The sequence below is a fragment of the Lentibacter sp. XHP0401 genome (genome assembly GCF_025751535.1).
Classification (GTDB): Bacteria; Pseudomonadota; Alphaproteobacteria; order Rhodobacterales; family Rhodobacteraceae; genus Lentibacter.
The window spans coordinates 1-54637 of the sequence record NZ_JAOWLC010000005.1 but is presented as its reverse complement, the minus strand read 5'-3'; the positions used below and the strand labels follow the sequence as shown (position 1 = coordinate 54637).

The 54637-nt window shown below is 59.1% G+C and carries 58 protein-coding genes and 1 pseudogene (1 of these 59 cut by a window edge); 26 read left to right on the top strand and 33 right to left on the bottom strand.

Features of this window, described 5'->3' with window-relative positions; all coding sequences use genetic code 11:
• The 17 genes from OE750_RS08025 to coxB all read right to left on the bottom strand — a co-directional run.
• A protein-coding gene (locus tag OE750_RS08025) for an FAD-binding oxidoreductase (RefSeq protein ID WP_263763332.1) crosses the window boundary here: on the bottom strand, positions 1–957 show its 5' portion. Its footprint begins 351 nt before the window's first position; 957 of the gene's 1308 nt are visible here — the first part of the coding sequence; its start codon is at positions 955–957; its stop codon lies off the left edge, out of view.
• On the bottom strand, positions 957–1955 hold the full coding sequence (locus OE750_RS08020) for a lysylphosphatidylglycerol synthase transmembrane domain-containing protein (protein ID WP_263763330.1): 999 nt from the start codon (positions 1953–1955) through the stop codon (positions 957–959). The genes OE750_RS08025 and OE750_RS08020 overlap by 1 nt, the downstream gene beginning before the upstream one ends.
• A gap of 112 nt (positions 1956–2067) precedes the next feature.
• Positions 2068–2691, bottom strand: a complete 624-nt coding sequence (locus OE750_RS08015) for a 3-oxoacid CoA-transferase subunit B (RefSeq protein ID WP_263763328.1) — start codon at positions 2689–2691, stop codon at positions 2068–2070.
• Position 2692: 1 nt separating this feature from the next.
• Complete coding sequence (locus OE750_RS08010) at positions 2693–3406, bottom strand: CoA transferase subunit A (protein ID WP_263763326.1); 714 nt, start codon at positions 3404–3406, stop codon at positions 2693–2695.
• A 101-nt stretch (positions 3407–3507) separates the two neighbouring features.
• Positions 3508–4086 (bottom strand): L,D-transpeptidase, encoded by a 579-nt coding sequence (locus tag OE750_RS08005; protein WP_263763324.1) that lies wholly within the window; start codon positions 4084–4086, stop codon positions 3508–3510.
• 102 nt (positions 4087–4188) lie between these two features.
• Positions 4189–6765 (bottom strand): type I DNA topoisomerase, encoded by a 2577-nt coding sequence (topA, locus tag OE750_RS08000; RefSeq protein WP_263763322.1) that lies wholly within the window; start codon positions 6763–6765, stop codon positions 4189–4191.
• A 110-nt stretch (positions 6766–6875) separates the two neighbouring features.
• Entirely contained in the window at positions 6876–8042 is a 1167-nt protein-coding gene (gene dprA, locus OE750_RS07995; protein WP_263763320.1) for a DNA-processing protein DprA, read from the bottom strand.
• Positions 8043–8105: 63 nt separating this feature from the next.
• Positions 8106–9521 (bottom strand): FAD-binding oxidoreductase, encoded by a 1416-nt coding sequence (locus tag OE750_RS07990; protein ID WP_263763319.1) that lies wholly within the window; start codon positions 9519–9521, stop codon positions 8106–8108.
• A gap of 4 nt (positions 9522–9525) precedes the next feature.
• Complete coding sequence (locus OE750_RS07985; RefSeq protein WP_412176209.1) at positions 9526–10113, bottom strand: GNAT family N-acetyltransferase; 588 nt, start codon at positions 10111–10113, stop codon at positions 9526–9528.
• Positions 10113–11375 carry a M16 family metallopeptidase gene (locus tag OE750_RS07980; RefSeq protein ID WP_263763317.1) on the bottom strand — a complete coding sequence of 421 codons (1263 nt, stop codon included), beginning with the start codon at positions 11373–11375 and terminating at the stop codon, positions 10113–10115. The genes OE750_RS07985 and OE750_RS07980 overlap by 1 nt, the downstream gene beginning before the upstream one ends.
• Positions 11372–12760 (bottom strand): threonine synthase, encoded by a 1389-nt coding sequence (thrC, locus tag OE750_RS07975; protein ID WP_263763316.1) that lies wholly within the window; start codon positions 12758–12760, stop codon positions 11372–11374. The genes OE750_RS07980 and thrC overlap by 4 nt, the downstream gene beginning before the upstream one ends.
• Positions 12757–13431 carry an SURF1 family protein gene (locus OE750_RS07970; protein ID WP_263763313.1) on the bottom strand — a complete coding sequence of 225 codons (675 nt, stop codon included), beginning with the start codon at positions 13429–13431 and terminating at the stop codon, positions 12757–12759. Before OE750_RS07970 ends, thrC begins: the two co-directional genes overlap by 4 nt.
• A 107-nt stretch (positions 13432–13538) precedes the next feature.
• Positions 13539–14339, bottom strand: a complete 801-nt coding sequence (locus tag OE750_RS07965; RefSeq protein ID WP_263763311.1) for a cytochrome c oxidase subunit 3 — start codon at positions 14337–14339, stop codon at positions 13539–13541.
• 28 nt (positions 14340–14367) lie between these two features.
• Positions 14368–14955 carry a cytochrome c oxidase assembly protein gene (locus OE750_RS07960; protein ID WP_263763309.1) on the bottom strand — a complete coding sequence of 196 codons (588 nt, stop codon included), beginning with the start codon at positions 14953–14955 and terminating at the stop codon, positions 14368–14370.
• Positions 14955–15185: a cytochrome C oxidase assembly protein gene (locus OE750_RS07955; RefSeq protein ID WP_263763307.1), complete on the bottom strand. Its 231-nt coding sequence runs from the start codon at positions 15183–15185 to the stop codon at positions 14955–14957. Before OE750_RS07955 ends, OE750_RS07960 begins: the two co-directional genes overlap by 1 nt.
• The gene (cyoE, locus tag OE750_RS07950) at positions 15182–16123 is read right to left on the bottom strand and encodes a heme o synthase (protein WP_263763305.1); all 942 of its coding nucleotides are present in this window, start codon (positions 16121–16123) and stop codon (positions 15182–15184) included. Before cyoE ends, OE750_RS07955 begins: the two co-directional genes overlap by 4 nt.
• A gap of 57 nt (positions 16124–16180) precedes the next feature.
• Positions 16181–17107, bottom strand: a complete 927-nt coding sequence (gene coxB / locus OE750_RS07945; protein ID WP_263763303.1) for a cytochrome c oxidase subunit II — start codon at positions 17105–17107, stop codon at positions 16181–16183.
• A gap of 194 nt (positions 17108–17301) precedes the next feature.
• Between coxB and tldD the strand changes: the two genes are divergently transcribed.
• Positions 17302–18729 carry a metalloprotease TldD gene (gene tldD / locus OE750_RS07940; RefSeq protein ID WP_263763301.1) on the top strand — a complete coding sequence of 476 codons (1428 nt, stop codon included), beginning with the start codon at positions 17302–17304 and terminating at the stop codon, positions 18727–18729.
• Between the two features lie 35 nt (positions 18730–18764).
• Here the strand turns inward: tldD and OE750_RS07935 are convergent, their stop codons facing one another.
• The 4 genes from OE750_RS07935 to OE750_RS07920 form a co-directional block, all read right to left on the bottom strand.
• Positions 18765–19295 carry an adenine phosphoribosyltransferase gene (locus OE750_RS07935; protein WP_263763299.1) on the bottom strand — a complete coding sequence of 177 codons (531 nt, stop codon included), beginning with the start codon at positions 19293–19295 and terminating at the stop codon, positions 18765–18767.
• A gap of 8 nt (positions 19296–19303) precedes the next feature.
• Entirely contained in the window at positions 19304–19936 is a 633-nt protein-coding gene (locus tag OE750_RS07930; protein ID WP_263763297.1) for a LysE family translocator, read from the bottom strand.
• Positions 19937–20006: 70 nt separating this feature from the next.
• Complete coding sequence (locus tag OE750_RS07925) at positions 20007–20252, bottom strand: hypothetical protein (RefSeq protein WP_263763295.1); 246 nt, start codon at positions 20250–20252, stop codon at positions 20007–20009.
• Positions 20249–21121, bottom strand: coding sequence for an S-methyl-5'-thioadenosine phosphorylase (locus tag OE750_RS07920; RefSeq protein ID WP_263763293.1), 873 nt, complete (start codon positions 21119–21121; stop codon positions 20249–20251). Before OE750_RS07920 ends, OE750_RS07925 begins: the two co-directional genes overlap by 4 nt.
• A gap of 334 nt (positions 21122–21455) precedes the next feature.
• On the opposite strand from OE750_RS07920, the gene OE750_RS07915 reads away from it, so the two are divergent.
• Together OE750_RS07915 and OE750_RS07910 are read left to right on the top strand one after the other, a co-directional pair.
• Positions 21456–23126, top strand: a complete 1671-nt coding sequence (locus OE750_RS07915; RefSeq protein WP_263763291.1) for a SulP family inorganic anion transporter — start codon at positions 21456–21458, stop codon at positions 23124–23126.
• Between the two features lie 50 nt (positions 23127–23176).
• A complete protein-coding gene (locus OE750_RS07910; protein ID WP_263763289.1) occupies positions 23177–24220 on the top strand; it encodes an aldo/keto reductase in 1044 nt (347 codons plus the stop codon).
• Here OE750_RS07910 and OE750_RS07905 read toward each other — a convergent pair.
• Positions 24217–25182, bottom strand: a complete 966-nt coding sequence (locus OE750_RS07905; protein ID WP_263763287.1) for a GlxA family transcriptional regulator — start codon at positions 25180–25182, stop codon at positions 24217–24219. The genes OE750_RS07910 and OE750_RS07905 overlap by 4 nt on opposite strands.
• A gap of 82 nt (positions 25183–25264) precedes the next feature.
• On the opposite strand from OE750_RS07905, the gene OE750_RS07900 reads away from it, so the two are divergent.
• The 5 genes from OE750_RS07900 to OE750_RS07880 are packed head-to-tail and all read left to right on the top strand — an operon-like array spanning position 25265 to position 29314.
• Complete coding sequence (locus OE750_RS07900) at positions 25265–26176, top strand: 3-keto-5-aminohexanoate cleavage protein (protein ID WP_263763285.1); 912 nt, start codon at positions 25265–25267, stop codon at positions 26174–26176.
• The gene (locus OE750_RS07895; RefSeq protein WP_263763283.1) at positions 26173–26670 is read left to right on the top strand and encodes a lipocalin family protein; all 498 of its coding nucleotides are present in this window, start codon (positions 26173–26175) and stop codon (positions 26668–26670) included. The genes OE750_RS07900 and OE750_RS07895 overlap by 4 nt, the downstream gene beginning before the upstream one ends.
• A gap of 39 nt (positions 26671–26709) precedes the next feature.
• Positions 26710–27060: a hypothetical protein gene (locus OE750_RS07890; RefSeq protein ID WP_263763281.1), complete on the top strand. Its 351-nt coding sequence runs from the start codon at positions 26710–26712 to the stop codon at positions 27058–27060.
• Between the two features lie 20 nt (positions 27061–27080).
• Entirely contained in the window at positions 27081–28556 is a 1476-nt protein-coding gene (locus OE750_RS07885) for a carnitine 3-dehydrogenase (RefSeq protein WP_263763279.1), read from the top strand.
• Between the two features lie 47 nt (positions 28557–28603).
• Positions 28604–29314 carry an SDR family oxidoreductase gene (locus OE750_RS07880; protein WP_412176213.1) on the top strand — a complete coding sequence of 237 codons (711 nt, stop codon included), beginning with the start codon at positions 28604–28606 and terminating at the stop codon, positions 29312–29314.
• A gap of 85 nt (positions 29315–29399) precedes the next feature.
• Here OE750_RS07880 and OE750_RS07875 read toward each other — a convergent pair whose 3' ends face one another.
• Positions 29400–30260: a helix-turn-helix domain-containing protein gene (locus OE750_RS07875; protein WP_263763275.1), complete on the bottom strand. Its 861-nt coding sequence runs from the start codon at positions 30258–30260 to the stop codon at positions 29400–29402.
• A gap of 106 nt (positions 30261–30366) precedes the next feature.
• Between OE750_RS07875 and OE750_RS07870 the strand changes: the two genes are divergently transcribed.
• From OE750_RS07870 to OE750_RS07860, 3 genes are read left to right on the top strand one after another with little or no spacing between them, the layout of a single operon-like run.
• Positions 30367–30567 (top strand): DUF2061 domain-containing protein, encoded by a 201-nt coding sequence (locus OE750_RS07870; RefSeq protein ID WP_263763273.1) that lies wholly within the window; start codon positions 30367–30369, stop codon positions 30565–30567.
• On the top strand, positions 30564–31457 hold the full coding sequence (locus tag OE750_RS07865) for a fatty acid desaturase (protein ID WP_263763271.1): 894 nt from the start codon (positions 30564–30566) through the stop codon (positions 31455–31457). Before OE750_RS07870 ends, OE750_RS07865 begins: the two co-directional genes overlap by 4 nt.
• Positions 31458–31477: 20 nt before the next feature.
• Entirely contained in the window at positions 31478–32377 is a 900-nt protein-coding gene (locus OE750_RS07860) for a DMT family transporter (RefSeq protein ID WP_263763268.1), read from the top strand.
• A 112-nt stretch (positions 32378–32489) separates the two neighbouring features.
• Here OE750_RS07860 and OE750_RS07855 read toward each other — a convergent pair whose 3' ends face one another.
• Positions 32490–33212, bottom strand: coding sequence for an NUDIX hydrolase (locus OE750_RS07855; RefSeq protein WP_263763266.1), 723 nt, complete (start codon positions 33210–33212; stop codon positions 32490–32492).
• A gap of 27 nt (positions 33213–33239) precedes the next feature.
• The gene (locus OE750_RS07850) at positions 33240–33653 is read right to left on the bottom strand and encodes a DUF983 domain-containing protein (protein ID WP_263763264.1); all 414 of its coding nucleotides are present in this window, start codon (positions 33651–33653) and stop codon (positions 33240–33242) included.
• A 185-nt stretch (positions 33654–33838) separates the two neighbouring features.
• Here OE750_RS07850 and OE750_RS07845 point away from each other — a divergent pair, with 185 nt between their 5' ends.
• The 4 genes from OE750_RS07845 to OE750_RS07830 all read left to right on the top strand — a co-directional run bounded on the left by OE750_RS07845 (position 33839) and on the right by OE750_RS07830 (position 35825).
• The gene (locus tag OE750_RS07845) at positions 33839–34312 is read left to right on the top strand and encodes an EF-hand domain-containing protein (protein ID WP_263763262.1); all 474 of its coding nucleotides are present in this window, start codon (positions 33839–33841) and stop codon (positions 34310–34312) included.
• 73 nt (positions 34313–34385) lie between these two features.
• A complete protein-coding gene (locus tag OE750_RS07840) occupies positions 34386–34970 on the top strand; it encodes an RNA polymerase sigma factor (RefSeq protein ID WP_263763724.1) in 585 nt (194 codons plus the stop codon).
• Positions 34957–35337: a hypothetical protein gene (locus tag OE750_RS07835; RefSeq protein ID WP_263763260.1), complete on the top strand. Its 381-nt coding sequence runs from the start codon at positions 34957–34959 to the stop codon at positions 35335–35337. Before OE750_RS07840 ends, OE750_RS07835 begins: the two co-directional genes overlap by 14 nt.
• Entirely contained in the window at positions 35337–35825 is a 489-nt protein-coding gene (locus tag OE750_RS07830) for a periplasmic heavy metal sensor (protein ID WP_263763257.1), read from the top strand. Before OE750_RS07835 ends, OE750_RS07830 begins: the two co-directional genes overlap by 1 nt.
• Before the next feature lie 6 nt (positions 35826–35831).
• Here the strand turns inward: OE750_RS07830 and OE750_RS07825 are convergent, their stop codons facing one another.
• Positions 35832–37238, bottom strand: a complete 1407-nt coding sequence (locus tag OE750_RS07825) for a diguanylate cyclase (protein ID WP_263763255.1) — start codon at positions 37236–37238, stop codon at positions 35832–35834.
• A gap of 84 nt (positions 37239–37322) precedes the next feature.
• Here OE750_RS07825 and OE750_RS07820 point away from each other — a divergent pair, with 84 nt between their 5' ends.
• Both OE750_RS07820 and OE750_RS07815 read left to right on the top strand, forming a co-directional pair.
• Positions 37323–37607 carry a DUF3572 domain-containing protein gene (locus OE750_RS07820; RefSeq protein ID WP_263763253.1) on the top strand — a complete coding sequence of 95 codons (285 nt, stop codon included), beginning with the start codon at positions 37323–37325 and terminating at the stop codon, positions 37605–37607.
• A complete protein-coding gene (locus OE750_RS07815; protein WP_263763251.1) occupies positions 37604–38296 on the top strand; it encodes an HAD family hydrolase in 693 nt (230 codons plus the stop codon). Before OE750_RS07820 ends, OE750_RS07815 begins: the two co-directional genes overlap by 4 nt.
• A 99-nt stretch (positions 38297–38395) precedes the next feature.
• Here the strand turns inward: OE750_RS07815 and OE750_RS07810 are convergent, their stop codons facing one another.
• Positions 38396–39307: a pirin family protein gene (locus OE750_RS07810; RefSeq protein WP_263763249.1), complete on the bottom strand. Its 912-nt coding sequence runs from the start codon at positions 39305–39307 to the stop codon at positions 38396–38398.
• A 160-nt stretch (positions 39308–39467) separates the two neighbouring features.
• Between OE750_RS07810 and OE750_RS07805 the strand changes: the two genes are divergently transcribed.
• Positions 39468–40469: an NAD(P)-dependent oxidoreductase gene (locus tag OE750_RS07805; protein ID WP_412176212.1), complete on the top strand. Its 1002-nt coding sequence runs from the start codon at positions 39468–39470 to the stop codon at positions 40467–40469.
• 217 nt (positions 40470–40686) lie between these two features.
• Here OE750_RS07805 and OE750_RS07800 read toward each other — a convergent pair whose 3' ends face one another.
• The 3 genes from OE750_RS07800 to OE750_RS07790 are packed head-to-tail and all read right to left on the bottom strand — an operon-like array spanning position 40687 to position 43417.
• Positions 40687–41244: a TadE/TadG family type IV pilus assembly protein gene (locus tag OE750_RS07800; RefSeq protein WP_263763246.1), complete on the bottom strand. Its 558-nt coding sequence runs from the start codon at positions 41242–41244 to the stop codon at positions 40687–40689.
• Positions 41244–41777, bottom strand: a complete 534-nt coding sequence (locus OE750_RS07795; RefSeq protein ID WP_263763244.1) for a TadE/TadG family type IV pilus assembly protein — start codon at positions 41775–41777, stop codon at positions 41244–41246. The genes OE750_RS07800 and OE750_RS07795 overlap by 1 nt, the downstream gene beginning before the upstream one ends.
• A complete protein-coding gene (locus OE750_RS07790) occupies positions 41774–43417 on the bottom strand; it encodes a VWA domain-containing protein (protein ID WP_263763242.1) in 1644 nt (547 codons plus the stop codon). The genes OE750_RS07795 and OE750_RS07790 overlap by 4 nt, the downstream gene beginning before the upstream one ends.
• Positions 43418–43817: 400 nt before the next feature.
• Between OE750_RS07790 and OE750_RS07785 the strand changes: the two genes are divergently transcribed.
• Positions 43818–45251, top strand: a complete 1434-nt coding sequence (locus tag OE750_RS07785; protein WP_263763240.1) for a Glu/Leu/Phe/Val family dehydrogenase — start codon at positions 43818–43820, stop codon at positions 45249–45251.
• Between the two features lie 404 nt (positions 45252–45655).
• On the opposite strand, the gene OE750_RS07780 is transcribed toward OE750_RS07785, so the two are convergent.
• Together OE750_RS07780 and OE750_RS07775 are read right to left on the bottom strand one after the other, a co-directional pair.
• The gene (locus tag OE750_RS07780) at positions 45656–46105 is read right to left on the bottom strand and encodes a hypothetical protein (RefSeq protein WP_263763238.1); all 450 of its coding nucleotides are present in this window, start codon (positions 46103–46105) and stop codon (positions 45656–45658) included.
• 402 nt (positions 46106–46507) lie between these two features.
• Positions 46508–46681: a hypothetical protein gene (locus OE750_RS07775; RefSeq protein ID WP_263763236.1), complete on the bottom strand. Its 174-nt coding sequence runs from the start codon at positions 46679–46681 to the stop codon at positions 46508–46510.
• Positions 46682–46989: 308 nt separating this feature from the next.
• Between OE750_RS07775 and OE750_RS07770 the strand changes: the two genes are divergently transcribed.
• Genes OE750_RS07770 through OE750_RS07750 form a run of 5 tightly spaced genes read left to right on the top strand, consistent with a single transcriptional unit; the run spans position 46990 to position 52431 of the window.
• A complete protein-coding gene (locus OE750_RS07770; protein WP_263763234.1) occupies positions 46990–48243 on the top strand; it encodes a sarcosine oxidase subunit beta family protein in 1254 nt (417 codons plus the stop codon).
• Positions 48244–48254: 11 nt separating this feature from the next.
• Positions 48255–48677 (top strand): hypothetical protein, encoded by a 423-nt coding sequence (locus tag OE750_RS07765; protein WP_263763232.1) that lies wholly within the window; start codon positions 48255–48257, stop codon positions 48675–48677.
• Positions 48678–48690: 13 nt separating this feature from the next.
• Positions 48691–48963, top strand: a complete 273-nt coding sequence (locus tag OE750_RS07760) for a sarcosine oxidase subunit delta (protein WP_263763230.1) — start codon at positions 48691–48693, stop codon at positions 48961–48963.
• Positions 48960–51890 (top strand): sarcosine oxidase subunit alpha family protein, encoded by a 2931-nt coding sequence (locus OE750_RS07755; RefSeq protein ID WP_263763228.1) that lies wholly within the window; start codon positions 48960–48962, stop codon positions 51888–51890. Before OE750_RS07760 ends, OE750_RS07755 begins: the two co-directional genes overlap by 4 nt.
• The gene (locus OE750_RS07750) at positions 51883–52431 is read left to right on the top strand and encodes a sarcosine oxidase subunit gamma (protein ID WP_263763226.1); all 549 of its coding nucleotides are present in this window, start codon (positions 51883–51885) and stop codon (positions 52429–52431) included. The genes OE750_RS07755 and OE750_RS07750 overlap by 8 nt, the downstream gene beginning before the upstream one ends.
• Here OE750_RS07750 and OE750_RS07745 read toward each other — a convergent pair.
• Positions 52428–53801, bottom strand: a complete 1374-nt coding sequence (locus OE750_RS07745) for a cytochrome P450 (protein ID WP_263763224.1) — start codon at positions 53799–53801, stop codon at positions 52428–52430. The two genes, OE750_RS07750 and OE750_RS07745, sit on opposite strands and share 4 nt — an antisense overlap.
• A gap of 84 nt (positions 53802–53885) precedes the next feature.
• Between OE750_RS07745 and OE750_RS07740 the strand changes: the two genes are divergently transcribed.
• Both OE750_RS07740 and OE750_RS07735 read left to right on the top strand, forming a co-directional pair.
• Complete coding sequence (locus tag OE750_RS07740; RefSeq protein WP_263763222.1) at positions 53886–54461, top strand: hypothetical protein; 576 nt, start codon at positions 53886–53888, stop codon at positions 54459–54461.
• A gap of 99 nt (positions 54462–54560) precedes the next feature.
• A pseudogene (locus OE750_RS07735) lies at positions 54561–54637 on the top strand (elongation factor Tu); the annotation flags it as partial.

Here is a 54637-nt window from a genome sequence, read left to right as displayed (position 1 = left end):
CAGCTCGGGGAGCTTGTCATCGGGCAAGACGCATTGGAACTGGTGAAAGCCGCTCTTGCCGTAGAGGCGGTTCCAGTTGTGGATTTTATCGAGCGGGAAGAAGAACTCCTCCAGCGGCTTGATACGGGTCTGGCCGCCGTCTCGGATGCGCAGGTAATAGGCTTTGTTAAAGCCCGAGACCATGGCTTTGGACAGGGTGAAGCGGGGGAAGTTGAAGGGAACGGATTTGCTGCCGCCCTTGTGCGAGGATTGCGGGCGCACGGCGGTGCTGCGTGCTTCTTCGACAATTCCACGGCCGAGGTTTTTGCCTTTGGCGGTGCAATCGAGCCAGCCCACAGTGTAGCGGGCTTGGGAGCTTGAGAGCAGGGCGATGTGCTCCTCCCAGTTTTCGGCGCGCTGCTCGGTCACTTCCATGCCTGTGCCTTCACAGCGGCTCATCTGGAGTGTGGCAGAGGCGATGATACCGGTTTGGCCGAGGCCCCCGATGGTGGCTTTGAAAAGGGCGGCATTGCGCTTGGGGGTGATGGTTCTGGGTTTGCCGTTCACCATGAGCTTGATTGCGGTGACATGGCTTCCGAAGCTGCCATCAACATGGTGGTTCTTGCCGTGAACGTCCATTGCGATACAGCCGCCGACCGTGGCAAAGCCTGTGCCGGGCATAACTGTGGGCATCCAGCCCATGGGCGCAAAGAGGCGGGCAAGCTCACCGATGGGCGCGCCTGCTTCGGCTTCGACAAGGCCTGTGGAAACGTCAAAGCTGAGGACGCGATCGAGCCGTGACATGTCAACGGCTGAGCCTTTGCTGTTGAGGCAAGCATCACCATAGGAGCGGCGTGCGCCGATGGCGGGGTGTGTGACAAGGCCTGCCAGAGCGGCGGCGCGTTCGGGGCGGGCGAGTTCGCCTTCGGCGGAAAGCGCACGGCCCCAACCTGTGTATGTTTGGGTGTTCCAGAGCATTAATGCGCTCCTTTTTCGTTGGATTTTGCTTCGGCGTAAGGAAAGACGCCAAGACCGATGAGAATGGCAAACCAAAGCGTGGTGAGCCGGATGACAGCTGTTGCGGGCAAGGCCACTTCGAGTGGGATGCCTTCAAGGAGCAGGAGGCCAACCATGGCCGCCTCTGCCCCGCCGATGCCACCGGGTGCGCCTGTGAGGCCGCCTGCAAGTGTTGAGAACACAAAGATCAGCACGGCGAGCCAGAAGGAGATTTCGGCGTCCATCCATGTGAGCAGAAGCCAGAAGGCGTAGCCCTCGGCCAGCCAACCGATGAGGCCAAGGGCTGTCGCCAGTATAAGGATGCCCGCGCTGGAGAAGGCTTTGAGCGAGCGCGCGGCGCGGCGGATGCGGGCCATGAGGCGGGGGAAGAGACCTGTTGTGCGGTAAAACAGCCCCGCGCTGGCCGAGAGAAGCGTGGGGCGGGTGACGAGGACTGCGCCCGCAAAAGCCAGAAGCGTGACGGGAATTGCGAAGCGGATCATCGCGCCTGAAAAGAGGAGCGCGACCGCGAGTATGAGGGCCATGGCAGCCAGATCGGAGGCACGGTCAACCAGAACGAGGGGGGCTGTGCGCTCAAAGCTCCAGCCTGTTTCGCGCTTGATCCAGCGCATGCGGATCAGCTCGCCCACACGGCCCGGTGTGACGGACATAGCGAAGCCGCCGAGGAAATGGCGGATGTTTTGGGCGAGGTGCGTGCCGATGCCGAGGCAGCGGGTGAAGTAATGCCAGCGCAGGGCGCGGAAGAGGTAATTGACAAGGCTGAGGGCGAGAAGGATGACAACTTCGAACGCGGAGAGCTTGCGCAGCTGGTCCATTGTCTCTTGCCAGCCCGTTGCAGCGGCGAGGGAAGCGAGGCCGACAAGCACAAGCACAAAGAGCCCGCCCAAAAGCGCATAATCGCGCCAGCGGTTTGGTCCCGTTCTGATGGGCTTTGCTGGAAAGTCACTGCTCATTGTCATTGCCCGGCATTTTAGAAACAGATTAGGGCAATTTTATGGATTTGTCCCAACAGGAGGACAATAAAAAGCGGGCCACGCTCGCAGCCCGCTTTTTGCAACATCTTGACGGTGTTCAGACCAGTGTCGCCTGCGTTGCAGCGCGCATTTCTTCTTCTGTTACGCCATCGGCAAGCTCGACAATCTTGAGGCCGCCTTCGACGACATCCAGCACACCGAGGTTCGAGATGATACGATCGACAACAGCCTTGCCTGTGAGCGGCAGGGTGCATTCCTTGAGCACCTTACTTTCGCCATGTTTGTTGGTGTGATCCATAACCACAACCACACGGCCTACACCTGCGACAAGGTCCATCGCGCCGCCCATACCTTTGACGAGCTTGCCGGGGATCATCCAGTTGGCGAGATCGCCGTTTTCGGCAACTTCCATCGCACCGAGGATCGCCATGGCGATTTTGCCGCCGCGGATCATCCCGAAGCTTTGGGCACTGTCGAAATAGGCGGTTTGGGGCAGCTCGGTGATGGTTTGCTTGCCCGCGTTGATGAGATCGGCGTCTTCTGTGCCTTCGATGGGGAAAGGCCCCATGCCGAGCATACCGTTTTCCGATTGCAGTGTTACTTCAACGCCCTCGGGGATGTAGTTACTTACCAGCGTCGGGATACCGATGCCGAGATTTACATACCAGCCGTCTTGCAGTTCTTGTGCGGCGCGTGCCGCCATTTGATTGCGATCCCACATATTATGCGCTCCGTACTGTGCGTTGCTCGATACGTTTCTCGTGATCACCCTGAATGATGCGGTGCACGTAGATGCCGGGCAGGTGGATGCTGTCAGGATCAAGCGAGCCTGTCGGCACGATTTCTTCAACTTCGACAACACAGACCTTGCCACACATGGCGGCGGGCGGGTTGAAGTTGCGGGCCGTTTTGCGGAACACGAGGTTGCCTGTTGCGTCGGCTTTCCACGCTTTCACGATGGCCAGATCGGCGAAGATGCCGTTTTCCATAATGTAAGTCTCGGACTCGCCATTGGGGCCAGTCGGGAAGTCTTTGTGCTCTTTGCCTTCGGCGATGACCGTGCCGACACCTGTTTTGGTGTAAAAGCCGGGGATGCCGCAGCCGCCGGAGCGCATACGCTCGGCCAAGGTGCCTTGGGGGTTGAACTCGAGCTCAAGCTCGCCCGAGAGATACTGGCGCATGAACTCTGCATTTTCGCCCACATAGGAGCTGATCATTTTCTTGACCTGCTTTGTTTGCAGCAAGATGCCGATGCCGAAATCATCAACGCCCGCGTTGTTGGAGGCGAAGGTGAGATCTTTTGTGCCGGCTTCCTTGATGGCTTGCAAAAGCAGCTCTGGAATACCGCAAAGGCCGAAACCGCCCGAAGCGATGAACATGCCGTCATGCAGAAGGCCGTCCAGCGCTTCGGTGGCTGATCCGTAGACTTTTTTCATGGAATAACTCCTGAAGTGAAAGGGTTGCCCGACTTGTGGCGCGCGGCGCGCGCAGAGTCAATCGTAGCAGGGTTTCTACTTAAGGATCATTCCCGTGAAAATCAGATGAGGCGCACCTGTGTTCCGATATCGGCAACAGCGAAGAGCTCTTCGATCTTTTCGTTGTAGAGCCCGATGCAGCCATCGGACGAGGGGCGACCGATCTTGCGGGTGTCGTGGGTGCCGTGAATGAGGTAGGCGGGCCAGTCGAGATAGAGCGCATGTGTGCCCAGCGGATTGTCGGGCGCGCCGCCTGCAACGGGTTTCCAATCGGGGAAACGCTCCATCATGGAGGCGGTTGGCGTCCAGCTTGGGCCGACTTTCTTGCGCACAATTTTGGTGTAGCCGCGCTTTGTCAGCTCGTCCGATCTGGGAACCGAGGTGGGATAGACGCGGTAATCACTGCCATCTGCGGACCAATAGTGAAGTGCGCGCGAGGTTGTATCACAGACAATAGCGCCGGCGCCGAGAGTCTCGAAGTGATCGCGCCAGTCTTGCGTCGTGAAACTCGAGATGTGGCGGCGTGCAAGTTCCTCGACTTGTGCGGTAGGCGCTGTTTGGGCGCGGGCAATGGCAGGCATTGCAAAAGCGGCGCTTGCGCCCAGCAAAAGGGCGCGGCGTGAAAGGGTGGAATCAGACATGGGTTTGCCTTTCGGTAAGTTTCGGGTTGAGGCTGTAAAAACAGCTTTTCCGCTCACCCGAAACTCACATTTGCGTGCGCCGCCGCCAGTGTGGCCGGAAGACTACTTCGACGCCGCTTTTTTGGCCGCAGGCTTTTTGGCGGCTGGCTTTTTGGCAGGTGCCTTTTTCTTGGGTGCGGCTTTCTTTTTGCCGCCTTTCGCAGCCTTCTCGGCGATCCATTCAACGGCCTGTTCCATGGTAACGTTTGCCGCTTCCACATCTTTCGGAATGGTCGCGTTGACTTTGTCCCATTTCACATAGGGGCCATAGCGCCCTTCCATGACATTCACCGGCCCGCCGCTTTCGGGGTGTTCTCCCAACTCTTTGAGCGGCTTGGCGGCAGCAGAGCGGCCGCGGCCCGGATTGGCGCGCTTTTCAGCCAGAAGCTCGACTGCGCGGTTCATGCCGAGTTCAAACACATCGTTGGGGTCTTTGAGGTTGGCATAGGTGGGTTTGGCATCATCGGGCAGCTGGTGCATCACATAGGGGCCGAAGCGGCCAAAGTTGGTTGTGATGGCGCCACCTTCAGGGTGCTCGCCTATTTCGCGAGGCAAGCTGAGAAGCGTGAGGGCTTTTTCAAGGTCCATCGCGTCTTTGTCCCAGCCTTTGGGCAGGGAAGCGCGGGGTGGTTTCTTGTTTTCGGGCGTTGGCTCGCCGCGCTGCACGTAGGGGCCGAAGCGGCCTGACTTGAGCCAGATTTCGTCGCCTGCATCCTCACCGAGCACCCGCTCGTCGCCCTCTGCACCCTCGCCCGCGATGGGGCGCGTATAGGTGCATTCGGGGTAATTGCCGCAGCCGACAAAGCCGCCGGTGCGGGATGATTTGAGGTGAAGCTGGCCTGTGCCGCACTTGGGACAGACGCGCGGGTCTGAACCGTCTTCTCGCGGCGGATAAAGCTGCGGCGCGAGGGCGGCATCGAGCACATCAAGCACCTCGGAGATGCGCAAATCGCTTGTTTCGGCGATCGCTGCGGAGAAATCCTTCCAAAAGCGGGCAAGCACCGATTTGTAGTCGCGGTTGCCTGCGGAGACATCGTCAAGCTCGTCCTCAAGGGAGGATGTGAACTCGTAACCGACATACTTGCGGAAGAAGTTGAGCAGGAAGATCGTGACAATGCGGCCTTTGTCTTCGGGGAAAAGGCGGTTTTGTTCTTTGCGGACATATTCACGGTCTTGAATCGTGGTGATTACACTCGCGTAGGTTGAGGGGCGGCCGATGCCGAGCTCTTCCATGCGTTTTACCAGGGTTGCCTCGGTGTAGCGGGGCGGCGGCTGGGTGTGGTGTTGATCGGGGATGACAGATTTTTTGGGCGCAGGGTCACCCTGGCTGATCTGGGGCAGGCGCTTGTCATCATCATCAACAACGGTATCATCCCGGCCTTCTTCGTAAACGGCCATGAAGCCGTCAAACAAAACAACTTGTCCGGTGGCGCGCAGGCCGACCTGACCGTCTTGCGAGCCGATCTCGACGGTGGTGCGCTCCATGCGTGCACTTTCCATCTGGCAGGCCAGCGTGCGCTTCCAGATCAAGTCGTAAAGCTTGGCTTGGTCGGCATCGCGCAGCTTGAGTTCGGCGGCGTCAGCCCCAAGGTTGGTGGGGCGGATACATTCGTGCGCCTCTTGGGCGTTTTTGGCTTTGTTCTTGTAGATGCGCGGTTCTTTCGGCACGTATTTCTCGCCGAAACGCGCGGCGATTGCGGCGCGCGCTTCTGTCACGGCTTCCGGGGCCATGTCGATGCCATCGGTTCGCATATATGTGATGTGACCCGCTTCATAGAGGCGCTGCGCTGTGCTCATACAGGCGCGGGCACCCATGCCGAACTTGCGGCTGGCTTCCTGTTGAAGCGTTGATGTCATGAAGGGGGCTGAGGGGTTGCGTGCGGCGGGCTTGGCCTCGACCGAGGTGATGGAGAGGTCACGGCTGTTGACTGCCTGCACGGCAAGCTCGGCTTGAGTTTCGTTTGAGATATCAAACTTCTCAAGTTTCTTGCCTGCGAGCACTGTGAGGCGGGCCTCATATTCCTGGCCACGAGAGGTGCCGAGCACGGCTTTCACTGTCCAGTATTCTTGCGGATTGAACGCCTCGATCTCCATTTCGCGCTCGACAATGAGGCGCAGGCAGACTGATTGCACACGGCCAGCGCTGCGTGCCCCGGGGAGCTTACGCCAAAGAACAGGCGAGAGATTGAAACCGACGAGATAATCCAGCGCACGGCGGGCGAGGTAGGCCTCGACCAGTGGCGCGTCGATCTCGCGTGGGTTTTTCATCGCTTCGGTGACGGCGGCCTTGGTGATTGCGTTGAAGACAACGCGGCTGACGGGCGTGTCTTTCTTGATTGCCTTGCGCTTGCGCAGGGCCTCTTCCAAGTGCCAGCTGATTGCCTCTCCCTCGCGGTCAGGGTCGGTTGCGAGAATGAGGTTTGGGTCATTTTTGAGCGCATCTGCGATGGCTTTGACATGCTTGCGGCTGTCAACGCCGATCTCCCATTTCATGTCAAAGTCATGCTCGGTATCGACCGATCCGTCCTTGGGTGGCAGGTCGCGCACGTGACCGTAGGAGGCAAGCACGGTGTAATCGGACCCCAGATATTTATTGATCGTTTTGGCCTTGGCCGGGGATTCGACAACAACTACGGGCATAAACTTCCTCTCAAATTCGCGGGCTCTATGGCCGCGCAAAATGTGTCCAGAGGGCAGGGAATGTCAATGCGGTGATTTTCACTTGGCTTGAAAATGCCCGTTATGCCACGCTAATGGGGCTGGTTTTCAAGCTCTTTTGTGAGCATTCCGCCAGCGGCGCGGCTGATTTTTCCGTCAAGTTCCAACTCGACAAGCACAGGGCCGATTGCGGCTGCGGGCTGTGCAAGATCGCGGATGAGCTGATCTTCGGGCAGAGGCGATGGGCCGAGACGCGAGAGAATTTGTTGGTGCAATGCAGCCGTTTCGGCCAAGCCACGCGTCTGCGGCGGGGGCGGCGGAATGTCGAGTGAAAGCTCTGATTGAAGCTCCGGCGCGGCGGGGACAAGGGGCGCAAGGGTTTCGAGCACATCAGCTGCGGAGCGCACGAGCGTTGCACCATCACGGATGAGCATATTGCAGCCAGAGGCGCGGGCATCAAACGGGTGGCCCGGCACTGCGAGCACCTCGCGGCCCTGATCCAGCGCGTTACGCGCCGTGATCAGGCTGCCCGATTTGGCGGCGGCCTCTACAACGATAAGGCCCATGGAGAGGCCCGAGATAAGCCTGTTGCGGCGCGGAAAATGCCGGGCCTGCGGGCTTAACCCCATGGGTTGTTCACTGAGCAGGAGACCTTTTTGCGAGATATCCTTGGCCAGATGGGCATTTTCAGAGGGATAGATCACATCAACACCGCCTGCGAGCACTGCGATTGTGCCGTTGTCCAAACTGGCCAGATGGGCGGACGTATCGATGCCACGGGCGAGTCCCGAGATGATGACATGGCCCTGCTCAGACAGCTCGGACGCCAGCATGCGGGCAGTGCGCCCACCGAGAGAAGACGCATTGCGCGCGCCGACCATGCCGATACCGGTACGATGCAGGAGGGACACATCGCCGCGTACCCAGAGAAGCGGGGGCGGATCGGAGAGATCATAAAGCGCTTGGGGGTATTCTGGCGCACCGTAGCAAAGCAGTGTCGCACCTGTCTCAGCCCCACGGGCAAGCTCGGCGCGGGCGGCTTCTTCGGAGAAGGTATGATAAGGCTCGACACCGGCTTCGCGGGCAATATCGGGCAGGGCCGCAAGGGCTGCGGCCGCGCTGCCACGTTCGGACAGAAGGCGAAAGAATGTCGCAATCCCGACACGGCGGGAACGCAAGAGACGAAGCCACAACACCTGATCATCTTCCGTGGTGGGTGGGAGTGGGGGGTGAGTGGAAGGATGTAAAGCTTCAGGCATTGTGACTCCGATCTCTTACAGAATCATCATTACCTTTAGATGGTTAACAGCTTCTGAATCAGTTTAACTTTTTGCAGACAGGACAGTGCCGGGATTCATGATCCCTTGCGGATCAAGCGCGGCCTTTATGCCCTGCATGGCGGTAAGCTTGGTCGGGTCACCGTAGTGCTCAAGATCGTTTACCTTGAGGCGGCCAAGGCCGTGCTCGGCAGAGAACGAGCCGTTCATGGAAACAACAATGTCATGCACGATGCCTTGCACCTCACTTGCCATAGCCTTGTAAGTATCGCGCTGCGCCCCTTTGGGCGGGAAGACATTGTAGTGCAGGTTGCCATCGCCCAAGTGGCCGAAACAGTTGACGCGGTAAACGCCGTGCGCTGCGAGAGCCTCGCCGGCGCGGGGAATGAAGGCTGGCATGGCGCTCAGCGGGAGGGAGACATCGTGACTAGAAATGGAACCGATGTTTTTGTTGGCAATCGGTATTGCCTCGCGCAGGGCCCAGAGCGCTTCGGACTGGGCCTCGCTTTGGGCGATGATGCCGTCATGTGCCAGACCCTGTTCAAGCGCGGCTTCGAACAGCTCTTCAAAGAGCGCCTGAGGCGAGGGCCCGCGCGCAAGGCCAAGCTCGGTGAGCACCATCCATTCGGGCGGATCGGGCCATGGCAGGCGCACATCGGGCATGGTTTCGGAGATAAACTCAAGCCCCTGGCGATGTATCAGTTCAAATGCGCTAACGGTTTCGCCCGCGATCTCACGCAGGAGCGAGAGGAGTGCGAGAGCGGATGCTGGGCTTTTCACGGCGAAGAGCGCTGTGCCGGTTTGCGCGGGGCGCGGGAAAAGCTTGAGTGCTGCTGCGGTGATTATGCCGAGCGTTCCTTCGGAGCCGATGAGCAGGTTGCGCAGATCATAGCCTGTGTTGTCTTTGCGTAAACGCGTGAGGCCATTCCATACGCTGCCGTCTGGAAAAACGGCTTCAAGGCCAAGTGCCAGGTCACGGGCGTTGCCGTAACGCAGTACATTGATGCCGCCTGCATTGGTCGCGAGGTTGCCGCCGATCTGGGCCGTGCCCTTAGAGCCGATGGAGAGCGGGAAAAGGCGGTTGGCCTCAAGGGCCGCGTCCTGCACGGCTTGCAGCGTGCAGCCCGCCTCGACGACGATGACATTTTCAGACGCGTGCACATCGCGCACGTGGTTCATGCGCTCAAGCGAGACGACCAGCGGGGCGCCTGTGGACGTGACTTGTCCTCCGACAAGCCCAGTGCCGCCGCCATAAGGGACGAGTGCAATGTGGTGCTTGGCGGCAAAGCTGACAATGATGCTGACCTCGGCGGCAGTTTTGGGCGCAGCCACGGCGGCGGCGACCCCCTGCCACTTGCCGCGTGGCTCCTCAAGATAGCGCGGGGCCGCCTCGCGCAGGGTGCCTTGCGGCAGCAGCGCGTCTAGCTTGGTGAGCAGATCGGGAGAAAGCGGCGTGAGCATGGCCCTAGCCTATATCGGTTTTGCCGCGGCGGTCCATCCGCAAGGCGGCATAAAGCACGTGGTTGCGCCAGCGCCCGTTGATTTGCAGATAGCTTTGCGCGACGCCTTCATATTTGAAGCCCGCCCGCTCAAGCAGGCCGCGCGAGGCGGCGTTTTCGGGCAGGCAGGCGGCCTCGATGCGGGAAAGGTCCATCACATGGAAGCTGTGGTGCACGACAGCCATGAGAGCTTCGCGCATGTAGCCCTGACGGGTGAAGCTTTCACCTGTCCAATAGCCGACAGTTGCGGCTTGGGCAGGGCCGCGGCGGATGTTGTCTATCGTGATTGCGCCGAGCAGTTGTTGATCGGCACGCCGGAAGATGAAGAGCGGCAGGGCTGTGTCGCCCGACATGGAGCGCTGCGCCCAATAGACACGGTTGGTAAAGGCGCGGCGGGAGAGGTGATCAATGTTCCAGCTTGGCTCCCAAGGGGTGAGGAACGGCTCGGAGGCGCGGCGCAGGGCGGACCAGCTGTGGAAATCGGAATGAACGGGCGCGCGCAGGGTGAGACGCTCGGTCTCGATCCTGAGTTTTTTGCGCACCCGCATCAGCATTATGCGGCCCGTTTTTGCAAGAGCGCGCCAAGTTCGGGCGCATCGGCGACCGGGCCGTAAAGCGCGAGGGCGGTTTTGGCCGAGGTTGCTATGCCCGCCCCAAAGCTGCGTACGTCTTGCAGGGCTACGGCGTCGATTTTTGCGACCACCTCGTCGAGATTTGGCACGCGGCCCCAGATCTGGGTCATGCGGGCCAACCTCTCGGCACGGCTTGAGGGGCTTTCAAGGCCCATGAGCATACCCGCCTTCATCTGGATACGGGCGCGGTCTACCTCGGCTTGGGACATATCATCTGCTGCGCGGGTCATTTCGGCCAGCGTGATTTCGGCCAGTTCGCCGATTTGCTCGCCTGATGTTCCCGCGTAGATTGTCATCATGCCGGTGTCGGAATGTGCGCCTGCGGAGGCAAAGATAGTGTAACAGAGGCCGCGTTTTTCGCGGATCTCCTGAAACAGGCGCGAGGACATGCTGCCGCCGAGGGCGGAGGCGTATATTTGCGCTGTAAAGATGGCATCGTCACGGTAGGCTGGCCCTTCGAAACCCATGGCAAGATGGGCTTGCTCAAGGTCTTTCACCACCCGCCGCTCGCCACCTGCGAAATAGGCAGGGGTTTCGGAAGGTGCGTTGCCGCGCGGCAACGCGGAGAAGAGCGCTTCGGCCTGTTTGACAAGCGCATCATGATCCACTCCGCCAGCGGCGGAGAGGATCATATTCTCGGGGCCGTAATACTGCGCCACGAAGTCTTTGAGGTTGTCGCGTGTGAAGGCTTTGATGCGCTCGGTCGGGCCAAGAATGGTCCGGCCCAAGGCTTGCTCGGGGTAGGCCTCTTCCTGAAGCCAGTCAAAGATCACATCATCGGGTGTATCGAGCGCCTGTCCGATCTCTTGCAGGATCACGCCGCGCTCCACCTCGATTTCGCGGGGGTCAAACACTGGATTCACAAGGATATCGCCGATCACGTCGACCGCAAGAGGCACATCACCCGCCAGAACGCGCGCGTAATAGGCTGTGGTTTCGCGGCTGGTGTAGGCATTGATATAGCCGCCGACATTTTCGATGGATTCGGCAATATCAAGAGCTGAGCGTGTCTTGGTGCCCTTGAACGCCATATGTTCGAGGAAGTGCGCGATGCCGTTTTGCTGCAGGGTTTCGTTGCGCGCGCCTGCGGTGATCCAGATGCCGACGGACGCCGACTGGAGGCCCGGCATGTGCTCGGTTACGATGCGAAAGCCGTTGGAAAGCGTGTGGGTCTGGATGCTCAATGCGCGATCCGTTCTTTGATGAGGGTTTGCAGGGCGGCGAGATCATTTTCGACACGGGTGACGCGCTCGTCACGTTCGAAAAGATCATGCATACGGGGCGGAAGTGGCGGGCGGATGCCTGTGGCCGCTTCGACCGCGTCAGGGAATTTGGCAGGATGGGCCGTGGCCAGAGTGATCATCGGGGTATCCGCCTTAAGGTGCTCTTCGGCGACTTTGACGCCAATAGCGGAGTGTGGGCAGAGAAGCTCGCCTGTTTCGGCCAGAGTGCGTTTGATGGTTTCGCTGGTTTCAGCTTCGGAACAGTTGCCGCTGTCATAGTTCTCGCGCAGGGCTTGTAGGGCGCCCTGACTGACGGAGAAGCCTTGCTGCTTCAGTTCGTCCATGAGTTGCGCCACGGGGGCGGCATCGCGCGCGTAAGCCTCAAACAGAGCACGTTCGAAATTGGAGCTGACCTGAATGTCCATCGACGGGCTTATGGAAGGCGTGACGCCATCGGGGCGATACTCGGATGTTTCGAGACAGCGGTGGAGGATATCGTTCTGGTTTGTTGCCACAACGAGGCGGTCGATGGGCAGGCCCATGCGTTTGGCGATGTAGCCTGCGAAAATGTCACCGAAGTTGCCTGTAGGCACTGTGAAGCTGACGCGACGCGCGGGTGCGCCAAGGGAGACGGCTGAGGAGAAATAGTAAACCACCTGCGCGAGGACGCGGCCCCAGTTGATGGAGTTGACACCGGCGAGGGACACGCCATCGCGGAACTCAAAATCGTTGAACATGTCTTTGACACGGGCCTGACAGTCGTCAAAGTCACCCGTGACGGCGAGGGCGTGAACATTGGACTCAGATGGTGTTGTCATCTGGCGGCGCTGCACTTCGGAGACCCGACCGTGCGGGTAGAGGATAAAGACATCGACATTGGAAAGGCCGCGGAAGGCCTCGATGGCGGCGGAACCTGTATCTCCCGAGGTGGCACCGACGATTGTGATGCGTTTACCAGAGCGTTCAAGAGCGGCCTGGAACATCTGGCCGATGATCTGCATGGCGAAATCTTTGAAGGCGAGTGTCGGGCCGTGAAACAGCTCGAGCAGGAAGTGGCCGCTGCCGAGTTGCACCAGAGGTGCGCGGGCGGCGTGGCCGAAGCCTGCGTAGGCTTTGCCGAGCAGCCCTTTGAACTCGGTGTCTGTGAAAGTGTCGCCGATGTAGGGCCGCATGATGCGAAAGGCGGTTTCTTCATAGGAAAGGCCAGCGAGGTCGGCTATCTCGGCTTCGCTAAGCGTTGGGATCTCTTTTGGCAGATAGAGGCCCCCGTCACGGGCGAGGCCAGTGAGCATGGCGTCTTCAAAGGTGAGTTCAGGCGCTTGGCCGCGGGTGGAGATATATTTCATGTGTTCGCTTTCGCGCTTCGGCGTTTGAGAAAGTAGGCGGTCATTAGCACCCAAACGGCGGCCAATCCATACCATGTGATGATGTATTCGAGGTGGCGGTTGGGGATTGCGCTTGTATCGAGCGGGAGCGGGAGAATTTTTGCGCTTTCGGGGGTCTCATGGCGGGCGACGATGAGCACTTCTTCGGTTTGTAAGGTGTCGGCCAAAGCGCTTACGTCGCGGGCATACCATGTGTTGTTGGTGAGGTCGTTCTCAGGTGTGTAACTATCGCGCTCGTCAGGCCAGTGCAGATTGCCTGTGACTGTGGCCGCGCCAGCAGGGCGGGGGGTGTCTTTTTCAGCGACACGGATGTAGCCGCGATCAACTAGGATGCGGCGGCCCCCGCTCTCGAAGGCTTGAATGATACGATAGCCGGCACCGTAATCACGAGTTGAGACAAGCACGCGGATATCGGGGCCGGTGAACGCGCCTGTGGCGGTGACAGAGAGAAACTGATCGGCTTCTGGGGCAAGGCGAGCAGGCACCGGCACGGGCGCTGCATCAAGGCGGGCCTCGACGTCGGCGATATACTCAGCTTTCTCGGCCATGCGCCGCACCTGCCAGTTGCCAAGGCTGATGAGCGCCGCAAGCACGAACGCGGAAAGCAGGAGGAAAGACCAGTTCTGTTTCATGGCCAAGAAGTAGGGCGAGAGAGGGGGCACGTGCAAGGGCTCAAACGCGAAACGCCCCATCAAATGACGGGGCGTTTGCTGTGATTTTGTTGAAAAGGCGCTTGGCCTTATTGGCCCCAGACGTAGATACTGGCGAAGAGTAACAACCAGACCACATCAACAAAGTGCCAATACCAAGCCGCGGCTTCGAAGCCGACGTGGCTTTCTTGCGTGAACTGGCCCGCTTGCAGGCGGAAGAGGCAAACGGCAAGGAAGATTGTGCCGATCACAACGTGGAAGCCGTGAAAGCCTGTGGCCATGAAGAAGTTGGCGCCATAGATGTTGCCTGCAAAACCAAATGCGGCGTGGCTGTATTCGTAGGCCTGAAAGCCCGTGAAGAGAATGCCGAGCGCGACTGCGATGATCAGGCCCCACTTCATGTCTTCGCGGTTGTTTTCATGGGCAATCGCGTGGTGTGCCCATGTTGCAGCCGCGCCGGAGCACAGAAGGATGAGTGTGTTGATCAGCGGCAGATGCCAAGGGTCAAAGGTTTCAATACCTGCGGGCGGGAATTGCCCGTCAATCATCGGACTGTCCGGGCCCATCGGGTAGAAGGCATGTTTGAAAAAGCTCCAGAACCACGCTGCGAAGAACATGACCTCGGACATGATGAAGAGCACAACCCCATAGCGCAGACCAATCTGGACGACTGGAGTGTGATCGCCTGTGTTGCCCTCATGGGCCACCTCGGCCCACCAGCCATACATGACGTAGAAGGTGAACAGGAAACCCGCAATCATGACGAAGGAGGTTATATCGTGAAAATAAAGCACCGCACCAAAGAGCAGCGTAAAACAGGCCAGCGCGCCCAGAAGCGGCCATGCTGATGGTGGTAGGATGTGATAGTCGTGGTTTTTTTCGTGCGCCATGATGTCCCTCGTTGGAGGCTAGATGTGATTAGTTAAGGTTTGTTGTTGCCTCGGTAGTCGGTTCGGAGACCAGAGCCGCTTGCGCCTCTGGCAGATCGGTTTCGTAGAACGTGTAGCCCAGTGTGATCGTGTGGACATACTGGCCTTCACGATCGGTGACGATTTCGGGGTCAACAAAGAAGGTGACGGGCATGATTGCCGTCTCGCCGGGTTGCAAGATTTGCTCTTCAAAGCAGAAGCAATCAATCTTGGTGAAGAAACCGCCTGCCTCGTAAGGCGTCACATTATAAGCTGCTGTGCCTGCAACGGGGCGGTTTGTCGGGTTGTGGGCTTCATAAAAGGCAAGGCCCGTCTCACCTATGCGCACTTCCATTTGGCGCTGCATGGGTTTGAATGTCCAAGGGAAATCACGCTCTGTCGACGCATCGAAGCGGACCTTGATGGTTTGATCAAGGATCACATCGGAGCCAGACAATGCGGTATTTGTCACGCCGCCAAAGCCTGTGACGCGGCAGAACCAGTCATAAAACGGGACCGAGGCCCAAGCGAGGGCGCCCATGACGAAGACCACACTGAGGGTCTGGGCGAGCGTCTTGTTTTTGCCTTCCAGTGCCATCAGTCAGATTCCCCCGCGGTTGAGGAGGATTGCGTGGATGAGTCCGATGCGGCCGCAGCGGCTTGCTCTTTGGCGCGTTCTTCGGCCATCATGGCGTTTTGCGCCGTGAGTTTTACATAGGTCATACCCATAACGAGCAGCACAAACGCGCCAAGCGTAATGCCGAGGCCGACATTACGGCTGCGGCGGCGTTGGTGAAGCTCGTGCTCAACGCGGGGTGCGGTGCTCATGACCAGCCTCCAAGACCATAGGCTGCGAGGCCTTTTTCAACCAGAATGAACACAAAATGTGCGAAGAGATAGACGAGAGAGAAGGCGAAAAACTTTTTCTCTGTCTTATAGCTGTCGGCTTCGGCCTGCGCTTCGTCGCGGCGCCAGATATCCCATGCGCCTTTGAGGAATACAGCATTCAGCACCAGTGCCGCTGTAAGGTAGACAGGGCCGCCGATGCTTGTGAAGCCTGTGCCGATCGCGATGGGCGCGAGCAGGATGGTGTAGATGATGATATGCGCGCGGGTCGCTTTGCGGCCATGTGTGACGGTGAGCATGGGGACGCCAGCATCGCGGTAATCTGATTTCATGAACAGAGCCAGCGCCCAGAAGTGGGGCGGCGTCCACATGAAAGTGATGGTGAACATGAGCACGCTTTCAACGCTGATGCCGCCCGTGGCCACGGCCCAGCCGATCATCGGAGGGAAAGCCCCCGCAGCGCCACCTATGACGATGTTTTGCGGTGTCCAGCGTTTGAGCCACATGGTGTAAACCACCACGTAAAAGAAGATCGTAAAGGCCAGAAGGCCTGCGGCAACAAGGTTGCTTGCCAGCGCCAGCATGACCACGGCAAACACCGAGAGGAACATACCGAATGCAAATGTCTCTTTTTCGGTGATCTTGCCAGCAGGGATCGGACGGCTCTGAGTGCGGCGCATGATGCGGTCGATATCGGCATCATACCACATATTCAAAGCGCCCGATGCGCCACCGCCAATGGCGATAAACAGAACGGCGGCGAAGGCGAGGAGCGGATGCACAGGCACGGGTGCGGCGAGCAGGCCCACCAGTGCTGTGAACACAACAAGCGACATGACACGCGGCTTGAGCAGGGCAAAATAATCGCCGAAGCTTGCCTCGCTGGTGTCTACCTGTGTGTTTGTTGAAATATCGCTCATCACATTACTCTGGATCAGGTGAAGAGAAAGGGGCAGCGTGCCGCCCCTCTCCGTTATTTAGTCAGCCGAAGCGACAGTGACGGGGGCTGTAACGCCTGCGTATTCTTCTTTCGCACCGACCAGCCACTCGTCGTAGGCTGCCTGGCTCACAACCTCTACAACGATTGGCATATAGGCGTGGTCTTTGCCGCAGAGCTCGGAGCACTGGCCAAAGTAGAGGCCTTCTTTTTCGGCGGTGAACCAGAGTTGCGCAAGGCGGCCCGGAACGGCATCTTGCTTTACTCCGAATGCGGGGATTGTCCAGGAGTGGATCACATCAGCGCCGGTCACTGTCATGACGACCGTTTTATTGACGGGCACAACGATACGTGTGTCTGTCGCGAGCAGAAACTCGTCAGGCGTGTAACCGAAGTAGGCGAGCTTCTGAGCGGCGATGTCGTTCATCACTTGAGCTTGGCCCATGGGCTGATCATCGCCCCAGCCGGCGGCTTCATCATCGATTTTGTAGCTGGCATCGACAAGGTAGCTCGAGAATTCGAACTCTTCATCGGTGTATTCATAGCCCCAGTACCACTGATAGCCCGTGACTTTGATGTTCACATCGCCCTCGGGGATGATTTGTTGTTTGAACAGAATGGGCAGAGAGAACGCGCCGATAAACACGAGGATCAATACCGGCCCAAGTGTCCACATTACTTCAATCGGGGTGTTGTGTGTAAAGGTTGCTGGCGTCGGGTTGGCCTTGCGGTTGTGGCGCAGGATAATCCAGAGAACCAATCCGATGACCAAAAAGCAGATTGCGAAGATGATCCAGTTGATGGCTGTGTCGAGCCAGTGGATGTCACGGGACAGCTCGGTCGCGGCATATTGGAAGTTCAATGCGCCATCGATTGGCTTGCCGACGCGCTCGACGCTGTCCTGCGCAAGGGCCGGAAGGGCAAAAATGGCTGTCATAAGAGCCAGAAGAGAAGAAAGAATTCGCATGGTTCACCCTGATCGGTTGGTATGTCTGTTTTGTCGTAAAGCAAATTGAACCAGAGACTCACGTCTCGGCCCATTGCGTCTTGAGGCTCCAGAAACCATATTCTGAGCTCAGAGACAATATTGCCGCTTGCGTCAAAGAGACGCTTTTTTGATTTAGATCAAGAAAATACGCCCGCAGACAGACAGGAAAAATCATGAGCAACCCGCCCTTCCGCCCCTTCGAGACAGAGATCGACGAGGGAAAAACCCTTAAATTACTGGAGAAAGCTTGTGCCGGTGCGGAAGATGGAGAGCTTTTTCTGGAGCGCGCCAAATCGGAATCTCTGGTGCTTGATGACGGAAGGGTAAAGACGGCCAGTTTTGATACATCTCAAGGTTTTGGCCTGCGCGCCGTGCTCGGGGAGGTGGCGGGATACGCACATTCGACCGAAATCAGCGAGGCGGCGGTGACTCGCGCGGTTGAAACGGCGCGGTTGGCCGTGGCTGAAGGCGGCGGAACCATGGCGGCGGGACCGAAAGGAACCAACGCGCGTCTCTATGAGGCGATTGACCCGATCGAGAGCGCGGGATTTGCCGCCAAGCTGGATATTTTGAAAGAAATTGACGCTTATGCGCGCGGCCTTGATGCGCGGGTGGTGCAGGTGACCGCGTCGGTTTCGGCGACCTATCAGGAAGTTGAAATCCTGCGGGTTGGCGGGCAGCGGCTAACCGATGTGCGCCCTATGGCGCGGCTGAATGTGGGTGTAATTGTCGAGCAGGACGGCCGCCGCGAAAGCGGTTCGGCGGGCGGCGGAGGGCGTGTCGGGCTTATGGGGCTGCTCGACCCTGAAAACTGGCAAGCCAAAGCGCGCGAGGCTTTGCGTGTTGCTGTTGTGAACCTTGAGGCTGTGCCCGCGCCCGCTGGGCAGCTTGATATTGTACTTGGGCCGGGCTGGCCGGGAATTTTGTTGCATGAAGCTATCGGACATGGGCTTGAAGGCGATTTCAACCGTAAGGGAAGCTCTGCGTTTGCGGGGCTGATGGGCCAGCAGATCGCCGCGAAGGGCGTGACTGTGCTGGACGATGGAACCATCCCTGACAGGCGCGGCTCTATCACCATTGACGATGAAGGCACGCCGAGTGCGAAGAATGTGCTGATCGAAGACGGTGTGCTTGTGGGCTATATGCAAGACCGCCAGAACGCGCGGCTGGTGGGGGTAGAGCCCACTGGCAACGGGCGGCGTGAGAGCTTTCAGCACGCTCCGATGCCGCGGATGACCAACACCTATATGATGGGCGGGGATGTGGAGCCGAGCGATATTGTGGCCGACCTCAAGGATGGTATCTGGGCCGTGGGCTTCGGCGGCGGGCAGGTTGATATTACCAACGGCAAGTTTGTTTTCTCCTGCACCGAGGCTTACCGCGTTAGAAACGGCCAGGTCATGGAGCCTGTGAAGGGTGCAACGCTGATTGGCGACGGGGCGACAGCGCTGAAGAACATCCGTGCGCTGGGCAACGATATGGCGCTTGACCCGGGTATGGGCAACTGCGGCAAGGCGGGCCAGTGGGTGCCTGTGGGAGTTGGGCAACCCACTGTTATGATTGGCGGTTTGACCGTAGGCGGCTCTGCCGCCGAAGGCTGACAGGCGCACTTGCTGCGCCGAAGGCTGACAGGCGGTTAAAGCCCGTCAAACTCGCAGAGCGCCATCACGTCCATGCCCATGGCTTCGAGGCGTTTGCGGCCGCCGAGATCGGGCAGATCAATGATGAAGGCGCAGCCGATGATCTCGCCACCCAAACGCTCGATCAGTTTTATGCCGGCCTCGGCTGTGCCACCTGTGGCGAGGAGATCATCGACCACGAGAATTTTCTCGCCAGCTTGAATGGCATCGTCATGTATCTCGACAATCGCTTCGCCATATTCGAGCGTATATTCTTCCGAAATGACCGTGCCGGGGAGCTTGCCTTTCTTGCGAATGGGCACGAAGCCGACAGAAAGCTGGTGCGCAATTGCACCGCCGAGAATGAAACCGCGCGCCTCGAGGCCGACGACCTTGTCGATCTGCATCCCGGCGTAGGGGTGCAGCATCTGGTCGATCGCCATGCGAAAGCCGCGCGGGTCGGCGAAGAGCGTGGTGACATCGCGGAACATGATACCCTCGTGGGGGAAATCAACGATGGTGCGGATGTAGTCTTTGACGGTTTTCATATGGTTCCTTAAGGAGTTGCGCGCTTGAGCGTGGCGGTGAAGAGACCCATGGCAACGAGCGTTGCGCCGCCTGCGCGGGTCATCCAGACGAGGGCTTTTGGCTGCGAAATGAGGCTGCGCAGGCGGTCAGCGAGGAGCGCGTAGGCCAATGCGTTGAAGGTGGCGAGAGTGACAAACGTGACAATGAGCACGCCGACTTGCGGGAGGAAAGCTGCCTCGGGGCGGATGAATTGAGGCACGAAAGCTATGAAAAACGCGATACTCTTCGGGTTGAGTGCGGTGACGGCTGCGGCGTGTTTGAAGACGCTGCGGGGCGTGACGCTTCGGGACGCACTTGGCAGGCTCAGGCCCTCTTCCTTGGCCGAAAGCAGAAGCTTCACGCCCAGATAGACCAGATAGGCCGCGCCGACCCATTTGAGCACGGTAAAGGCTGTGGCCGAGGCCAGAACCAGCGCGCCGAGCCCCGCCAGAGAGGCGGACATGGCGACAAGATCGCCCAGAGCGACACCTGCGGCGGAAGCCACGGCAACAGAGCGGCCCTTGCTGATGGCGTAGCTCATGACCAGAAGGATCGTTGGGCCGGGGATCATCAGAAGCACGGTTGAGGCGACAACGAAGGTAATCCATATCTCGAACGTCATACTGGCAGCTCTTTCTTAACAAGTGGTAACGATGCAGCGCGAGACTAGCAGCGAGGCCAGTTTGCGCAACTTATTTTGGGGGGTAATGTTGCCGCAGGGAGGCCTTGTCTTGTGCACCCAGATTTGTGATGCGGTTGCCATCTTGGGAGGGCACAGAGACGCCCACGTAAGCGGGGCTTTTCACATCGGGCATGAAGCCGAGCGTCTGGGTGAGTTCTGTCGCCGCTCGACCTGCCAGCGCACAAAGGGTTTTGGGCTGGGTTGCTCCGGGCGGGGCGGCACCGGCCATGGTTGTGAAGGCCAGAGAAAGCCTCACAGGATTCGGCCGGCGACGGCATCAAGCCTGGCCAGAAGTGCCGGATCACGGGCCTCGGGGGCGGTGAGGATGGCGTATTCCAAGGCGCGGTCGCAACCGTGCGGGCAGGCCTCTCGGGAGGCTCCGAGAAGGGCGGGTAGGCGAGATACCAACGCGCGGGCTTTATCGGCGTTGCCCATTAAAGTTTTAATGATTTCAGTGACATCAACCTCGCCATGGTCGGGATGCCAGCTGTCGTAATCGGTGATCATGGCGACGGAAGCGTAGCAAAGTTCGGCCTCTCGGGCGAGTTTGGCTTCGGGCATGTTTGTCATACCGATGACATCTGCCCCCCAGCTTTCACGATACATTTTGCTCTCGGCCAATGTGGAGAATTGCGGGCCTTCCATGGCGAGATATGTGCCGCCATTGTGCACGGTGATACCGGCGTCTTTGGCGGCCGTGAAACAGGCTTCTCCAAGGCGTGGGCAGGTCGGATGCGCCACGCTCACATGGGCCACACAGCCTGTGCCGAAGAAAGACTTTTCGCGCGCGAAGGTGCGGTCAATGAATTGATCTAAAACAACAAAATCTCCAGGGGCCATTTCTTCGCGAAATGAGCCGCAGGCTGACACAGAGATCACATCGGTGACTCCTATGCGCTTGAGAGCGTCAATATTGGCGCGGTAGGGAACGCTGCTCGGCGAGTGGATATGACCGCGGCCGTGACGGGGGAGAAAGGCCATTTTGACGCCGTTCAAGCTGCCTGTGAGAACGGAGTCAGAGGGCGCGCCCCAAGGGGTTTCAACCGCTTGCCAGCTTGCGTTTTCCAGCCCGTCTATCTCGTAGATGCCTGACCCGCCGATGACTCCAATCATTGTCTCGCTCATGGTATTCTCCTGCTGTTTATGACTGTCTTTGTGGCCCTCTAAATGGCCGAGCGCAAGGGAGCGTGCGCTTTCTTAACACAGGCGTGAAGCGCTGATTCCAGGGGGGTGATATGCGTGCACCCTGCGTGCACAACCCGTGCACCGGGGGAATCGGCTTCAGATGTTGGCTGCATGGTTAACCTTTTGGCGCTAGACTGGCCTAAAGACTGTGCAGACGGGCAACGCGGAGGACGGGCGGACGCTGCGGCCTGTCTTGGGGCTGGCTATTTTTCTTCGGGCGCGTTAGGGCGCAGGGCTGAATACTATCCCGAATGCTGCGAATAGGACTGACGATATGAAACGCGCCCTGATGGCTGCTTTTGCCAACCGCCTTGCCATGCCCGACCTGAGGCTGATGCCTGACGAACCATGGAGCGTGTCGCGGATGCGGATCGAGCTGTTGGCGGGCCTTACTGTGGCACTGGCGCTTGTGCCCGAGGCTGTGGCCTTTGCATTTGTTGCAAACGTTCATCCGCTTGTCGGGCTTTACGCGGCCTTTCTTGTGGGGCTTATCACCGCTGTTTTCGGCGGGCGGCCCGGGATGATCTCGGGGGCGACGGGGGCTTTGGCTGTTGTCATGGTTGCTTTGGTGGCCGAACACGGCGTGGAATATCTCTTTGCCACGGTTGTTCTTATGGGGATTTTACAGCTTATCGCGGGGGCGATGCATTGGGGCAAGTTTATCCGCCTTGTGCCGCATCCTGTGATGCTGGGCTTTGTGAACGGCCTTGCGATTGTTATTTTTCTTGCGCAGATGACGCAGTTCAAGGTGCCCGGCACGATGGTGAACACGGGCCACGGCATGAGCGGCGGCGAGTGGCTGTCGGGCACACCTCTGATGATGATGTTGAGCCTTGTGGCGCTGACCATGGCGATTATCTGGGTGATGCCCAAGGTGACACGGTTTGTGCCTGCGCCTCTGGCGGGCATCGGGATTGTTGCGATACTGGTGATTGCGCTGGGGCTCGAGGTGCCGCGTGTAGGTGATCTGGCGTCAATTCAGGGCGGATTTCCGAGCTTTCACAACCCGTTTGGCACGGGAGAGGGGCTTTACGGAACCGCGCTTGCGCCGCTTACTCTGGAGACGTTTTATATCATCCTGCCTTACGCGGTTATTCTGGCGGCGATTGGCCTGATCGAAAGCCTGCTGACGCTGAACCTTGTCGGTGAGATCACCGGCAAGCGCGGCGGAGCCTCGCAGGAATGTATGGCGCAGGGCGCGGCCAATGTTGTGACCGGGTTTTTCGGCGGCATGGGCGGCTGCGCAATGATCGGGCAGAGCATGATCAACGTGAAATCAGGCGGGCGCACACGGATTGCAGGGATTGCGGCGGCGCTGTTTTTGCTGATCTTCATCATGTTTGCCTCGCCTCTGATCGAGCAGATCCCGCTGGCGGCGTTGGTCGGCGTGATGTTTATGGTGGTGATCGGGACATTTGCCTGGAACTCGCTCACCATCCTGCGGCGCGTGCCTTTGACCGATGCTTTTGTGACCGTCTTGGTGACGATTGTGACCGTGGCGTATGACTTGGCGATTGCCGTTGTTGTCGGCGTGATTGTTTCGGCGCTGGCTTATGCGTGGAACAACGCGAGCCGTATTCATGCTGTTACACGGGAGTCGACGACAGACGAGGGCGCGAAGGTTTATGAAATCAAGGGGCCACTTTTCTTCGGGTCAAGCGACGGGTTTGCCGAGATTTTTGAAGTGGAAAGCGACCCTGATCTGGTGATTGTAGACTTCAAGGAAAGTCGCGTTGTGGACCAATCGGCCTTGCAGGCGATTGAAGCATTGGCGGCGAAATACGAGGCTGTGGGCAAGCAGATCAAGCTGCGCCATCTGAGCCGCGATTGCCACAAGTTGCTCAACAAGGCGGGGCATTTGATTGTCGATAGCGACGATGACCCCGATTATGCGCTGGCTGTGGATTATGATGTCCAGACAGGCATTCTGGGGAGCGGTCACTAAGGCAGGTTTGCCTGCCTTTGAGACGGGTTACAAATAGAAGAGGGCACGACATGAAACAGCGCGAACTTGGCCGCACGGGTATCTCTGTGAGCGAGATGTGCCTTGGCACGATGACTTTCGGCACACAGACGGACGAGGCCGATGCCCATGCACAGATGGACATGGCGCTGGCGCATGGCGTGCAGTTTTGGGACTGTGCCGAGATGTACCCTGTGAACCCTTTGAGCAAGGAAAAACAGGGTGATTCCGAGCGTATCCTTGGCAACTGGTTTGAAAAGACCGGACGGCGCGGCGAGGTTGTGCTGGCGACAAAACATTCTGGCGAAGGCTATATGAATGTGCGCGAGGGGGCTGCGATCAGCTCCAAGACGATCCCGGTGGCGATTGAGGGCGCTTTGAAGCGGCTCAAGACCGATGTGATTGATCTTTACCAGTTTCACTGGCCCAACCGCGGCTCTTATATGTTTCGCAAAAACTGGAGTTTTGACCCCTCAGGGCAGAACCGTGAAGAAACGATTGCGCATATGGAAGACGCCCTTGGGGCGCTGCAAAAAGAAGTCGAGCGTGGGACGATCCGTGCTTTTGGCCTTTCGAACGAGAGCGCTTGGGGGACATGTCAGTGGCTCAATGTAGCCGAGCGTATGGGCGGGCCGAGGGTTGCTTCGGTGCAGAACGAGTACTCGCTGCTGTGCCGCATGTATGACACCGACATGGCCGAGATGAGCGTGAATGAAGACGTGGGCTTGCTGGCGTTTTCACCGCTTGGCGCGGGGCTGTTGAGCGGGAAATATCAGGGCGGTGCTGTGCCAGACGGCTCGCGCAAGAGCCTTGTGCCAGAGCTGGGCGGGCGGATGACGCCGCGTGTTCTGGAGGCGGTTGCGGCTTATCTTGCGATTGCGCAGAAGCATGGGCTGGACCCTGTGCATATGGCGCTGGCCTGGACGTTGACACGGCCGTTTATGGGCAGCTCGATTTTTGGCGCGACGACTGTGGGCCAGCTTGAACACGCCCTGGGCGCGGCAGATGTGGCGCTTTCAAGCGAGGTGCTTGAAGAGATCGACGCGGCGCACAAGCAGCATCCGATGCCTTACTAGGCTTTCTGACGCAGGGTGCGCACGGAGCGACCGTGGGCTTTTCGGAAAGCGCGGGCAAAGCTGGCTTGGGAGGCAAAGCCCGTGGCCAGTGCGATGTCTTGGACCGGCAGCGATGTGTCGAGCGCGAGGCGGTGGGCTTCGGAGAGGCGCAGAGCGAGATAGGTAGCTTTCGGGCTTTGGCCAAGGGCGGCTTTGAAGCGCATCTCGAGCAAGCGGGGCGAAAGCGAGAGCTGCGTGGCGAGCGCGGCTATGCCGAGCGGTGTTTCGACATTGGCTTGCATCAGCGAAAGGGCGCGGGCCACGGCGGGGTGATGGCGTGCAAGGCTCTGGCGGCTGGCGGGGTTTTGCGGCAGATCGGCGGGGAGGGACGGATCGTGCAGGAAAGCGCCTGCAACCTCTTGTGCAAGCCGCGCGCCAAAGCGCTCCTCTATCAACCGTAGCATCATATCAAGGCCGGGCATGGCCGCGCCTGCTGTGGCGAACTTGCCTGACTGAACGAAGCGGTGCGGGAGGGTCTCAACTGCGTCAAAGCGGGTGGCGAATGTTTCCAGGTCTTCCCAGTGGGTTGTGGCGCTCTGGCCATCGAGAAGGCCTGCGCGCGCGAGAAGCCAGCTTGCGCCATCAATCGCCGCGATCTGGCCTGCGCGGGGCGCAACGCGACGCAGTGCTGTAAGAAGCTGGGGCGTTGCGTGGGCTTCAAGGTTGAAGCCCGCGACGATGATGAGCAAATCGCAATTTTCGAGCGTTGCGATTGCTGCGCCATGAACCTCGATGCCAGAGGTGAGCTTTGCTGCCGCCTCTGTGGGGGTGATGAAGCGCCATGAAAACAGCGGACGGCCTGCGCGGCGATTGGCGGCGCGCAAAGGGTCAACCGCGGCGGCAAAGCTGAGCGTGTTGCTGTCACTGAGGACAAGGACAGCAGTGTCGAGCGGTTTTGCAGAGATTTTCTCGGATAATGTCATATTATTTTCGTAAAAGATCAAAAGGAGCGGTGCAAGAGCGGTGATACTTTGGGTAACGCGCCATGAAGAAGAGGATTCGCCAATGCCACTGACAATGAACAAAGAGGTTTTCATAACCTGCGCCGTGACAGGCTCGGGCGGAACACAGGACCGAAGCCCGCATGTTCCGCGCTCGCCAAAGGAGATTGCCGAGAGCGCGATCAAGGCGGCCAAGGCCGGTGCGGCTGTGGTGCATTGCCATGTGCGCGACCCCGAGACAGGCAAGCCGAGCCGCGACCTCAAGCTTTACCGCGAGCTGACAGACCGTGTGCGGGACGCAGACACAGATGTGGTTCTGAACCTCACGGCCGGCATGGGCGGTGACATTATTTTTGGTGGTGTCGAGAGCCCGTTTCCGACGGTTGAGGGCACAGACATGGTGGGAGCGACAGAGCGTGTGGCGCATATTGCCGAGTGTCTGCCCGAAATCTGCACGCTTGATTGCGGGACGATGAACTTTGCCGAGGCTGATTATGTGATGACCAATACGCCTGGCATGTTGACGGCGATGGGCAGTATGATGACCAAGCTTGGCGTGAAGCCCGAGATTGAGGCGTTTGACACCGGACATCTTTGGTATGCCAAGCAGTTGGTTGCCGATGGTGTGCTGGAGCCTGACGCGCTGGTGCAGCTTTGCATGGGCGTGCCTTGGGGCGCGCCTGATGACTTGAACACCTTTATGGCGATGGTGAACAATGTGCCTGACAACTGGACGTTCAGCGCCTTTGCGCTGGGGCGCAACCAGATGGCTTATGTTGCGGCGGCAGTGCTGGCGGGCGGCAACGTGCGTGTAGGGCTTGAGGACAATCTGTGGCTTGATAAGGGCGTTTTGGCGGAAAACTACCAGCTGGTCGAGCGTGCTGTGAGCATCATTGAGAACATGGGGGCGAAGGTAATCGGGCCGCAAGCTGTGCGCGAAAAGCTGAAATTGACCAAGCAAGCTCCGAAAGGATGAAGACACGTTTCGCCGCGCTTTCTGCTATTCTGGCTTTGCTGGTTGGCTGCGCGGCGGCTCCGCCGACGCAAGGCGGGCGGATGACTTACCGTGATGACGGCGCGATGATCTCTTCGACCTTGCGGTTTGATTTGGCGCAGTTTGCAGGTGACTGGATTGTGAGGGCGTATTTTCCGCAAGGCGGGACTTTGCAGGACTTTAACCTGAAGCCCGAGGCGGGCGCGCGCTTTGTCTTGGCCGAAACCGGCGCGCCGGCGACACTGGTGGGGCAGGTCACGGGGCCGGGGCGGTTTAAGCTTGATGGACGGAGCCGCGAATATTGGGTGCTTTGGGTGGATGAGGGCTTTCGCACGGCTGCCATCGGGACGCCTGACGGAACGTTTGGCTACATTCTCGACCGCAAGCCGAGCGGCGGGCAGGACAGATACGTCGCGGCGCGGGAGATCCTGGACTTTAACGGCTATGATGTGAGCAAACTTGTGGTGCGAAAGTGAGACCGGAAGATTTGACGATAACAAAGAGGGGCTGAAGCCATGATCCGTTTACTTACCATCTTGACTGCGGTTTTGACGCTGGCGGCGTGCCAGCTTGAGGAAACCACATCCTCTGAAGGGGGCGTGAGTGCGCCCAAGGTTAAGTCAGGCGGGCGCTCGCATTTGCTTGTGGAGCAGGATTGTCTGGCGGCCGGTGGGCAGATGGTTGTGGGTCTTGCGGGGCCGCAATGTGCGCGCCCTCAGCCAGACGCGGGCAAAGCCTGTAGCGACAGTGCCGACTGCGCGGGTATTTGTTTGGCGAATACAAGAAGTTGCTCACCTGTGACGCCGTATTTCGGCTGCCATCAGGTGCTTGAAGGCGGCAAGCTGGCCGCGATCTGTATTGATTAACCTTTGAAGGACGAGACAAAATGACAAAACGGGCTGCTATCATTGGTGGTGGTGTAATTGGCGGCGGCTGGGCTGCACGCTTTTTGCTCAACGGTTGGGATGTGCGGGTATTTGACCCTGACCCCGAGGCAGAACGCAAGATTGGTGAAGTGCTCGCCAACGCGCGCCGCAGCTTGCCTGGCCTTGGCAATATGGCGCTGCCTGCGGAGGGTAAGCTGAGCCTGCATGCCGACCTGGCCGAGGCCTGCGAAGGTGCGACATGGGTGCAGGAGAGTGTGCCCGAACGGCTGGAACTGAAGCATAAGGTTTATGCCCAGCTTGCCGAGTGTGTTGCGAGCGATGCTGTCATTGGCTCTTCAACCTCGGGCTACAAGCCGAGCGAGTTGCAGGCGGGCATGAAAAACGCCGCGCAGATTGTGGTGACGCATCCGTTTAACCCTGTTTATCTGCTGCCGCTGATCGAGCTTGTCACGACAGATGCGAACAGTGCTGATGTGATCGCCACGGCGAAAGAGGTAATCTCGGGGATCGGGATGTATCCTTTGCATTTGAAGAAAGAGATTGATGCGCATATTGCCGACCGCTTTCTTGAGGCCGTGTGGCGCGAGGCGCTCTGGCTGGTCAAGGACGGGATTGCCACCACAGAAGAGATCGACAATGCGATCCGCTATGGCTTTGGCATCCGTTGGGCGCAGATGGGGCTTTTCGAGACTTACCGTGTGGCCGGTGGCGAGGCGGGGATGCGCCACTTTATTGCGCAGTTTGGCCCTTGCCTGAGTTGGCCATGGACCAAGCTGATGGATGTGCCCGAGCTGACCGAAGAGCTTGTTGACGCGATTGCCGACCAGTCGGATGCACAATCCGGTATGCACACCATTCGCGAGCTGGAGCGCATTCGGGACGACAACCTTGTCGGCATGATGCGCGCTTTGGGTGCGAATGACTGGGGGGCCGGGGCGCTTCAGAATGCCCATGACAAGACACTGCGTGCAGGCGCGGGGATTGTGGCGCATGTGGATGATGTGGCCGATTTGAGCCAGCCTGTGCTGACGCTCAACCGCGTGGTTCCGCTCGATTGGCTGGATTACAACGGCCATATGACCGAGAGCCGCTATTTGCAGGCTTTTGCCGACAGCACTGACCGCTTTATGGAGATGATCGGCTGTGACGCGGAGTATATCGCCAGCGGCGGTAGCTACTTTACCGCCGAGACGCATATTCGCCACATTGATGAGGTGCATGCGGGGGCGAAGATAACGGTGCATACGCAGGTGATATTGGGCGAGGGCAAGAAGATGCATCTTTTCCACGAAATGCGTGAAGGCGAGCGGGTGCTTGCGACCGGAGAGCATATGCTTTTGCATGTGGACCTTGCGACGCGGCGCTCGGCCCCACCTGCGGGGCAGGTTGAGGCGGCTTTGGGGAAAGTGGCCCGCGCGCACGCAAGCCTGCCCGCGCCTGAAGGGCTTGGCCGTGCGATTGGCGCAGCGCGGTGACAGGGCGTGTTCTGATCACGGCGGGCGCGTCCGGTATCGGGCGCGCCATGGCCGAGGCTTTTGTGGAGGCGGGTGCGCAAGTCTGGGTGACAGACGTGGACAAGAAAGCGCTTTCGCGCTTGCCTGCGAGCTGGGGTGCGGCCGATGTGGACGCTTCAGACGAGGCCGCTATGGCCGAGTTTTTTGGTGAAGTGGAGGCGCGCTGGGGCGGGCTTGATGTGCTCTGCGCAAATGCCGGCGTTGCGGGGCCAACGGCGGCTGTTGAAGACATTGCGCTTGAAGACTGGCAGCGCTGCGTGAGCGTGAACCTTGAGGGCGCGTTTCTGGCCGCAAAATATGCCGCCCCGATGATGAAGCGCGAGCGCCACGGCGCGATTATTCTCACCTCTTCGACGGCGGGGCAGTATGGCTATCCGTTTCGCGCGCCCTATGCGGCGGCGAAATGGGCGGTGATTGGCCTTATGAAAACGCTGGCGATGGAGCTGGGGCCTTATGGTATCAGGGCCAATGCGATCTGCCCCGGGGCTGTGGAGGGGGACCGCATGGAAGGCGTGCTGGCGCGTGAAGCCCTGGCCAAGGGGATGACGCGCGACGAGGTTTATGACGGCTACGCGAGCGGGACATCCATGCGCAGCTTTGTGAGCGCGGAAGATATTGCCAATATGGCGGTTTTTCTGGGCTCGGATAAGGCACGGCTTGTGAGCGGGCAGGTTATTGCTGTGGACGGGCACACGGAAAACCCTGATCCGAGAATTTGATTTCGAATTTCGCTTCGCGAAATCCGACCGTTGCGAGGGGCGCTGCCCCTCGCGCTCTCCGAGGTATTTTTGAACAGAAGAAGGGCTAGGGGAGTTCGGCTGCGAGGGAGTCGAGATGATCGGGGAAGTCACGGGCGGTGATGCGGGCCTCAACCACGAGGGCGTCGAAGTGTTGGGTGAGGGCGGTGACGCGCTCGCGGTCGCGGAAGGTGAGATAGTCGCGGCCTACGTAGAGGGCGGCGAGGAGGGGGCCGAAGATTGTGACAGGGGATGAAAACAGGCGGCGGGCATCGAAGAGATAGATGCGCAGGCGCGGGTAGAGCTGGTGATGCAGCTCTTTGAAGCGTTCGATTTGGGCGCGGCGTGCGGCGAGGGGGAGGCCGCGGTAGTACCCTTCGCCGTGCACGAAGCTGGCAAGCTCAAAGAGCGGCAGGGCGATTTCGTAATCAGACGGGCTTTGGCGAAGGAGGGTGAGGCGGTCTTCCATGGCACCGATAGCCTGCTCGGTGGTGCGGCCCAGATGTGGGGAATATTCCCAGCTGAGCACCTCGCGGGTTTTGAGCATGTCGGGCAGGGCGGCGGGGACATGGCGGATTTTGTAGCCTGCGGCCTCTTTGTGCCATTGAAAGATTTGCTCATCAATCATGGCGCGGGGGGCTTCTGTGAGGGTGAGTGAATTGGCCAGAAGGGCGGCGGCGGTTTCGGGGCGATCAGACAGCGACAGGAGCCAGTCGGCCGAAACGCCAAGGGCGGCGGCGCATTCGCCCACCACCTGCGCATTGGGCAGGCGCGCGCCTGTGCCTGAGAGAAGCTGCGAGATTGTCGAGCGATCCACACCGATCTGACGGGCGAGGGCGGCCTGACTTTGGCTTGCCCCGGTCATCGCGGTGGCGAGACGCTGGCGAAATTGGGCGGCGCGGAGGCGTTTGTCGATTTTATCCTGCATTTGGTGATATATATCACCATTGATGAGAAATGTTAATCATATTCAGGCTGCGCGGGGGCGGGAAGCCTGTGTAACGTTTCTGTGAACCCAATGACAGGAGCAGATATTGGAAACCCGCCGTCGCACTTTGACCAAAGCTGTATTGTGGAACCTATTGGGGTTTGCCATCATGAGTGCTGTGGGTTTTATCGCCACGGGTTCTTTTGCAACCGGCGGGGCCATGGCGCTGGTGAACACCACGCTCGGATTTGTGAGTTATGTGGCTTACGAGCGCTTTTGGGCCAATGTCGCGTGGGGGCGCGTGTGAAGGTCGCCAAGGTTGAATGGCCTACGCTTGGGCTGCTGGTTGGAACTTACGGGCTTTTTGCGCTTGGAACAACTTGGGCGGCAGAGGCTTGGCTGCCTTTTGGAATGGCCTGTGTGATGCTTTCGGCGGTGATGCATTCCTCCCTTTGCCACGAGGCGCTGCACGGGCATCCGACGCGGGTGAAATGGCTGAACGAGGCTTTGGTCTTTGTGCAGCTTACGCTTTGTGTTCCTTACGGGCGGTTTCGCGACTTGCACCTTATCCACCATCAGGATGAAAACCTGACCGACCCTTATGATGACCCGGAAAGCAACTACCGTGACCCTGCCATTTGGGCGGTAACGCCGCGCTGGGGGAAGGTTTTGCTGAGCTTTAACAACACTTTGCTGGGGCGCATTCTTGTCGGGCCTGCGGTGGGCCAGTTTTTCTTTATGCGGGATGACTGGCGCGCGATACTGGCGGGAGACCGTGCTGCGCTGAGCGCGTGGCTTGTGCATATTCCTGCTGTTGCCATTGTGATCTGGTGGGTTGTGGCTCACGGCAGTCTTCCGCTTTGGGCGCTGTTTGTGGCGGTTTATGCGGCACTCGGGGTGCTCAAAATCCGCACTTTTCTGGAGCACCGCGCGCATGAGGCCACGCAGGGCCGCACTGTGATTGTGGAAGACCGCGGGCCGCTGGCGCTTTTGTTTCTGAATAACAATTACCATGTGGTGCATCACGAGCGGCCCGGCGTGCCATGGTACCGCTTGCCAGCTTTGTTTCGCGCCGAGCGGGAAGCGTTTTTAGGTAAGAACGACGGCTATTATTACCGCTCTTACGCGCATGTTTTTGCGAAATATTTTCTACGTGCGAAAGACCCTGTGCCGCATCCGCTCTGGCCAAAGCCGTAAAGCGGGCCCATTAAGGCCGGATGAGCTGGATTTATCTTTCTGTAATGGCGGCGGCGTTTCAGACGCTGCGCTTTATGCTGCAAAAGCGCCTGAGCATGGGCACGCTTTCGGCGGGCGGGGCCACGCTGGCGCGTTTTTTTTACACTGCGCCGTTTGTGACGCTGTTGGCGGCGGGATACCTGCTGTGGCGCGGGCAGGGGGTGCCCGAGATAGGCCCGCGCTTTTGGGTCTATGTGCTAAGCGGCGGCATTGCGCAGATTCTGGCGACATGGTGTGTGGTGGCGATATTTGCCAGCCGCAACTTTGCTGTCGGGATTACGTTCAAGAAAACCGAGGTGATGCTGACGGCGCTTGTCGGCTTTGTTGTGCTGGGCGATATGGTGACTTTCGGCGGTTTGATGGCGATCGGGCTGGGGCTGGTGGGTGTTTTGGTGCTTTCGGATATTCCAGAAGGGGCGGGAGGGCTTTTGCGCCGTGCAATGAACCGCGCGGCCGGGCTTGGCATCCTTTCAGGTGTTTTGTTTGCGGTTTCGGCTGTGGCTTACCGCGGTGCGACTCTTGAGGTGCAGGCGGAGGATGCGTTGATGCGCGCGCTGGTGGCAATGCCTTGTGTGACGATTTTCCAGACGCTCGCTTTGAGCGCATATCTGCGTTGGCGTGAGGTGGGGGAGGTGGGCCGTGTTGTGGCCTCATGGCGCACCTCGGTCTGGATGGGCCTTGCGGGGATGGGCGGCTCGATCTGCTGGTTTACAGCTTTCGCGATGATGAACGCGGCTTATGTTTTTGCGGTCGGGCAGGTCGAGGTGATCTTTTCGATCATTGTCTCGGTGTGGTTTTTCAACGAGGTGATCACGCGGCGCGAGTGGGTTGGTATGGCGTTGATCACCATGTCAGTGCTGGCGCTTGTCTGGCTGCATTGAGGGATTTCGAATGTGCTTTGCACATCCGACCATTGCGAGAGGGCTTTGCCCCCTCGCGCTCCCCCAGGATATTTCCGGCAATAAGAAAGACGAAAGAGTTCCAGCGATGGGCTTAGTCGTTTGCGATTTGCTTGCCTGTGAGGGGGCCGCGCCCGCCGAGGCGCAAAAACAGGCTTTCTTCTTCGCCATTGTGGAAGAAGGGCACGTTGTCGGGCGGCTCGATTGTGTGCGCGCGGTGGGCAACCTCGGCCAGCACCACCTCGGTGATGAAGGGCAGATCAAAGCTGCGGACCTCTTCGAGCGGGATCCACTGAAGATGCGAAAGCTCGTCTTCGGCGCCTGAGAAATCATCCAGATCAGAGGCGATTTCATCGGCATCGACGAGAAAGAAACGCGCATCAAAGCGGCGGGGGCGGCCCGGAGGCGTGACAGCGCGGAAGACAAATTGCAAAGGCCGTGCGGAGGGTAAGAAGCCTTCTTCGGCGAACTCTTCCCAATCATCAGGGACATCGCCAGCCCATTCGCCTTTGGTGCCGAGGATGAGGCCTGTTTCCTCCCAGAGCTCGCGAATGGCGGCGACGCCGAGCGCGCGGGAAATATCGCGGGGGCAGCCCTCGGCGAGGCGGTCGGCGCAGACGGGATGAAAGCCTTCGGCGAGGGGTACTTCAAAGTCGTCATCATCCAGCGCGCCGCCGGGGAAGACGAACTTGTTGGGCATGAAGGCGGCTTTTTCGCCGCGCTGGCCCATGAGAACCTTGGGGGCTGTGAAGCGGTCGCGCAGGGCGATCACTGTGGCGGCGTTGCGGATGGCGGTTTTGTCTATGATTTTGTTCATGTGGCCCTCATTGGCGTGAGGGTAAGCCTACTCAGCGGTGTCAAAGCCATGCATACGGCGCGCCCACTGAAAGCCGATCACCACGCCTTTCATTCGAGGCAGAAGGTATAGGGTGAGCACAGTCGTGCCAAGCGCGAAGATGGTGAAGAGCGTGAGCGGCTCCGGGCGGTAGTGCACAAAAGTAATGTGCAAGAGCGGAATCATCAGATGCCCGACCAGAAGGATTGTAAGGTAGGCCGGGCCATCATCTGCACGGTGATGGCTGAAATCTTCACCGCAAACAGCGCAGTCATCATGCACCTTGAGGTAGCTCTTGAGCAGTGGGCCTGAGCCGCAGTTGGGGCATTTGCGCTTCCAGCCCTTGAAGAGGGCAAGCTTGAGCGGGCGATCTGCCCCGGCGGTATGCGCACTTTGGGCAAGGGTTTGTTGAGTGTTGGGCATGTGAAGTCCGTTCGCTGGCGTTTGGGGAACTGTGAGGCCAAAAGCCCAAAGAATAAAGGGCGCAATGTGAGCTTGCGGCGGGATGTCGCGACTTTTGTGCAATCTGTGCGACGGAAAGCCGGCGGGGCTGCGTATCAGCCCCAGACGCCGAGGACAGGACCAAGGCGCAGAACAGGAGATACCCGATGAAACGGAATTATGCAGTTGCAATTATTGTCGCAGCCAGCCTTGTAACAGCCGGTGGAAGCGCCATGGCCTTTGGTGGCCACAAAAAAGGCGACGACAGAGGCCAGATGCGCTTCGAGCAGTTGGACACCAACAAAGACGGCAAGTTGAGCCTTGAGGAAATGCAGGCTGGCCCCGCTGCGCGCTTTGCGGAAGGCGACACCAACGGCGACGGCAAAATCAGTGCTGACGAGGCGAAAGCGGCAGGTTCCAAGCGTGCTGAAAAGCGCTTCGCGAAGATGCTGGAACGCCATGATGCCGACAAGGACGGTGCGCTGAGCATGGACGAGTTGAAAGACACCGAGCGTCAGGCCAAACATGCGAAGATGTTTGAAAAGCTTGATGCCGACGAAGACGGCTTTCTGAGCAAGGACGAGCTTGCCAAGATGCGCGGTAAAGGAAAAGACCGCGACGACCGCAAGAAGCGCGACTAAGCAAACGGCGCGCGCGAGGCTGGAGCTTTGCGCGCTTGCCATACTGGCTGATGATAGCTAGGCCCATGGAATGATGCAGATGCCGCTGGATGACTTGAGAAAGCTGAGTGATGATACGCTCCTGCTGATGTTTGCAGGGGGAGACGAGTATGCGGCCGGGGCTTTGAATGCGCGGCTGACACCTGTTGTTCTGGCACATGCATATCGCCTTTTGGGCGACAGGGCTGAGGCTGAAGATATTGCGCAAGAAGCGATGTTGAAGCTGTGGCGGGTTGCCCCCGAGTGGCGCATGGGTGAAGCGAAAGTGACGACATGGCTGTATCGTGTGGTTGCAAACGCCTGCACCGACAGGCTGCGCAAGCGGCGGACCATTGATATTGACTCGGTTGCCGAGCCGGAAGACGGCGCGCCGAGTGCCGCGGACAGAATACAGGACCGCTCCCGTGCGGAAGCTTTGCAAGAGGCACTGGGGCAACTGCCGGACCGTCAGCGCCAAGCTGTTGTTTTGCGCCACATTGAAGGGCTTTCAAACCCCGAGATCGCGCAGATTATGGACCTGAAAGTTGAAGCGGTGGAAAGCCTGACCGCGCGGGGAAAACGGGCCTTGAAGGCTGTGCTTGAAGGGCGCAAGGATGAACTGGGGTATGATGATGACTGATCACAAGCACGTTGATGACACCATGCTGGACGAGATGTTTGCTGCGGCAAGAGCCGACGCACCCGAGCCTGACGCAGCCCTTTTGGCGCGGGTTCTGGAGGACGCTGCCGATGTGCAGGCGGGCTTTGCCACAGCTTCCGTGCCGCGAGCGCCGCGCCGTGCAAGGGGGAGCGGGTTCTTCGATATGATCGGTGGTTGGACCGGCCTTGGCGGACTTGTGGCGGCCTCGTCCTTTGGTCTCTGGCTTGGTATGAGCTCGATGCCGGGCTTGACGGATACGTTTGGATTGCCCGGATACGAAAGTGCTGCCGCTCTTGAAAGCCTTGGCGACGACTATGAGTATCTTGCAGCACTGGGAGAGTTCTGATGACCGAAACAGCAAAGAAAACCGGGCCGCGTATGAGCCGCAAGGTCAAGGCGCTGCTCATTGGCTCGCTGGCGCTGAACCTTGTTGTGGCGGGGCTATTTGTTGGCGTTGCTTTCAGGCACGGCGGGGCTTCGGAGAGATACGTGAATAGCGATGCGTTGGTGCGTGCCCTTGACCATGAGGACCGCCGCGCCATTGGCAAGGCTGTGAAAGAGGCTCAGGGCGGCGGGCGGAAGGCCTTTTGGGAAGCTCAGAAGGAAGCGTTGCAAAACGTTGCTGTGGCTCTGAGAGCCGAGCCGTTTGATGCAGCCGCACTTAAGGCGGCCTTGGCGCAAAAGTCGGCGCATTTGCGTAAAAACCGTGATGCTGCCGAAGCGGCTATGCTGGCGCGGTTCACTGCTATGAGCGCAGATGAGCGCGCTAAACTTGCCGACCGTCTGGAGGAGGCGCTTGCGCGCGGCCCCCACAAGCGCAAACGAGAAGATTGAACCTGCTCAGGCTGCGCTGCGCGCACTCATTGTGACCCGATTACGGCCATGGTGCTTTGAGCGATAGAGCGCGGCATCTGCGCGCTCCAGAAGAGCACTGGAAAGCCTCTCGGCCATGTCGGACGAGGCGGCGGCTTTGGCCTCAGGCTCTTGCACGGCGACCCCGATACTGACAGTGAGATGCTGCGCTGGAATATGCGTGCCGAGGCGAAAGGCGTGTGCGCCGATAATGCTGCAAAGCCGTGTGGCGGCGCGCTGGGCATGGGCATGGCTTGTGTCGGGGAGGATAACGAGAAACTCCTCGCCGCCGATGCGCGCGACGAGATCATCGGGGCGCATATTGTCTTTCAGAACGCCTGCAAGAGCCACCAGCGCAGCATCGCCCGCGGTATGGCCGAGGGCGTCATTGACGCGCTTGAAGTGATCTACATCAATGGCCATGACGGCGCAGCTTTGGCCCTTGCAGGCACAATCGGCGAGAAGCCGGGCCAGTTTGGGGTGTGCGAAGCGGCGGTTGTAGAGGCCTGTTAACGGATCGGTCACGGCGGCGCGCAGGCCTTCGTGCATATGGGCGCGGCGGTGGTCATTGCGGCTTTTGCGCGCGGCCAGAGGGGCAATCCGCAGGGCAAGCTCTTCGGCGCAGAACCCGTGCGGGAGCACCTCGTCTGCGCCCCGGTCAAGCGCGTTGCAATAGAGGGCTTCGATCGGCTCGTCTATCACCGCGATGAGCCCCGCATGCCGCGATTGTGGATGCGCGCGCAAATCGGCAAGCAGACAGAGCCCCTCTTCGGGCGTTTGGGCGGAAAGCTCGACCACGATCACATCGGGGTTGAGTGCTGTGCGCTCGTTGAGAATGTCGGCCTCGGTGCAGGCGAAGGCCGCGTTGTTGGGCGCGCTTGCAAGGCCCGTAAGCCAGGCTTTGGAGCGGGTTGAGTTGGGGGTGATAATGGCGGTGCGTGTGGGCTTTGTGAAGCCGGCAGGTGCCTCGGCAAACCCGAGAGTCTGTGACATGCGCTCGGCCAGCAAGGTCTCTTCCTGGCTGTCATGGTTGCGCAGGATCGAACGAAAGCGCGCCAGAAGCGGTGCGACTTTGGCCGGCTGACACATCACATCGGCGGCCCCTGCCTTGAGAAGGGAAAGCCGTGAGGTGAAGTTGTTGCACTCCATGAGCATGATGACGGGGAGCGTTGCGAGCTGTCTATCGGAGGTGAAGGCCTCAAGGAAACGCTGGGGGCTGATTTTATCGGGCCGTGCGGTGGCGAGCACAAGATCAGGGCGGTCGCGCCGTGCCGCGATGAGGCCTTCTGCAATGTTTGTGGCTTGCACGACCTCATAACCGGCAGTTGAAAGCTTGACGTTGAGCACGATCCGGTTGGTCGCGATATCATCAACGATTAAGACTTTACGTGGCATGAGCTACAACATCCCCTTTGCGCTTGCGGTTCTGTTCATCATTTCGCAAAAGTAGTTAAGAATTCCTTTCTAGGTTTGTTAAAAATGTCTGCGTCACAGGAAATGGCCGAGGATATCGGCATAAAAGCGCTTATCTGGCTGGCGGGGAATGAGGATCTGCTGCCGGTTTTTCTGGGCGCGAGTGGTGCTTCTGTGAACGATATCAAGGCACAGGCGGGTGAACCTGCCTTTCTGGCATCGGTTTTGGACTTTCTGTTAATGGATGACGCCTGGGTCATGGGGTTTTGCGAGGCAGAGGGGCTGAAGTATGAACAGCCGATGCGGGCGCGGGCTGCGTTGCCGGGCGGGGAGCAGGTGAATTGGACATGAAACCCGTGGAGGCCGTGATCTTTGACAAGGACGGCACACTGTTTGACTTTGCGAGCACATGGGAGGCTTGGGCGCTGGCGTTTTTACGGCGTTTGGCGCGGGATGAGGCACATGCGCGGGCGATGGCCGGTGCTGTGGGCTTTGATTATGATGCGCAGCATTTTCATGCGGATTCCATTGTGATTGCGGGGATGCCCAGCGAGGTGGCCGAGGCTTTGGCGGTGCATTTGCCCGACCGGGAGCACGCGGCGATTGTGGATATGCTTAACGAGGAAGCAGGCAAGGCGCCACAGGCTGAAGCCGTGCCGCTTGCGCCGCTTTTGGGCCGTTTGCGCAGCGCGGGGCTGAAGCTTGGTGTGGCGACGAATGATGCGGAAGTGCCTGCTTTGGAGCATTTGAAAAGCGCGGGTGTGACTGGCTTTTTCGACTTTATCGCCGGGTTTGACAGCGGCTTTGGCGGCAAGCCCGCGCCGGGGCAGCTTCTGGCGTTTTGCAAGGCGGTGGGCGTGGCGCCCGAGGCCGCCGTGATGGTGGGCGACAGCACGCATGATTTGCGCGCAGGTCGTGCGGCGGGGATGCGCACGGTGGCTGTGTTGACTGGCATGGCGGGGGAGGCTGATCTTAGGCCGTTGGCGGATGTGGTTTTGCCCGATATCGGCCATTTGCCGGATTGGTTGGGCTCTCTTTAAAAGGGTTTGCGCTTTGGCTTCGCCAAAGCGCGGTGAGTGAGAGGGGCTTTGCCCCTCTCGCGCTCTCCCCAGGATATTTTCGGCAATAAGAAAGCCTGTTTAGTGAGCGGGTTTGATGAAGGTTCCGTTGCGAAGATCTGACATGGCTTGGCGGATTTCGTCTTTGGTGTTCATCACGATGGGGCCGTGCCACGCGACAGGTTCTTGAATGGGGGCGCCGGAGATGAGCAAAAAGCGTATACCTTCTTCTCCCGCCTGAACGGTGATTTCATCCCCTGTTCCGAAGCGGATGAGGGTGCGATCGCCTGACATGTCGCGGATGTTGACTTCCTTGCCCATCACTTCTTTTTCAAGGAGCACACCTGAGGGTGCGCTGGCATCGGCAAAGGCGCCCTGGCCCTCGAAGACATAGGCGAAGGCACGGCGGTAAGTGTCTATAGGCAAGGTCTTTTTTACACCTGCAGGCACAAAAACATCGAGATACTGAGGGTCGGCGGCGATGCCATCGACGGGGCCGCGTTTGCCCCAGAATTCGCCTGTAACGACGCGAACGCGCGTGCCGTCATCGTCGATGATTTCTGGAATTTCTTTTGCTTCAACGTCTTGATAGCGCGGGTCGGTCATTTTGAGATCCTGCGGCAGGTTGGCCCAGAGCTGGAAGCCGTGCATCTGGCCCTTGGCGTTTCCACGTGGCATTTCCTGATGCATGATGCCTGATCCTGCGGTCATCCATTGCACATCGCCAGCCGTGAGGCGACCTTCGTTGCCGAGGCTGTCGGCGTGATCAACCTCGCCCGACAAGACATAGGTGATGGTTTCGATGCCGCGGTGGGGATGCCAGGGGAAGCCTTTGGCGTAGTGATCGGGATGCTCGTTGCGGAAATCATCGAACAGCAGAAAAGGGTCAAGCTCGGAGGGGTCGTGAAAGCCGAAAGCGCGGTGCAAATGCACGCCTGCGCCTTCCATGGTGGCTTGGGCTTTGCGGGCTTCGAGTATGGGGCGGATGGACATGACTTAAGCTCCTGTTGCTTGTGAGACAAAAGGTAGGCGTGGCGGGACCATTGCGCAATTCTGTGTCGTGAAGAGGCATATGTGCATTTCTGCACAGCTCGACCTTGTGACCGCATGAAAAAGCCCTGTCAGTCGCCAAAAACACACGGCAGTGTCGCTTCTGGGCCAGAAGGCCGAACGGCAGAGCGGAACGATGACGCAACACAGGGAGGCGAAAATGAAGGTCGGATTTATAGGGCTTGGGAATGTGGGGGGGAAGTTGTCTGGCTCTCTCCTGCGCAATGGTGTGGACGTTATGGTCCATGATTTGAATGAAGAGTTTGTTAAGGCCAAGGTTGCCGCCGGTGCGGTTGCAGGTGAGTCGCCTGCGAAAATGATGCGCGCGTGTGATGCGGTGATCACTTGCCTGCCGAGCCCCGCGGCCAGCGCCGCTGTGCTTGAGGAGATGCTGCCAGAGGTCTGCGAGGGCAAGATCTGGATGGAGATGAGCACCACGGACGAGGCCGAGGTGAAGCGCATCGGGGCCGAGGTGATTGCGGCGGGAGGCGCGGCTGTGGATTGCCCCGTTTCGGGCGGGTGCCATCGTGCCGATACGGGCAATATCTCTATTTTTGCGGGCTGTGAGCGCGAAACATTCGAGCGTATTCTGCCGCTTCTGACGATTATGGGGCGGCGTGTCCTGCACACCGGGCCGCTGGGGTCGGCCTCTGTTTTGAAGGTGCTGACGAACTTCCTTGCCACGGCGAACCTTGTCTCTGTGGCCGAGGCTTTGACCGTGGCCAAGGGCGCGGGCATGGACCTCGGTGTGGCCTATGAAGCGATGGCGATTTCCTCGGGCACGAGCTTTGTGCATGAGACGGAAGGGCAGGTGATCTTGAACGGGAGCCGCGATATTTCGTTTACGATGGACCTGGTTGCGAAAGATATCGGGCTTTTTCAAGAGGTTGCCGACCGTGCCGGCGTTCCGCTGGAGCTTAACCCGCTGCTCATCAGCATCTTTCAGGACGGGATCAGCCGCTTTGGTCCGCGCGAGCTTTCTCCTAATATTATCAAACGTTTGGAAGAGGCGACGGGGCTTGATGTGACGGCGCCCGGCTTCCCCGCGGAAATGACGGATGACGAACCCGAAGAGCGCGGCGCAGAGGTGACTGTTAAGCGATAGTTCTCGCTGCGACCCGAGGGGTTAACGGGGCGCAAAATGTGCTGATTCCAGGGGGTGATAGGCGTGCACAACACGTGCACCATGCGTGCACCGCCTGAAAAGGCCAAGTGTTAACAGGAATTAGGTTAACGCGCCGTGCGACAGGCAAAGGAAAAGGCCGGAGCGAGGGATCGATCATCGCTCCGGCCTTTGTATGTGTGTTGTCGGGGCTGTTTTTTCAGCAGTCTTCCCAGCAAACTTGCGGAGCAAAGCGCGGGCGCGAGAAGATGAAGGTTTGCAACTCGTTCTCTTCGTTCAGACCGAAGAGGAAGGGCGGTGTGTAGTTGATCCTGGTTTCGACGAGAATGATACGCTCTTGATTGACCAGCATTGGCAGTTTTTCATGCCAGTTTTTGACTTGAGCGTTGGTCAGGCTGTTGAAACCTCCACGGCTTGAAGACCAGTCCAGACGAAATTCGTTGCGGCTTTTGACAAAGCGGATGACAGAAACCCGCAGATCGGGATTCTCGCTGGTGCGTGTCAGGAATTGAACCAGCTCGCGGGTTGCATCAATGTAATCATCGTCAATCGGAGCTGTTTCGCGGCTGATCATATCCGCCACAGTGAAGGCGGCCTTTTCGTGGACGCCGACCTGACGGTAGGCATCAAACCACGAGAACATCGAGGCATAGGCCCAAAACACGATGGGGGCCATAACGATGAATTCGATTGATACAGTGCCCCCTGTTTCGTCGCGGAAGGCGACGAGGCGGGATTTGATATAGGACCAGATCATTAGAGCGGCTCCTGAACAAAGGCGGATGTCGCGATCATCCACGCATGACCGTTCCCGTCCCAATCGAGGTGACGGCCAAGGCCTGTCAGCGGGAAAACGGGCTTGAAGACAAAGCAGGCACGCAGAACCATCATCTGGTTTTGCTGGCCGTTGCTGAACTGCTTCAGCGGGTTGGCCACCTGGGTGATATCCGAACAACGTGCTGTGCGGCTGGGGGCCGTGAAATTGCGCATATCCAGCGGCTGCATTTCGAGGTGCAGCTGTGTCATGCAATTGGGCAAAATACCTGCAAAATCACACGCCATTTGCTTGATGTCGTCGTGCTGGTAGTCTGCCGCTGTTGTGAGGCGGACATTGCGCACGGCCAGATCGAGGCCGCGCTCCAGCATGGAGTGGCGGAACGTGACCATGCCAAGCTCGACGGCGGCGCAGAACATGAAGACAAAGAAAGGGAACAGGATTGCAAACTCGACTGTTGCGTTCCCGTCTTCAGCGCGGCCGAAGCGACGGATTTTCTGAATGAACTGTCTCATTGTGTAAGCTTCAACTGGCTAATGGATTGCGCGATGGCCGAGAAGGCTTCGCTGATTTCGAGGCCATCCACATCAAAGAAGTGGCTGGGTGAGCTTGCACAGTCCTTTAGCTCGTTTGCGCCGTGTGTCGGGGCTTCAAAGCCGATGGTGTAGATGACGACACCCTGGTTTTTGGCGGCATTGCAGATGGATTGCATGCGGGAGTCTTTTGTCCCTCCGCCTACAGACGTTTGCGGGTTATCATACCAGTTGTTCCAGGCGTAATAGTCAAGACGGCCGTAGAGGTAATTTGCGACCCAAGCGAGGCTGGCTTTGGCGAAGAGCTCTTCATAGCTCAACCGCTTCCAGTTGCTGTCGAGTGACCAGCTGCGGTTGCTCCAGCTTGACTGGATCTGCGAGTTGCCGCTCGAGGACTGTTTATAGTAGTAGCTGCCGCTTTTCACGGCATAACGGTCATTTCCTGCGTTGTAGTAAACATCAGAGTTGCCAGAGCGAAACTGTGACCGCAGCATGTATTGGTTGGTGTTTTGGCCGTCAGTCATCACAACGAGCACTTTGATCGAGTTCGGATCATCGTATTCGAGCGGACGATCGGAAAACGCATTGTCGATCTGGTTTGCGGCGACCAGATTGCTGACCACAGGTTGCAGGCTCGGGTCAAGCAGGGCTGCGCCCCATTTGATGCCGAGGTCGGCCGAAGTGTTGCCGCCTGCCGCAAGCGCGTTGATCTGGCCATGCAGCGTTGAGGCGTTGTTGCTGAGCGGAAGGATGTGTGACGACGGACGGTTCGGACAGACGGTCAAAGAGTCGTGTTCATCGTCGACCAGCCCGGTATCATCGGCGGTTTCGGCATATGTGAAGACGTCGAAGTGTTTGGTCTGCTCATAGCTGCGTGACCCGCCGCTCAGGGGCTCCATGGTTGTGGAATAAAAATCGCTGGAGTCAAAGTTCACGCAATGTGAATAGTCGTGGTCATCATGTGTTCTGAACTGGCTGAGCAGTGTCGGGCCGGCGCTGACCTGGGTTGCGTAGGGCACGATAGAGATCGAGATGTCATCGGCATCGGACAGTTCCAGAACGGTATCAACGAAATCGACGGCGGCGGGTTTCAGGTTTTCGATACGGCTGCCATCCATGGAGCCTGACACGTCGAGCACCAGCGAGATTTCGACAGAGTCGACACGCTCTTCGGCAGAGGAGGAGGCAGGCGCCATCATCTCGTTTACGCCGAGCATGTGCATGAGTTGTGTTGGAACAAGTTCACGCGCCGTGGCTGTCACTTCGCGGTAGTTCAGCCCCTGATCAACGACGGTTGAAAGAAGCTCGGCATTGGCCAGACCGGACTTTATGAAATAGTCGGCCACAACCTCTGCAGGCGGGCTTTTCTGATCAAGGTCGGTGGCGGCGAGCACGGCTTGGTCAAGCACGTGTTGCAGGCGCGAGCGCTGGGATTCAAAACGCATGATATCGACACCGAGCGCCCCGACGAAGAGGATCATCAGCATAAAGTAAACAGAGAAGGCGACCAGAACCCCGTCTTCTTCTTTGGCAAACTGCCGAACGAAGGGAGCGATCTTGTGGGGCATCATGAAGCGGTCTGCGGTGCGCCGACGCCGAGATGTGACAGTTGTCAGTTCCATGTTTCTTCTCCTGCCCGGCATCGGGATTCGGGGTGTGCCGGGACTCATTTCACATTGGTCCAGTGTTTCTTTTGGTTTAGTTCTGTGGCGGAATTAGGGCGAGAAATGCGGTTTTTTTAGGGAAAAAGGGGAGTTTTGGAACCGGTTGGACCGTTTGGGCCGGACTGTTTCGAGCTGTTCAACAAAGGGGCAAATTTCCGTTAACCTTTTGAGGCGGGTGAAGGGCAGCCGATTGGTTCGAGCGCAGCCTGACGGGCCATTCGTGAAAGTGGTTTTTTAATCTTTGCGCACTAACAATCAGGAATGACGGTTGGCCCTTTGCAAGATAGGTGCGACAAATGTGCACATTGGACCCGAGTCGCTGCAATGCGGCATGGACGCCAGCAATGGGAGAAAAGATATGAACGCCAATTTTAAAGAACCGAGTTTTCGCGAAAGCGTAGATTTGATGTTTAACCGTGCTGTCGCGGTGATGGATCTGCCACCCGGGTTGGAGGAGAAGATCCGGGTCTGCAATGCGACTTACACGGTGCGGTTTGGCGTGCGTTTGCGGGGACAGATCCAGACGTTCACAGGTTACCGCTCGGTGCACAGCGAGCATATGGAGCCTGTGAAGGGCGGTATCCGCTATGCTCTCGGTGTCAATCAGGACGAAGTCGAGGCGCTTGCGGCGCTGATGACGTATAAATGTGCTCTGGTGGAAGCGCCGTTTGGCGGCTCCAAGGGCGGGCTTTGCATTGATCCCCGCCAGTATGACGAACACGAGCTCGAGCTGATCACCCGCCGCTTTGCCTATGAGCTGGCCAAGCGCGATCTGATCCACCCGAGCCAGAACGTGCCGGCGCCTGACATGGGCACAGGCGAGCGCGAGATGGCGTGGATTGCCGACCAGTATCGCCGCATGAACACGACCGATATCAACGCGGCGGCTTGTGTGACGGGCAAGCCGATCAACGCGGGCGGCATTCAGGGCCGCACCGAAGCCACGGGGCGTGGTGTGCAATATGCGCTACGCGAGTTTTTCCGCCATCCTGAAGATGTGAAAATAGCCGGCATGCAGGGCAAGCTCGAGGGCAAGCGCGTGATTGTGCAGGGGCTTGGCAACGTGGGTTACCACGCAGCGAAGTTTCTGGGCGATGAAGACGGTGCGCTCATCACCGGCATTATCGAGCGCGACGGCGCCTTGTTTAGCCCCAAGGGGCTGGATGTTGATGCGGTGCGCGGCTGGATTGTGAAACATGGCGGGGTTTCGGGCTTTCCGGACGCCACTTATGTGCCCGACGGCTCTGTGGTGTTGGAGGAAGACTGCGACATTCTCATCCCTGCGGCGCTTGAGGGTGTTATCAACCTCGGCAACGCCGAGCGCATCAAGGCACCGCTCATCATCGAGGCTGCAAACGGGCCGATCACGGCGGGGGCAGACGAGATCCTGCGCAAGAATGGCTGTGTAATTATCCCGGATATGTATGCCAACGCGGGTGGTGTGACGGTTTCTTACTTTGAATGGGTGAAAAACCTGAGCCACATCCGCTTTGGCCGCATGGGCCGCCGTCAGGAAGAGGCGCGCCACGAGCTGATCGTGAGCGAGCTTGAACGCCTGAGCCGCCATCTGGGCGATGCGTGGTCGATGACGCCTGACTTCAAGTCAAAGTATCTGCGCGGCGCGGACGAGCTTGAGCTTGTGCGTTCGGGCCTCGATGACACGATGCGCACGGCCTACCAGAGCATGCGCGAAGTGTGGCATGAGCGCGAGGATGTGCCTGACCTGCGCATGGCTGCTTACCTTGTGGCGATCAAGAAAGTGGCGGCGAGCTACCGTGCCAAGGGGCTTTAGGCTTCGGCGCTTTGCGGCAGGAGATAGAAAAGGCGGCTTTCGGGCCGCCTTTTTCGTGAGAGAAGGTTGGTGTGGCGAATGTGGGGATTGAGCCCTCTATACCGCACTTCTGCATCTCGGCGAATGTCTGCTATGAACGCATAAGGCAAAATCGTTCAACAAACCTTTGGATTTTGAACGGTTTTTTGGTGCCGCTAAACGGGGCGTTTTCGGCTCCTACCAAAAACGAGGGTTTGAGTGCTCGACGCCTTGGAGCTCCCGCACATCCCGCCCCCCCCTTACGGAGCACCCCGACTGTTCATCTGCCGATCCTTTCAAGGGGGTAGCTTTCACGCTCTTTCCCCCTTGGCCGTCGGCAATCCACGTCGGCTTCGGGGCCACTACGACTTCACTGATTTGCGGGGTTAGATGTTCGCCTGCACCTTGGCACTACACCGGACGTTCGCGCTCCACGACGGAGTTTTCCCGGCGATCCAAGCACCATAGCCGACGCCCAAAAGACCGGGATGCTGGCCATCGGGGCAGATGCCCTGCGCGCGGTATGCATCGCGCAGCATGTTCTGCACCTCGCGATCATCCGCCGCCGTCGCGGTGAAGGGCGTGCCACGCATCACCTGTGTGACCACCTTGTCCGAACGCACCAGCGGGTCACGCTTACGCCAGATCGCATAGGTCTTGCCATTGGCACTGAAGTCAAAGCGGGTGAAGTTCTTCGACGCCATGAATTGCGGCGTCAGCGCTTGCGGGTCAACACGCGGCCCGTTCGCCGCAGCTGGGGTCGCTGTGCTGTCCCCGGTTGTGCAGGCCGCAAGCAGCAGACCGACCAGTGGCAGAAGTAATTGAATTTTTGACATAAAGAATTTCCCCTAATCTCATAAAGCGACGATAATTTGGCATTCTCCAAGTGGCATGCCGCGTAGCGTCAAGTTCACCTAAATCTGCTTGCCGCACAAGCGATTGTTCGCCCCGAGCAGCCTCGGCGGTCACGAAGGCTGCTGGAATTAGGCGGAACCGGCGGTGGTGTTTTCAGCGCGGCGGGCAAACCTGTCGAGCCGGTTTCAATTCGCTTAAGAGTGGTGGCGAAACGAACTCTAAATTTTGGCGGTCGGGAGAGAATCGGGAGAGAATAAGTCGTCCCCCCGCACAGACGCTATCGCGTTCAAAGAAAATATTCATCCCGTATGAATGCTTGCCACCGCTTGCGCAACAAGACACCAAAACAGCCGTTCCAAAAACCACCGTTTGTTGAACAGCTATCAAAAGTGGCCATTGGTGCAGCCGCAGCGAAAGCTCACTTCGTCCGCATAGCAGCCATTGCGTTTGAATAGGTTGTTCTGCGGGCCGTCGTGCATCGTCAGCCGTTCCCACGGGCTGGCGATTTGGCTGATGCAAGCTATGCCCTTCGTTTCGAGGATGTGTTTGGCGGGCATAAAGCGCTTCACACATCCGTTGGATCGCCACCTCAGGGGCTGACGTCGGCTTCCGTCGCGAACGGTAGCCCCATCCCGCGTAGCGGACCTGACGCTTTGGGAGATTGATATTCAGGCAGACCTTTTTTGCCGCCGCTTCAGCCTGACTGAAGCGCATTTGGACATTTCTCAAAGTCACAGTCGCCAGCGGGACAGTCTATGTCGAAAAGGGGACTTCCCTTCATGGTTCGGCTTGATAGTCTGGCACGGATTGATGGGGCGGGCTGTGGCGCGCCGAAGCTTGTGCGCCGAGAGGCCAAGGGGGACACATGCGCTTTTCTGCGCTGAAAATTCTCAAAGAGGGCCTCACGGGCAACAAAGGCTGGGCCCCGCATTGGCGCGACCCTGCGCCAAAGCCTGAATATGACGCGATCATCATCGGCGGTGGCGGGCACGGGCTTTCGACGGCCTATTACCTCGCCAAGAACCATGGGATGACCAACATTGCGGTGCTGGAAAAGGGCTACCTTGGCGGCGGCAACGTGGGGCGCAACACGACGATTGTGCGCGCGAATTACGGCCTTGAGGGCAACTCGCAGTTTTACTCGCATTCGCTCAAGCTTTGGGAGGGGCTGGAGCAAGACCTGAACTACAACGCGATGATGAGCCAGCGTGGCGTGATCAACCTGTTTCACTCTGACGGGCAGCGCGATGCGGCGGCGAAGCGCGCGAATATGATGATCTCTCAGGGCGATGACGCGATTTTGCTGGATAAGGTGAGTGTGCGCGAGCTGTTGCCGAACCTAAACCACGACAACATCCGCTTCCCTATCTATGGCGGCTTGTATCACAAGCGCGGCGGCACAGCGCGCCACGATGCCGTGGCATGGGGTTTTGCGCGCGGCGCGGACCTGCGGGGTGTGGACCTGATCCAGAACTGTGAAGTGACGGGGATTGATATTGTGAACGGCGTAGTGCAGGGCGTGCAGACCACGCGTGGCGCGATCAAGGCCAAGAAAGTCGGTATGGTTGTGGCGGGGCGTTCAAGCCAGGTTGCGGCGATGGCGGGGCTGCGCTTGCCCATCGAGAGCCATGTTTTGCAGGCGTTTGTGAGCGAGGGCTTGAAGCCTTGTATCGACCATGTCGTCACCTTTGGCATGGGGCACATGTATATGAGCCAGTCCGACAAGGGCGGGTTGGTCTTTGGCGGTGATCTGGATTTTTATGCGTCTTACGCACAGAGGGGCAATTTGCCGACCGCCGAGCATGTGATGGAAGCCGCGATGTGTCTTTTGCCACAGATCGGCAAGGCGCGGGTTTTGCGCAGCTGGGGCGGGATCATGGACATGACGCCTGATGGAAGCTTTATCATCGACAAGACGCCTGTAGACGGGCTTTTTGTGAATGCAGGCTGGTGTTATGGCGGGTTCAAGGCTGTGCCTGCGTCCGGATATTGCATGGCGCATCTGATGGCGACGGGGCAGCCGCATGAGGCGGCGATGAAGCACCGTTTGGACCGCTTCGAGACGGGCCGTGGCTTGATGGACGAAGAGCACAGCGGCAGCCAGCATAACCTGCACTGAAGGAGAGAGACATGCGTTTGATGATTTTGGCAGTGGTGGCGAGCGGTTTTGCGGCGGCTGCGCAGGCGGATGTAAAATTCGGCACCCCGCCGCCAAGCGCCCATATACACCACATGATGCAAGAGGTTCTGGGGCGGGCGCAAGCCGGTATAGGTGAAGAAATCAGCCCCGGGATGAAGCTGACGGCGGCGACATCGCAGGGGGACACGATTGTTTTCATGACGCGGGCGAAGGATATCGCTTCGGTCGAGCGCGGCATGGTGCGCGACCCGAAGCTGAGCCTTCAGCAGCGGTTTGTGAAAACGTTTGGCAAGAAGTTTTGCCGCAAGGGCTCGGGTTCGCGGCGGTTTGTCGATGCGGGCGGGGCGATCTCGATTGCGGCCATGTCGCGCAGCGGAGAGCTCCTTGCGGGCGGCAAGCTGACCAAATGTTGATAGGACAAGACTTATGCGCATAGCCTGCCCCCTTTGTGGCGAGAGAGACAGCCGCGAATTTTCCTACAAGGGCCATGCTTTGGCACTTGAGCGACCAAGCGAGGACGCGGGCTTTGGTGCGTGGGATGATTACCTGCACAACCGCGAAAACCCTGCGGGCTGGACGCGGGAGTTGTGGTTTCATGATTTCGGCTGCGGCAGCTGGCTTGTGGCCGAGCGCAACACGGTGACTCATGAATTCGGCAAGGTCGAGTTGGCTGAAAACGTCAAGGAGGCCATGGCATGAGGCTGCAAGGCAAAGGGCTGATCAACCGCAGCCGCAAGGTGAGATTCAGCTTTGACGGGCGCAGCTATGAGGGCTTTGAAGGCGATACCCTTGCCTCGGCTCTGCTGGCCAATGGCGTGAAGCTGATGGCGCGCTCGTTCAAGTATCATCGACCACGCGGTGTGCTGACAGCAGGTTCCGAGGAGCCGAACGCTTTGGTGACTGTGGGCAAGGGCGGCTCTCAGGACCCTAACATGCGTGCGACCGTGCAGGAGATATACGAGGGGCTGGAGGCGGTGAGCCAGAACCGCTGGCCCTCGCTCGACTTTGATGTGATGGGCGTTAACGACCTTGGCGCGCCGTTTCTTGGCGCTGGATTTTATTACAAGACCTTCATGTGGCCCAAAGCCTTTTGGGAGAAGCTTTACGAGCCTGTCATCCGCCGCGCGGCGGGGCTTGGAGCCATATCGGGTGATCCGATCAGCGACAAGTACGAACGCGGGTTTGCGCACTGCGATGTGCTTGTTATCGGCTCGGGGCCGTCGGGGCTTATGGCCGCTTTGACGGCGGCTGAGGCGGGGGCGGATGTGATCCTTGCGGAAGAAGACAGTGCGCTGGGCGGGCGGCTTCTCAGCGAAAGCGGCGAGATTGACGGGACGCCTGCGCGCGACTGGGCCGAAGCGATTGTCGGGCGGCTAGACGCGATGGACAACGTGCGGATCATGACGCGCACCTCGGTGACAGGGGCCTATGACGGCGGCACATATGGCGCGCTGGAGCGTGTGGCGCATCACCGCCCGTTGGCCAAGGGTTTGCCGAAAGAGTGCTTCTGGAAAATTGCTGCCAAGCGGGCTGTGCTGGCGGCGGGGGCTTTGGAACGGCCAGTGGCGTTTCAGAACAATGACCGCCCCGGTGTGATGATGGCGAGCGCTGTGCGCGCCTATGTGAACCGCTGGAATGTAGCCCCCGGGCAGGCTGTTGCGCTGTTTGGCAACAACGACAGCATTCATGATGTGGCGGCGGATTTGCTGGCGGCAGGAGTGCATGTTGCGGCGCTGATCGACAGCCGCGCGGATGCGCGCTGTGCGCTCGATGTGCCGTTTTATGCGGGCGCGCAGGCGTGCGGAACCGAGGGGCGAAAGGCGCTTGAGGCCGTGAGTATTGCGCGGCCTTCCGGGATCGAGAAAGTGCAGGCGGACTGCCTTGGTATGTCGGGCGGCTGGAACCCGACGCTGCACCTCACTTGCCATATGAACGGGCGGCCAGAATGGAATGAGGCGATTGCGGCGTTTGTGCCGAAAGTTGGCATGGTTCCGGGGCTGATTGCGGCGGGGGCGTGTAACGGTGTGTTCTCGACAGCGGCGTGCCTTGGGGAAGGTGTCGGTGCGGCGCAGGCGGCTTGCGAGGCGTTGGGGCTGAAAGCGAAGGTGCCGCAGATGCCGAGGGCTGAAGACCGTCCTTATAACATCGCACCGCTTTGGGCTGTGGCAGGCAAGGGCCGGGCCTGGCTTGATTTTCAGAACGATGTGACTGTGAAGGATGTGAAGCAGGCTGCGGTGGAGAACTTCCGCTCGGTCGAGCATATGAAGCGCTACACCACGCAAGGGATGGCGACGGACCAAGGCAAGAACTCCAACGTGCAGGCGCTGGCCGTTTTGGCAGATGCGACGGGGCGCGGCATTCCCGAGACGGGCACGACGACCTATCGGCCACCGTTTACGCCTGTGGCGATTGCCGCAATGGCGGCGGGGGCGGCGGACAAGGGGTTTGCGCCCGAGCGGTTTACGACCTCGCACCGCCTGACTGTGGCGGCGAATGCGCCGATGATCGAGGCGGGGCTGTGGTATCGGCCCAGCTATTTCCCCGCCAAGGGCGAGACAACGTGGCGGCAGAGCTGTGACCGTGAGGTTGGCTATGTGCGCAACGCCGTGGGCGTGTGTGATGTGTCTACGCTTGGCAAGATCGACATCAAGGGCAAGGACGCCGGCGCGTTTCTCGACTTTGTTTACACCAATATGTTCTCCACTCTTAAGGTGGGCCGTGTGCGCTATGGGCTTATGCTGCGCGAAGACGGGCATGTGATGGACGATGGCACGACCGCGCGGCTTGCGGAGGATCATTTTGTGATGACCACCACCACGGCGGCGGCGGGCGAAGTGATGAAGCATATGGAGTTTGTGAGCCAAGGTTTGCGGCCTGATTTAGATGTGCGGTTTGCTTCGGTCACCGAGCACTGGGCGCAGTTTGCTGTGGCGGGGCCGAAGGCGCGCGAGCTTCTCAACGGTCTTTTGGATGCGCCGATTGAGGGCGAGAGCTGGCCCTTTATGGCCTGTGGTAATGTGAAGGTTGCGGGCGTTTCTGGTCGCTTGTTCCGCATCAGCTTTTCGGGCGAACATGCCTATGAGGTCGCTGTGCCTGCGCGCTATGGCGAGAGCTTGTTTGGCGAGTTGCGCAAGCGGGCAGAAAAGCTTGGCGGCGGTGCTTACGGAATGGAGGCGCTCAATGTGCTGCGCATCGAGAAAGGCTTTATCACCCACGGCGAAATCCACGGACGGGTGACGGCGTTTGACATCGGTATGCAGGGGATGATGAGCAAGAAGAAAGACTTTATCGGTAAGGCCGCGGCAATGCGCCCCGGTTTGTTGGATGAAGACCGCGAAATGATGGTCGGGTTGAAGCCAGTGGGGGTTGTGAAGCAACTGACCGCAGGGGCGCATTTGTATAACGAGGGTGCGGAGCCTGTGCGCAAGAACAATCAGGGGTATCTGACGTCGGTGGCGTTTTCTCCGACGATGGAAACATTCCTTGGCCTCGGGTTCTTGCGCGGCGGGCGGGCGCGGCACGGCGAGATTGTGCAGATGGTTGACCATGTGCGCGGGATTTCGACGACTTGCGAAGTCTGCCATCCGGTATTCCTGGATCCAGAAGGGGAGCGCAGCCGTGACTGAACTGAAAGCATTATCACCCGCAGCCGGGCTTTTGCCGCTCGAGATTGGCGGGGCCGCGTTGCGCGAGGACGAGATGCGCCAGCTTACGCTGGTTGCGCCGTTTAAGGGAAAAGAGGCAGCTTTGGCCAAGGCGCTGGAAGCGGCGCATGGGCTGCGTTGGCCCGAGGCTGGCGAGACTTCGGTTAGTGGCGCGGTGCGACTGGTGTGGTTTGGCCGTGGGGCGGCGCTTCTGATGGGGGGGGAAGCCTCAAGCAAGCTTGCACCGTATGCGGCGCTGACAGATCAGTCGGATGCCTGGTCTTGCCTTGTGCTTGAGGGGGCGGGCGCGCGCGATGTGTTGGCGCGGCTGACACCTTTGGACATGCGCGATGTTGCTTTCCCTATGGGAGCCACGGCGCGCACGGAAGTCTTTCATATGGCCTGCTCGATCACACGATTGGCGGCGGAGAGCTGGCAGATCATGGGTTTCCGCTCGATGGCCAAGACGCTGGTGCATGACTTGCAGGTTGCCATGGAAGGCGTCGCGGCGCGGGCCTCTTAAACGGCCTCGGATGTGAGCCAGACACCGCCTTCGGGGCGCAAGGTCAGGATCATCACGGGGTTGGGCGCACGGCCTTCAACGGGCTTGAAACGGCGCTTTGAAAGTAGCGTGGCGAGGATGATCACTGCCTCTTGCAGAGCGAAACTGGCCCCGATGCAGATGCGTGGGCCGTCACCGAAGGGCAGGTAAGCGTAACGCTCGGGCTTCTCTGTGAAGCGCTCGGGGCGGAAGCTGTCGGGGTCGTCCCAGAGGAGCGCGTTGCGGTGCAAGGCGTAAATCGGGATCATCACGGTATCGCCTTTTTGCACCTCGCGGCCTGCGAGGGTATCGCTTGTCCGGGCCGTGCGGGAGATGAGCGAGGCGGGCGGATAGAGACGCAGAGCTTCATCAATGATCATGCGGCAATAGGGCAGATCGGGTAGATCTTCCGCTGTGGCGGTGCGGCCCTGCAGAGCGGACTGTGCCTCGGCGCGGGCTTTGTCCTGCACATCCTGATCAAAGGCGCAGAGGTAGAACGCCCATGCCAGCGTGAGTGCGGTTGTCTCGTGGCCGGCGACAATAAAGGTGAGCAGATTGTCACGCAGCTCTGCGGTGCTCATCGAGCGGCCTGTCTCGGGATCTTCGCCCTCGAGCAGAAGATCGAGCAGGTCGGGCACTTCGCCCGCGCCCGCTGTTCGGCGGGAATTGACGGCATCATCGGCGATGGCTTTCATTTGCTTGAGCGAGGCCCCCGCCATGAGGCGCGAAGGCCGCGGAACCCACATTGGCACACCGAGGATATCAAAGAGGGAGACCTTGCCCGCAGCGGCGATGTAGGCATCGATGGCTTTGTGAACCTCGTCAGAGGAGAAAAGCGCGCTGCCCGAAAGGGTGACTTTGGCGGTGATATCAAAGGTGGCGCGCACCATTTCGGCGTAAATATCGCTGGCGTGTTTGTCTGCCCTTTCAATACGGGCGAGGGATGCCTCGGCGGCGGCGCTCATCACGGGGGCAAGGGCGCTCACGTTGCGGTGTGAAAAGACGGGGGCGGCGGCGCGGCGCTGCCAGCGCCAGTGCGCGCCCTCGGCTATGAAAAGGCTTTCGCCGATTGCGGGGCGGAGGAGGTTTTTTGTCACATCGGATTTGGGATAATTCTCAAGCTCTTCGAGGAGCACACGGCGGATGGCGTCAGGGTCCATCAGCATGTGCCACCGGATGCCTGTTTTGCCCGAAACGACAGGCTGCTGCGTGGCGATGTAGGGGATGATCGAGAGGACATTCTTGCGCGCCGCAGACAGGCTGCGCAGCATCCCCCAAGGCTCGCGGACGAGCGGAACAGAAACAGGAGTTCGGGCTGTGGACATGGTGTATCCTTCGCGGTTGTCCTTCATATAGGGGTGCAAGACGGGCAGGGCAATTGCATGCGCGGCTGTGCTGGTATAGGTGCAGGCAGAGTTTTTAACGGAGAGCTGTCCATGCTGCGTCGATTCTTTTTGCTTGCTGCCCTCGGCATGTTGGCCGCCTGCGCCAACCCTGACGACCTTGACCAACCTGCCGTTGATTTGGGCAACTTCCGCCTCGGGCATAACATTGTCGTTGCGCCGAAGTTTGAAAAAGGCCCGCTGAGCCGCGAGAAACCGAAAGAAGAGTGGGTTGAAGCCGTGACCGCGCGGATCGCCGAGCGGTTTGACCGCTATGAAGGCGACAAGCTCTATCACTTCGGGGTGAGCCTTGAGGGCTATGTGCTGGCGCAGCCGGGGATTCCTGTTGTGGCCAGCCCCAAATCGGCGCTGGTCATCAGGATTACGGTTTGGGACGATGCGGCGAACAAGAAGCTCAACGAGAAGGCCCACCAGATTGTGGTGTTCGAACAGCTTTCAGGCGAACAGGTGATCGGCTCGGGCCTGACCCAATCGGCAGAAGAACAGCTGGAAAACCTTAGCAAGAACGCGGCCAAGATGATCGAGCTCTGGCTGGTGCGCCAGAATGCGAGCGAAGGGTGGTTCAATGATGCGCCGGAAGATGCGCTGGAAGATGAGCCCGAAGGCTGATTTCGCGGGTTGATTTCTTTGTCATAAGGTCATATGTGCGCGCTCAGATTAACTTTGGTCGCGCACATGCGGGCCGTAACATGAAGGGGCGCCAACGCGATGGCAAAGGAAAAGTTCAGCCGTAATAAACCACACTGCAACATCGGCACGATTGGTCACGTTGACCACGGCAAGAC

Excerpts from the sequence above, each read along its gene's own strand:
- OE750_RS08020 (WP_263763330.1), bottom strand. The coding sequence starts at position 1,955 with ATGACAATGAGCAGTGACTTTCCAGCAAAGCCCATCAGAACGGGACCA.
- OE750_RS08015 (WP_263763328.1), bottom strand. The coding sequence starts at position 2,691 with ATGTGGGATCGCAATCAAATGGCGGCACGCGCCGCACAAGAACTGCAA.
- OE750_RS08010 (WP_263763326.1), bottom strand. The coding sequence starts at position 3,406 with ATGAAAAAAGTCTACGGATCAGCCACCGAAGCGCTGGACGGCCTTCTG.
- OE750_RS08005 (WP_263763324.1), bottom strand. The coding sequence starts at position 4,086 with ATGTCTGATTCCACCCTTTCACGCCGCGCCCTTTTGCTGGGCGCAAGC.
- topA (WP_263763322.1), bottom strand. The coding sequence starts at position 6,765 with ATGCCCGTAGTTGTTGTCGAATCCCCGGCCAAGGCCAAAACGATCAAT.
- dprA (WP_263763320.1), bottom strand. The coding sequence starts at position 8,042 with ATGCCTGAAGCTTTACATCCTTCCACTCACCCCCCACTCCCACCCACC.
- OE750_RS07990 (WP_263763319.1), bottom strand. The coding sequence starts at position 9,521 with ATGCTCACGCCGCTTTCTCCCGATCTGCTCACCAAGCTAGACGCGCTG.
- OE750_RS07985 (WP_412176209.1), bottom strand. The coding sequence starts at position 10,113 with ATGCTGATGCGGGTGCGCAAAAAACTCAGGATCGAGACCGAGCGTCTC.
- thrC (WP_263763316.1), bottom strand. The coding sequence starts at position 12,760 with ATGAAATATATCTCCACCCGCGGCCAAGCGCCTGAACTCACCTTTGAA.
- OE750_RS07970 (WP_263763313.1), bottom strand. The coding sequence starts at position 13,431 with ATGAAACAGAACTGGTCTTTCCTCCTGCTTTCCGCGTTCGTGCTTGCG.
- OE750_RS07965 (WP_263763311.1), bottom strand. The coding sequence starts at position 14,339 with ATGGCGCACGAAAAAAACCACGACTATCACATCCTACCACCATCAGCA.
- OE750_RS07960 (WP_263763309.1), bottom strand. The coding sequence starts at position 14,955 with ATGGCACTGGAAGGCAAAAACAAGACGCTCGCCCAGACCCTCAGTGTG.
- OE750_RS07955 (WP_263763307.1), bottom strand. The coding sequence starts at position 15,185 with ATGAGCACCGCACCCCGCGTTGAGCACGAGCTTCACCAACGCCGCCGC.
- cyoE (WP_263763305.1), bottom strand. The coding sequence starts at position 16,123 with ATGAGCGATATTTCAACAAACACACAGGTAGACACCAGCGAGGCAAGC.
- coxB (WP_263763303.1), bottom strand. The coding sequence starts at position 17,107 with ATGCGAATTCTTTCTTCTCTTCTGGCTCTTATGACAGCCATTTTTGCC.
- tldD (WP_263763301.1), top strand. The coding sequence starts at position 17,302 with ATGAGCAACCCGCCCTTCCGCCCCTTCGAGACAGAGATCGACGAGGGA.
- OE750_RS07935 (WP_263763299.1), bottom strand. The coding sequence starts at position 19,295 with ATGAAAACCGTCAAAGACTACATCCGCACCATCGTTGATTTCCCCCAC.
- OE750_RS07930 (WP_263763297.1), bottom strand. The coding sequence starts at position 19,936 with ATGACGTTCGAGATATGGATTACCTTCGTTGTCGCCTCAACCGTGCTT.
- OE750_RS07920 (WP_263763293.1), bottom strand. The coding sequence starts at position 21,121 with ATGAGCGAGACAATGATTGGAGTCATCGGCGGGTCAGGCATCTACGAG.
- OE750_RS07915 (WP_263763291.1), top strand. The coding sequence starts at position 21,456 with ATGAAACGCGCCCTGATGGCTGCTTTTGCCAACCGCCTTGCCATGCCC.
- OE750_RS07910 (WP_263763289.1), top strand. The coding sequence starts at position 23,177 with ATGAAACAGCGCGAACTTGGCCGCACGGGTATCTCTGTGAGCGAGATG.
- OE750_RS07905 (WP_263763287.1), bottom strand. The coding sequence starts at position 25,182 with ATGACATTATCCGAGAAAATCTCTGCAAAACCGCTCGACACTGCTGTC.
- OE750_RS07900 (WP_263763285.1), top strand. The coding sequence starts at position 25,265 with ATGCCACTGACAATGAACAAAGAGGTTTTCATAACCTGCGCCGTGACA.
- OE750_RS07895 (WP_263763283.1), top strand. The coding sequence starts at position 26,173 with ATGAAGACACGTTTCGCCGCGCTTTCTGCTATTCTGGCTTTGCTGGTT.
- OE750_RS07890 (WP_263763281.1), top strand. The coding sequence starts at position 26,710 with ATGATCCGTTTACTTACCATCTTGACTGCGGTTTTGACGCTGGCGGCG.
- OE750_RS07885 (WP_263763279.1), top strand. The coding sequence starts at position 27,081 with ATGACAAAACGGGCTGCTATCATTGGTGGTGGTGTAATTGGCGGCGGC.
- OE750_RS07880 (WP_412176213.1), top strand. The coding sequence starts at position 28,604 with ATGGCCGAGGCTTTTGTGGAGGCGGGTGCGCAAGTCTGGGTGACAGAC.
- OE750_RS07875 (WP_263763275.1), bottom strand. The coding sequence starts at position 30,260 with ATGCAGGATAAAATCGACAAACGCCTCCGCGCCGCCCAATTTCGCCAG.
- OE750_RS07860 (WP_263763268.1), top strand. The coding sequence starts at position 31,478 with ATGAGCTGGATTTATCTTTCTGTAATGGCGGCGGCGTTTCAGACGCTG.
- OE750_RS07855 (WP_263763266.1), bottom strand. The coding sequence starts at position 33,212 with ATGAACAAAATCATAGACAAAACCGCCATCCGCAACGCCGCCACAGTG.
- OE750_RS07850 (WP_263763264.1), bottom strand. The coding sequence starts at position 33,653 with ATGCCCAACACTCAACAAACCCTTGCCCAAAGTGCGCATACCGCCGGG.
- OE750_RS07845 (WP_263763262.1), top strand. The coding sequence starts at position 33,839 with ATGAAACGGAATTATGCAGTTGCAATTATTGTCGCAGCCAGCCTTGTA.
- OE750_RS07840 (WP_263763724.1), top strand. The coding sequence starts at position 34,386 with ATGCAGATGCCGCTGGATGACTTGAGAAAGCTGAGTGATGATACGCTC.
- OE750_RS07835 (WP_263763260.1), top strand. The coding sequence starts at position 34,957 with ATGATGATGACTGATCACAAGCACGTTGATGACACCATGCTGGACGAG.
- OE750_RS07830 (WP_263763257.1), top strand. The coding sequence starts at position 35,337 with ATGACCGAAACAGCAAAGAAAACCGGGCCGCGTATGAGCCGCAAGGTC.
- OE750_RS07825 (WP_263763255.1), bottom strand. The coding sequence starts at position 37,238 with ATGCCACGTAAAGTCTTAATCGTTGATGATATCGCGACCAACCGGATC.
- OE750_RS07820 (WP_263763253.1), top strand. The coding sequence starts at position 37,323 with ATGTCTGCGTCACAGGAAATGGCCGAGGATATCGGCATAAAAGCGCTT.
- OE750_RS07815 (WP_263763251.1), top strand. The coding sequence starts at position 37,604 with ATGAAACCCGTGGAGGCCGTGATCTTTGACAAGGACGGCACACTGTTT.
- OE750_RS07810 (WP_263763249.1), bottom strand. The coding sequence starts at position 39,307 with ATGTCCATCCGCCCCATACTCGAAGCCCGCAAAGCCCAAGCCACCATG.
- OE750_RS07800 (WP_263763246.1), bottom strand. The coding sequence starts at position 41,244 with ATGATCTGGTCCTATATCAAATCCCGCCTCGTCGCCTTCCGCGACGAA.
- OE750_RS07795 (WP_263763244.1), bottom strand. The coding sequence starts at position 41,777 with ATGAGACAGTTCATTCAGAAAATCCGTCGCTTCGGCCGCGCTGAAGAC.
- OE750_RS07790 (WP_263763242.1), bottom strand. The coding sequence starts at position 43,417 with ATGGAACTGACAACTGTCACATCTCGGCGTCGGCGCACCGCAGACCGC.
- OE750_RS07785 (WP_263763240.1), top strand. The coding sequence starts at position 43,818 with ATGAACGCCAATTTTAAAGAACCGAGTTTTCGCGAAAGCGTAGATTTG.
- OE750_RS07780 (WP_263763238.1), bottom strand. The coding sequence starts at position 46,105 with ATGTCAAAAATTCAATTACTTCTGCCACTGGTCGGTCTGCTGCTTGCG.
- OE750_RS07775 (WP_263763236.1), bottom strand. The coding sequence starts at position 46,681 with ATGCCCGCCAAACACATCCTCGAAACGAAGGGCATAGCTTGCATCAGC.
- OE750_RS07770 (WP_263763234.1), top strand. The coding sequence starts at position 46,990 with ATGCGCTTTTCTGCGCTGAAAATTCTCAAAGAGGGCCTCACGGGCAAC.
- OE750_RS07765 (WP_263763232.1), top strand. The coding sequence starts at position 48,255 with ATGCGTTTGATGATTTTGGCAGTGGTGGCGAGCGGTTTTGCGGCGGCT.
- OE750_RS07760 (WP_263763230.1), top strand. The coding sequence starts at position 48,691 with ATGCGCATAGCCTGCCCCCTTTGTGGCGAGAGAGACAGCCGCGAATTT.
- OE750_RS07755 (WP_263763228.1), top strand. The coding sequence starts at position 48,960 with ATGAGGCTGCAAGGCAAAGGGCTGATCAACCGCAGCCGCAAGGTGAGA.
- OE750_RS07745 (WP_263763224.1), bottom strand. The coding sequence starts at position 53,801 with ATGAAGGACAACCGCGAAGGATACACCATGTCCACAGCCCGAACTCCT.
- OE750_RS07740 (WP_263763222.1), top strand. The coding sequence starts at position 53,886 with ATGCTGCGTCGATTCTTTTTGCTTGCTGCCCTCGGCATGTTGGCCGCC.